The sequence below is a fragment of the Streptomyces sp. NPDC046862 genome (assembly GCF_040704615.1).
Taxonomy (GTDB): Bacteria; Actinomycetota; Actinomycetes; order Streptomycetales; family Streptomycetaceae; genus Streptomyces.
The window spans coordinates 1-50,533 of record NZ_JBEYXP010000075.1 but is presented as its reverse complement, the minus strand read 5'-3'; the positions used below and the strand labels follow the sequence as shown (position 1 = coordinate 50,533).

The window sequence follows — 50,533 nt, the reverse complement described above, 5'->3', positions numbered from 1 at the left end:
GTCCCCGCGCCCCGGGGCGCGGGCGCGCGCCGCCCCCCTACGCCCCCCACCCCCCCTTTGCCCCGGGGGGGCGCCGGGCGGAGCAAGAACTGCCCCGCCGGGCGCACGGTCCGGGAGGCGTCCCCCTAGTCGCGTACGGGTACGCGCTCTGCCTCCCGCGGGGTGGACTTGGTGACCACGACCGACCGCTTGGGGCGGCGGGTGCTGCTCAGCCCGGTGAGCGTGATCACCAGCCCGGCGACGGCGATTCCCGTGACCACGATCAGACCGGGCCGGTAGCTGTCGAGGACGGCCTGCGGCGAGGAGCCCTCGGGGGCGTTCGCGGTCACCACCGCGGTGACGACGGCCAGGAAGATCGCGCCTCCCACCTGCACCGAGGTGTTGAGCAGCCCCGAGACCATGCCCTGCTCGTGGTCGTCCACGCCGTTCGTGGCCTGGATGTTGAGCGAGGGGAAGACCAGGGCGCAGGCCGCGCCGATCAGCAGCATGCTCGGCAGGATCACCACCGCGTACACCGGGTCGAGGTCGACGCGCAGGAACAGCGCGTACCCGGCGACCATCAGCGCGAAGCCCACCGCGATCAGCCGCTGGGTGCCGTAACGGTCGACGATGGAGCCCACCTTCGTCGAGGACAGCGCCACCAGCGCGCCCGCGGGCAGGAACGCCAGCGCCGTGTGCAGCGCCGACCAGCCGAGCAGTGACTGCATGTACAGCGTGACCAGGAACTGGAAGCCGACGTAACTGCCGAAGAAGGCCATCGCGCCGAGCTGGGCCCGGATCTGGTGGCCGGAGCGCAGCACCCCGAGCCGGATCAGCGGGCCCGCCGAACGCCGCTCGACGAACACGAAGACCGTGAGCAGCACGGCGGCGGCGAGGAAGGACAGCAGGGTGCGGGCCGAGGCCCAGCCGGTCTCCGGTGCCTGGACGACGGTGAAGACGAGCAGGAGCATCGACGCCGTGCCCAGGACGGCCCCCGGGATGTCGTAGCCGTTGTGGTCCTTCTCGCGTTCGCTGCGCGGCAGCAGCTTCAGGCCCGCGATCAGGGCGACGATCGCGATCGGCGCGGGCAGCAGCATGGTCAGGCGCCAACTGGCCTCCGTGAGCAGGCCGGAGAGGACCAGGCCCATGGAGAAGCCGGTGGCGGCGCAGGTGGTGTAGATCGACAGGGCGCGGTTGCGCAGCGGGCCCTCGGGGAACGTCGTGGTGATGATCGACAGGCCCGCGGGCGCCGTGAACGCGGCGCTCAGGCCCTTGATGAAGCGGCTGGCGATGAGCAGCGGACCCGAGTCGACGAGCCCGCCGTGCAGGGACGCGAGCGCGAAGATGCCCAGGGCGACCAGGAAGACCTGGCGGCGGCCCAGCAGGTCGGCGGTGCGTCCGCCGAGGAGGAGCAGTCCGCCGTAGCCCAGGATGTAGCCGCTGACGACCCACTGGAGGGTCGAGGTGGTCAGGTCGAGTTCGGAGCCGATGGACGGCAGGGCGACGCCGACCATCGACACGTCCAGCGCGTCCAGGAACATCGCGGCGCAGAGCACCAGCAGGGTCCCCCACAGCCGGGGAGTCCAACGAACCGCCGGGGACGGGGCCGTGGAGGTGTTGAGCGGAGAGGTCATGACGGAGACCGTACATGCGTATGCATGAAATGCAAATGCATTTAATTCACGTGCAATGAATCCCGGGCTTTGCTACGGTGCGGCCATGGCGGCGGCGAAGAAGTCCGAGCAGGTGCTCGTGGACCGTTGGCGCGACCTCCTCGCGGTGCACGCGCGCACCCTGTGCGAGCTCGACCGGGCGCTGCACCGGCACGGCCTCGGGGCGAGCGACTTCGAGGTGCTGGACCTCCTGGCCTCCGCCACCTCCGGGGGCGACGGCGCCTCCTTCCGCGTCCAGGGGATAGCCGAACGCGTCCACCTCAGCCAGAGCGCCCTGTCGCGGCTCGTCGCCCGCCTGGAGAGGGACGGCCTCGTCACGCGCGGAATGTGCGCGGAGGACCGGCGGGGCGTACGGGTCTGCCTCACGGACAAGGGGCGCGAACTGCACGGGCGCGTCCTGCCCGTTCAGCGCGAGGTGCTCGCGCGGATGCTCGCAGGGGGCGGGGCGGGCTGAGGGTACGGTGCGTGTGGAGGGCCCGGTGCTTTGGGGAGGGTGACAGCGGCCCCTATCTCCACGTCACGGCGGAGTTCTCCCGCCACAGCGCCGCCACCGACTCGTCGCCCGTGACGCCGGGCAGCGGCAGCCTGTTCCACAGCGAGAGGTAGAGCCGCGCGGCCGGACCGGTCACCTCGCAGTCCGCCTCCGCCGTTTCGCCCCGCTCGCTCAGCGGTGGCCCGGACGACAGTCGTACGGTCCACACGGTGCCCGTGTCCGACGCCCGCACCCTCAGCACCCGCGGCCGGTCCGTGCGCACCCGGCTCTTCTCCCGTGCGTGGAAGGCGAGCAGCAACTCGTCGATGCCGTCGACCGCGAACTCCGGGGCGATTGCGAAGTCCGGGGCGTTCGCGCCGACCGCCTCGGCCGTCCCGTCGCGCGCCGACTCCGCGTCCAGCCGGTGCACCGTCGTCTCGTGTGCCTGCCGCCGCGCCCAGAAGGCCAGTGGCGAGGGCGCGGGCAGGAAGCTCCAGCACGCCACGTCAGGGGGCGCCGTGGTGAGGGTGTCGACGAGCCACCCGTGGCCCTCCCGGAACCAGGCCAGGAGTTCGGCGCCGTCCAGGTCCGGCTCGCCCCCGTCCGGGTGGTACGACGTGTGGCCCTCGGCGATGAACGCCCCCGCCCACCGGTGCACCATCCCCGTGTGCCGCAACAGGTCCCGCACCCGCCAGCCAGGGCACGTCGGTACCCGCGCCCCGGTCCCCGCGCTCTCGGCGGCCGTGACCAGCAGCCGGCCCTCCCTGTCCAGGGCCTCGATGTGCTCGGCGATGTCCATGAGGTGAGTGTGCAGGATGGAGTGCGGTCGAAGCAGTACCGGGCGTCGACCGCGGCCCGCGCATCTCACGTCAGGCGCACCTCACATCCGGCGCCCGAACAGGCCCCCTATGACGGCGGCCACCCCCGCCAGGACCGCCACGCTGGTGAGGGCGGCCGACAGGGAGAACCAGTCCGCCATGAACCCGATCGCGGGTGGTCCGAGGAGCATGCCGCCATAGCCGAGGGTGGAGGCGGTCGCCACGCCGCTGGGGCCGGCCAGCGTCCCGGCGCGTTCGACGGCGACCGGGAAGATGTTGGCGAGCCCGAGTCCCGTGACGGCGAAGCCGACCAGCGCCGCCCACAGGGAGGGCGCGAGCGATCCGAGCAGCATGCCGGCCATGGCGGTCGTACCGCCGACCACGACGGTACGTGTCCGGCCCAGGCGTTCGAGCAGCGTCGTCCCGGTCAGCCGCCCGATCGTCATGGCGAGCGCGAAGCACGAGTACCCGACCGCGGCCATGCCCGGCGAGGCGTTCAGCTCCTGCTTCAGGTGCAGCGCACCCCAATCGGCCAGAGCTCCCTCGCCGTACGCCGTACAGAGCGCGATCAGACCGAAGACCACCACGAGGCCGCGGGTCCGGGGGTCCGCCCGCCGCGAAGAGCGTTCCTCGGGCCGTGCCCGGTCAACCGGCTCCGGAGGCGCGTGCCGTAGCAGGGTGCGTCCCGCGACGGCGGTCACCAGCAGGCCGATCACGGCGAGACCGAACAGATGCCGGGTGGGGGAGAGGGACCCCGCGACCAGCCCGCCGAGCCCCGCCCCCACCATGCCGCCGAGACTGAACGCGGCGTGGAAAGTGGGCATGACGGGCCGCCGCAGCGCGGCCACCAGGTCGACGGCGGCGCTGTTGAAGGCGACGTTGATCCCGCCGTACGCGCTGCCGAAGACCAGCAGGACGGCGCCGAGTGCCAGTGCCGAGTGGGTGAGCGGTGGCAGGGTGATGCTGAGCGAGAGCAGGACGCCGCAGATCACGGTCATGCGATGGCTGCCGAAGCGGCGGCAGAGCCGTCCGGTGAGCATCATGGTGACGACCGCGCCGGCGGAGACGCCGAGGAGGGCGAGACCGAGGGCGCTGGCCGACGCGCCCGTCTGCTGCTTGATGGCGGGGATGCGCACGACCCAGCCCGCGAAGACGAAACCGTCGAGGGCGAAGAAGGCGGTGAGGGCACCACGAAGCCGCGTCAGGTCGTTGCCCGGCGCGGCGTCGCGAGTGCGGGCTTTGTTTATTAACGGCACAAAATCAGGCTAGGCGCGGGCCAATGCCCGGGGCAAGGGAGCGTCGGCGTCAGGCAGCTCTCTTCGGGGTGGCCGTTCTGTGGACTCACCGTTCTCAGCGGTCACCCGTTCCCCGGGGTCAGTGCCAGCCGAAGCGGCGGTCCACCACCGCCGCGAACTCCTCGAGTGTCAGTGCCGAGTCGCCGTTCTGGTCGGCGGCGTCGAACAGCGCGGAAGAGGCATCGACGTCCTCCACGCCCCAGTACGGCAGGTCTCCCGATGCGGCCAGGGACGGGCCCTTCGTCCGCAGGGCGATGATCACTTCGTCGCGGGTCAGGATCCCGTTCCTGTCGAGGTCGAGTGCGTCGAACAGCTTTCGGGCCTTGTCACTCATCACGTCGTCCCCGTCCTGTCGGCGGGTGGGCAGCCCCTCCCACTCACGGGCGAAACGCCTCGCGTCCCGCCCGGGTTCCCCGTACCTTCCAGTCTCCTCCGGTGCCTTCCGCGCGGCCCGTTCGGCATGCCGTGATCGCCGTACGGGCGTGCGGTCGACGACCCCGTCGGGTTCGGGTTACTCGGTGGCGGCGGACGCCGTGCGGGTCGGCTTGCCCAGCACCCAGAAGAGCACGCCGAGGAGCATGAACCCGGCGAGCGGGACGGCCTCCGTCAGCAGGTACTTCCAGCGCTCGTCGTGACCCCAGCCGTCCGGCGCGTAGTCGGAGCCGAACCAGTGGTCGCCGAGTCCGGGTGCGACGAGCTGCACGCTGGCGAACAGGACGAGCACGGTGAGCACCACACTGATGGTGCGAGGGAAGGGCGCCTTGTAGGGGCGGGGGACGTCCGGGGCCTTGCGGCGCAGTACCGCGAGAGCCGGGAAGATGCCCAGGTAGCTGACGAGAGTCGTGGAGACGGCGAGCCCGAGGACGGCGCCGAAGAGCTTGGCGGCACTGCCGTTGGTGAGCTGGTGGGCCAGGACCAGGACGACGGTGGAGACCAGCCCGCTGAGGATGTTGACCCGGACCGGGGTGCCGAACCGGCTGGAGATGACACCGAGGAAACGCGGCGCGGCGCCGTCGTAGCCGGAGACGGCGAGCGCGCGGTCGGAGCCCATGACCCAGGTGACGCCGGAGGACAGCACCGTGAGGATGAACAGGATCGCGGCGAAATCCCCGAGCAGGCTGCCGGCGCCGCTGAGGGTGGCGGTGCCGTCGCCGGCCACGTGGCCGCCGTACACGGTGAAGACCTGCCGGATCGCGTCGATGAACCCGCCGAGGCCCGTGACGGCCTTGACCGGCAGGACGACCAGGATGCCGAGGATCGGCAGCGCGTACAGCACGACGGAGAGGCCGGCACTGCGGAAGACGGCGAAGGGCACGTCCTTCTGCGCGTCCGTCATCTCGTCGCCGGCGGTGTTGGGCAGCTCGAAACCGACGTAGTTGAACATCAGGACGGGCACCAGGCCGACGAATCCCGCGTACGTCGGGGAGAAGTCGCCGAGCCCGAATCCGTGCAGGCCGTGCTGGACGCCGTACACCACGACCGTGACGGTGAACAGGCCGAGGAGGAGGAACCGGCTCCAGGCGCCGACGGTGGGAATCCACTTGCCGACGTCGAAGGAGAGGATCGCGGCGAGCACGCCCACCCAGACGAAGGCGAGGGTGAAGGCGTAGAAGGCCGGGGTGCTCAGGTCCTTCCCGTCGTTGAAGAAGGTGGTGTAGGCCGCGGCGGCGGAAACGGAGAGCGTGCCGCCGAGCCACACCGGATTGGTGATCCAGTACAGGAAGTTGTTGACGGCGCCGGCCAGCCGCCCGAAGGCCCGGCTGGTCCAGATGTAGGGGCCGCCCTCGTCGGGGAACGCGGCCCCGAGTTCGGCGATCAGCAGCGCGGAGGGCACGAAGAACACGGCGGCCAGCACGATGAGCCAGGTGAAGGCCTCGGCACCGGACGAGGCCACGGTGCCGATGGTGTCCACCCCGACGATGGTGCACAGGAGGAAGAAGAGGATGTCGAAACGGCCGAAGTGCTTGCGCAGCTTCTGCCGCTCCACCAGTGCTGCTGCCGGCATGTCGGCCGGCTCGGAGGTTATCTGGCCAGCGGCCACCGGGAGCTCCCTGCGTGCGCGTGGTAGGGGTGAGATCCGGCCAATGATCTGCCGCCGCCGTGAACCTCCACAAGCACTCATGTACAAGTTTTGACCATCACTTCTCCATATGGATGCCACATGGATGCCGCGGAAACCGCGCCGAAACGCGGGCGCGACAGCGGCGCCCGTGGCCGAAAAGAACGGGACGGAGCGGCGCGCTCCGGAGTCCGCGGGCCCCGGCACACGCCGAGTCGTGCCCACGGTTCGTCATGGCGGGTACGGGCGCCGTTCACATCCGTCGCTCACACTCGCCGCTCATGAGAAGAATCGCCCTGTCCGCGGTGGCCCTCGCCGCGCTCACGCTCCCCGTGGCGGCGCCCGCGAACGCCCTGCCCGGGAGGCACGGCCACTACGCCACCAAGACCCCCTACGAGCCGCTGCAGGACGCCCGTACGTACCAGCGTCCCCCGCGCGGCTTCGTCCCGGTCTTCACCGAGACGGTCTCCCGGCACGGCACCCGCGCGTCGAGCGACAGCGACGACGGCGACCTGATCCTCGCCCTGTGGGACAAGGCCGCCTCCGACGGCCGACTGACCCCGCTCGGCAAGGACTTCGGGCCGGACGTGCGCTCGCTGGAGGCCGCGATGGCCAAGGTCGGCTACGGGCAGCTGACCGCGAGGGGCAAGCAGGACATGCGGAACATGGCCGCCCGGCTGGAGCGGCGGCTGCCGGAGCTGTTCCGGCGGATCGCGCGGAACGGCGAGAAGATCGATGTCGTCAGCTCCGGCAAGGACCGGGCGGTGGACAGCGGCACCATCTTCGCCACCGCCCTCGGCGACGACGACCCGGCCGTCAGGCCCTTCATCGGCACGGCCAGGACCGACCCCGACCTGCTGTACTTCCACAAGTCGGCCGGTGGCGCCGCCTACCGTGACTACATCGCCCACGACCAGCGGCTCGCCACCACACTGGCCGCGATCAACGACCAGCCGGCCACCCACCGGGCCGCCCGCCGGATCCTGCTGCGGCTGTTCACGCCGGACTTCGTCGCCGCGCTCGACACAGCCGACCAGGTCGCGGCCGCCGAGGCCGTCTACAACCTGTACGCGGCGGCCCCGGCGCTCTCCGAGGAGGGCACCTGGCACATGGACCGCTACATCGCGCCGCGCGACGCGAAGTGGTTCTCGTACCTGAGTGACGCCGAGGACTTCTACGAGAAGGGCCCGGGTTTCCAGGACAGCGACATCACCTACGCCATGGCCCGGGTGCTGCTGGACGACTTCTTCGCCAAGCTCGAGGCCGCCCGGTCCGGCACCGGCGACCTCGGCGCCGAACTGCGCTTCACCCACGCCGAGGAGATCATCCCGCTCGCCGTGCTGCTCGGTCTGCCCGGCAGCACGCAGCCGGTCACCGAGGCGCGGCCGTACACGTACGCCGACAACGCGTGGCGGGGAGCGTCGGTGGCGCCGATGGCCGCGAACATCCAGTGGGACCTGTTCCGCAAGGGCGACCGCTACCTGGTGCGGATGCTCTACAACGAGAAGGAGACCGCCTTCCGCGCCGGCTGCCGTCCGGTGACGAAGGGCAGCTCCTTCTACGACGTGGACGAGCTGGAGCGCTGCTACGGGCGGACGGTCACGACGACACCCTGAGCCGACCTGCCGGCCGGCGTGGCGCTCAGCTCCGGGCCGCGTTCTTCTCCATGGCCTCGAGGTAGTTGAAGATGAAGTGGTCCCTGATGCCGTCGCTTCCCGGGGCGAGGGGATCGGCCGTCATCCCCTTGGCCCGGTCGGTCAGCCCGCCCAGCAGGGGCATGGAGTCGCGCAGCTTGCCGGTGGAGTCGATGTACCGCAGCAGTTGGGTGTGGGTGTAGGCGGGCTCGGGCGGCATGTGCGGCACGATGTCGTTGTTGTTCACGAAGCGGTGGGTGCGCTTGACGAACGCCTTGTCGCAGGCGGCGGCCAGCTCCCGGTCGCACGCGCGCGGCTGACCGAAGGTGATGATGCCGTCGGCCAGCAGGTTCGGCTCCTCGAAGTGCAGCCACGCGCCGGCCAGCATCGCGAGGGCACCTCCGAGGCTGTGCCCGGTGATCCAGACCGTCTGGCCGTTCGTCCGAGACGCCTCCAGCGCCTTCTTGACCTGCGGGTAGACGGAGTTCAGGGCCTCTCCGAAGCCGTAGTGGACGAACCCCTTCCGCCCCGGGCCGGGCCACGGGGGCGTGGTGATGTCCGAGAGCCAGTCCTTGATGTTCGTCGGCTCGGTCCCCCGGAACGCGAGGACGATCATGTGGTCGCTCGACATCGTGTACGCCTGCGTGTCCTGGAGCGGGAAGGGCGGCGTGAACGTGGTGTGGTGGTGCTGGACCCGGTCGAAGCCCCAGCTCCTGGCCTGGGCCTCGATGGTGGCCTCGTCCTTGTAGGCGAGCTCGGAAGCCCGGCACATCCAGTAGGCGTGCCGCGGGTCGTAGGTCTTCGTCCGGTGATCGATTGCGGGGACGGACATCGCGCTCTCCCGGTGTGGGCGGTTCAGGGACAGGGCCGCGCAACGGGGCCTTGATCGTCATAGCCGCGAACCGCCCGCATGAGGTGTGATCGGCGCAGAGATCACCCGGGCGCTCCGGCGGACGGGTGACCGTCAGGCGCGGTCCTCCGCCCCGGCCGCGGAGCGGTAGCCGGCGGTGGCGATGCCGACGAAGGAGCGGACGAGCGGGTCGGTGTCGGCGCTGTTCCAGGCGACCACGAGGCGACTGGGCGCCATGTCGGCCAGGGGGACGCGGACGACCCCCTCGGGCAGGGAGTCGGCCAGGGGCGCCAGACCGATCGTGCCGTTCCACAGAACGGCCTGCAGGCACTCGTGAACGGTGCGCACCACGGGGCCCTCCCGCAGGTCACCGCCGGGCGGGACCGGGTTCCAGTAGGCACGCCAGACCGGGTCGGCCCCGTCGGGCAGCCGGAACCAGCGGCGAGCGGCGAGATCGCGCAGGCGCACGGTGTCCCGGCCGGCGAGCGGGTCGTCGGTGCGCAGGACCACGCCGACCGGGTCGGATCGCAGCACGCGGCTGCTGATCCCGGTGTCGTCGAACGGGGCCCGGGTGAGCGCGACATCGACGAGTCCGGCCCGCAGTCCGGTGGTCGGGTCGGTCAGGTCGGCTTCGCGGACGTGGACATGGACGTTCGGGTGGCGCTCGCGGAACGCGGCGACGAGCGGGGTGCCGGCCTGTTCGGCGAGGGTGCCGAGGGTGAGCGTCGCGGTGCCGGCTGTGGCGGCGACCCTGACGCGGGCCTGTTCGGCCTGCCGCAGCAGCGCACGGGCCTCGTCGTAGAGCGCGCTTCCGGCGGCGGTGAGCGTGACCCCTGCCGAGGAACGGTGCAGCAGGACGGCACCGACATCGGTCTCCAGCCGCTTGATGGCCCGGCTCAGGGGGGGCTGGGTCATGTGCAGCCGTACGGCGGCGCGGCCGAAGTGCCGTTCCTCGGCGACGGCCACGAAGTAGCGCAACGAGCGGAGGTCCATCGACCAGCAACGATACCCGCGCGGTATCGACTCCGCCGAAAGGGTGTTGGACGCCCCGGGTGCCCCCGCACTGGACTGGAGCGGACCTGACCGTCCGCCCCCGAAACCAGTCCAAGGAGCCGCTGACATGACCGACGTCACGATGCCCGAGCCCGTCGTCCGGATCACGGACGTGCGGGAGCTCGCCGCCGACCTGGTGGTCATCCCGAACCGAGGCGTGCAACTGGTGCCCAACATCGGCATCATCGGCGGCACGCACTCCGTACTCGTCGTCGAGACCGGCTTGGGCTCGCGCAACGCCGAGACGGTGCTCGCGTTCGCGTCCGAGTACGCCAAGGGCCGCAAGCTCTACCTGACCACGACACACTTCCACCCCGAACACGCCTTCGGCGCGCAGGCCTTCACGGGCGAGGCGACGTACCTCGTGAACGGCGCCCAGGCCCAGGATCTCGCCGTGAAGGGCCCTGGCTGTCTCCGGATGTTCCGCGGCCTGGGCGAAACGGTCGCCCGCCAGTTGGAGGGGGTCGAACTGGTCGCCCCCGACCTGGTCTACGACCACGCCCACGACCTCGACCTGGGCGGCCGTGTGGTCCGACTGCGCGCCACAGGACGGGCGCACAGCAAGGGCGACCAGGTGGTCACCGTCCCCGATGCCGGGGTGATGTTCACCGGGGACCTGGTCGAGTCCGGGCAGTTCGCGATCTTCCCGTGGTTCCCGCCGCACGACACCGACGTGTCCGGCATCCGCTGGATCGAGGTGATGAAGCGTCTGGCGGCACGGAACCCCCGGGTCGTCGTCCCCGGCCATGGCGATGTCGGCGGCGCGCGGCTGCTGGCCGACGTCCGCGACTACCTGGAGCTGCTGCGCGACGAGACATGGCGGCGCCGGGACTCGGCCACGAGCGAGGAGACGATCGTCGAGGAGTTGAGGGCCCTCATGATCGCGCGCCATCCGGAATGGGCCGGTCAGGAGTGGATCGACCGCGGTGTCGGCTGCCTGTGTGCCGAACACGGCGCATGACAGGACGTCAGTCACCGTCCGTGCCGGGCGGAACGGGCCGCTGAGCGTGCTACTGGCTTTGTGCGATGTTCTTGACGAACACGATCCCGTCGTGGCCGGCCACGTGGGCCGGGTCCAGCGGGGAGTAGCCGAACCAGGGGGACACGCGAGGGGCGGGCCGCGAGTCGCCGAGGGCGGTGGCCAACCGGGGGGCGTCGACGACGTAGCGGTCCTCCGGGAGCGCGTACAGGAGCCCTTCGACGGTGTCCGGCGGCGGGGTGTCCACTCCCTGGTGGCGGATCGTGCCGAGGGCCGTGGCCAGGAAGGCGTACCGGTCGCCCAGATGGGCGCTCACCAGCGCGCCGGCGCTCCACCACTCCAGCGGCAGGCCGCCCATCCGCATCGTGCTCTTGTGCCGTTGGAGATGGCCGTTGTGGGCGTGGACGAGCGCCGGGCCGCCTTCGGCGACGGCGAGCAGGTTGTCGGCCATCATCCGGTCCCGCTCGCCCACCAGCCGCGTCATGCGGATCGGTGAGGTCTCGGCCATCCAGAAGTGGTAGCGCAGCAGGCCGGTGGCGGTGCGCCCGTACAGGCGTGCCCGGTCCCAACCGTCCCGCGAGGCCCCCGTGATCAGGTCCGGCGTCCGCGCGTCGAGCAGCGCCACCAGATCGTCGGCCAACAGCCTCAGCTCCCTGGCCTCGGCCGACTGCCCCACGGACCGGGACGGGTCCATCATCGCGGCGGGGTCGGTCCACCGGTCGTCGGCGCCGAGCAGACGGTCGAGCGTTTCCATGGTGCAGGGGAGGAGTCCGGCGTCCACCCGGGCCGTGAGGTAGTCATGCAGGGCGGTGAGGGCGTGCCGGGGGCCGGCGGCGCCGGTGATCTCCAGCGGGCCGTCGAAACCGGCGAAGCGGAGCTGCTCGGACGCCGGCCGGCTGTCGTTGTGGGCGCGCATCCAGCGCACGAGCTCGCGATTGGCCGGTGACGCGCCCCATCCGTGGCTGAATCCCCGCTCCATGACCTCGTCGAGGGTGCCCGTGCCCAAGGTGACGTGATCGTCCACGAGCAGGCCCATCAGGCAGTCGCTCTCGATCGCGATCGTCCGGTAGCCCTCCTGCTCGACGAGCTGCCGGAAGAGCTCGTTGCGCAGGTCCAGCAGCGTGTCCTCGCCGTGGGTGGGCTCGCCCAGGGCGAGCAGCCTCGGCGGGCCCGGGAACAGCCTCATGACGGCGGCGGCCTCGACGGCGTGGGCGGCGTCCTTGATGTCAGTAGCCATGCCTTGAACGGTATCGCTGAACTCCCGGTTGAAAGTTTCCCGCGATATCGTCAGGATCATGGGACGGAACCCTCAAAGCGGTGGTCGGCTCAGACCGGTTGACCTGGCGCGCGCTCACGGTCTGTCGACGCAGGCGATCAGGAACTACGAGGAGGCCGGAATCCTCCCGGCCGCCGGGCGCACCCTCCACGGCTACCGCACCTATACCGCGCTGCACGCCGGGGCGCTGCGCGCGTTTCTCGCCCTGGTGCCGGGCCACGGCCACCAGACGGCGACATCGATCATGCGGGCGGTGAACGAAACTTCGGCCGATGAGGCGTTCCGCCTGATCGACGAGAGCCACGCCCAGCTCCTCGACGACCGCCAAACCCTTCGGGCGGTGGAGAGCGCCCTGCGCGACCTGGAGCCCACGACGGCTTCCGAGCCGGGCGCGGGGCCCGGACGGACCGGGGTGTCCGGGCCTGCCGCGGTGTCCCGGCCCGGCGTCACCTTCATCGGGCCGCTGGCACGCAGGCTCGGAATCCGGCCCGCGACGCTGCGCAAGTGGGAGCGCGCCGGGCTGGTGCGCCCGCGCCGCGACCCGCTGACCGGGTACCGCGTCTACGACGAGACCGACGTACGGGACGTCCTGCTGGCCCACCAGCTCAGGCGGGGCGGCTATCTGCTGGAGCAGATCGCCCCGCTCATCGCCCAGGTGCGGACGGCCGGCGGGCTGGAGCCACTGGAGGCCGCGCTGCGCGACTGGCACGGCCGGCTGTCCACCCGCGGGCGGGCGATGCTGACCGGGGCCGCCGAACTGGATGCGTACCTCCGCGAGCGCGGATGAGGCGGATGGGACAGCACTCGCCGGCCGAGGAGCCGACCCGGGGTGGATGGGGCGGGAGACGCAGACCGAGAGCTGACCGGCCACGGCAGCGACCGGGCACAGCACGGCACAGAGCGCGAACGCGACCGGGCACAGCAGGCAGCGACCGCGAGGCGTCGGCGGGGTGCGCCCCGGCGGAGTTAACGGTCCGGCACCGAGCACGTGGAGCAGGCCGAATGCCGAGCGGCTTGTTGACGGCATGACCTGGGCGCGACTTGTAGGGTGGCTCCCATGCCGGATCTTCCGCACCGAGCCGAGCCGTTCACCTCTCGGACGGAGCCCGCGGTGCTCGAGGACCTCCGCGCGAGGCTGCGCGCGACGCGCTGGCCGGACGCGCCCGAGGAGGCCGGATGGTCGCTCGGGACCGACGTCGACTACCTGCGCGAGCTGGTCGCCTACTGGGCGGACGGGTTCGACTGGCCGGCGCGCGAGGCGGAGCTCGCCCGGCTGCCCCGCTACCGCGTCCGGCTCGGCGGCCCGGGGATCCACTTCGTGCACGCCCGGGCCGTGGCGCCGACCGGACCCGTCCTGCCGCTGGTCCTCAGCCACGGCTGGCCGGACTCCTTCTGGCGGTACACGAAGGTCGTCCCGCTCCTCACCGACCCCGGCGCGCACGGCGCCGACCCCGCCGACGCGTTCGACGTGGTCGTACCCGACATGCCGGGCTACGGCTACTCCGACCGGCCCACGGGCCCGCCTCTCGACTCCGTCGCCGTCGCCGGGCTGTGGGCCGAGCTCATGGGCGTCCTCGGATACCCGCGGTTCGGCGCGGCGGGCGGGGACATGGGCAGCCATGTGAGCCGCTACCTCGCCCTCGACCACCCCGACCGGGTCGTGGCCGTGCACCGCACGGACGCGGGCCTGCCCGTCTTCACCGATGACCCGGCGGACCTCACACCCGAGGAGCGCGACTGGATCGAGGGAGCGGCGGCCTGGGGCGCGGCGGAGGGCGCCTACGGGGCCATGCACCGCACGAAGCCCCAGACCGCCGCCGTCGGGCTCACCGACTCGCCGGCCGGGCTCGCCGCGTGGATCGTCGAGAAGCTCCGGTCGTGGAGCGACTGCGACGGCGACATCGAGCGGAGCTTCACCAAGGACGAGATCCTCACGAACGTCACGCTCTACTGGCTCACGGGGACGATCGGTTCGTCGATGCGCATGTACCGCGCGAACGCCGCGATCCCGCCCGCGCGGCTCACCCGCCGCGTGGAGGTGCCGTCCGGGTTCTCGCTCTTCCGCGGCGACGTCGTCCGCCCGCCGCGGGCCTGGCTGGAGCGCACGGCGAACGTCGTGCGCGTGACCGAACCCCCGCGCGGCGGGCACTTCGCTCCGTTCGAGGAACCCGAGCTCTACGCGGAGGAACTGCGCGCGTTCTTCCGCCCCTACCGGGCGGCGGCGACGGGCTGAGGACGGTGCGTTCACCGTCGGCGCCGCGAGGCGGGCGGCGCCGGTGCCGGTGCGGTGGCGTCAGGTGCTCGATGGCGCCGGAATTCCGGGAAGAGCACGAGCAGGGCGAGCGCGACCGCGACGGTCAGGAGGCCGCCACCGGTGACCGCCCACGTGGCGCCGAAAGCGGCGCCCGCCGTGCCGTGCGCGAGGTCGCCCAGCCGCGGTCCTCCCGCGGCCACCACGGTGTCGATCCCCTGCAGACGGCCCCGCATCCCGTCCGGCACCGCTGGCTGCAGGACCGTTCGGCGGAAGACACCCAGAGCGAGGAGCGCCCCGCCCGCGAGGAGCAGCCATCCCACCGCCGGGATCAGTGAGCGGGCGAGCCCGAACCCCGCGACGGCCAGACCCCACAGGCCCACCGACACCGCGACCGCGACGCCATGGCGGCCGACACGTGTGAAGCTCCCGGAGAACAGCGCCCCCAGCACGCCACCGGCGGAGAGGGCGGCGTAGAGCACTCCGATGTCCGACGCGTGGAAAGTCTCTCCCGCCAGTTGCGGGAAGAGTGCCGTCGGCAGCCCCAGGAAAAGGGCGGCGAAGTCGCAGACGTAGACCAGCAGCAGTACCTGATGCCGCGTCACGAGACGTACACCGTCGGCGGTCTGCCGGATGCCCGCGCGCCGTCCGCTCCCACCGCTGCCGGCCGGGGGGAGGGGCGGCAGCCGCCACACGGCCCACGCGGTCGCGCAGACGGCGGCGGCATCGGCCAGATACAGGGTCTGGCTGCCCACGACCGGGAACAGGAAGCCGGCCAGCAGCGGCCCGGCGATCCCGGCGGACAGGACGACCATCGACTGCAGCGCGTTGGCGGCGGGCAGCAGTTCAGGTGCGACAAGGCGAGGAACCACGGCCCTGCCCACCGCCGTGTTGGCGCCGAACAAGGCTTGCTGCACGCCGACCAGCAGGAGCAGCACGCCGACCGACCGCAGCTGCGCCCATGCCTGTGCCCACAGCAACAGCGACGTCAGTCCGATGCCCACCGTGGTCGCCAGCAGTACGCGCCGCCGGTCCCGAACGTCGGCGAGCGTGCCTCCCCACAGGGCCCCGGCCGCCATCGGGGCGAAGCCCACCAGTCCGGCCAGCCCGACGTAGGCCGAGGAACCGGTGAAGCCGTAGATCTGCAGCGGCACCGCGACCGCCGTCAACTGGGCTCCCAGGGAGGTCACGATGCCGGCCGTCCACAGCCGCCGGAAGTCACCCCCGCGCAGCGGCCGTACGTCGACCAGCACCCTCGTTCGTCGCAGCACCCGCGCCCCTCCGCCTGCCCGCAGCCCTCATTCGTGAACCGATGCTGCGGGCTTCCCTTGGGGCAAGGTCAACGAGAGGCTCACCGGCTCCGCGGGCGGAGACGAAGAGTGAGGATCTGGAAGGGGCGCAACCTCAAGTGAACCGCTCCTTCGACGAGCTGATGGCTCGTCGGGTCGTCGAGGGGGCGCTCCAGGAGGTCGGTGGCCGTGACGGAGGTGAGGGGGAACCCGGTGCCGAGGGCGGCGCGGGTGCGGACGCCGTGTGCTTCGTAGAGGCGGACGACGACGTCGCCCGACCGGTCGTCGGCGAGCTTCACGGCCTCGACGACCACCCCCTCGTGGTCGACCGAGACCAGGGGAGCGACGGGCGTACCGCCGGGCACCACCCGCTCCGGCAGGTTCAGGTGGTAGCCCTCGCGGACGGCGTCGGCGACGTCCGCGCCCACGACCAGGGCGTAGCGGAGACGGTGGGTGCCCTGGTCGGCGTCCGGGTCGGGGAAACGGGAGGCACGCAGCAGGGAGAGGCGGACCGTGGTGGTGGTGCCCCCGTCGGGACGGACGTCGCGGGTGACGTCGTGGCCGTACGTCGAGTCGTTGACCAGCGCGACGCCCCAGTCGCGCTCGCCGACGTGCAGGAAGCGGTGGGCGCAGATCTCGAATCTGGCCGCGTCCCAGCTGGTGTTGGTGTGGGTGGGCCGTTCGACGTGCCCGAAGGGGATCTCGGCCGAGGAGTGGGCGGCGCGCACGTCCAGCGGGAAGGCGGCCTTGAGCAGTTTCTCCGTCTCGTGCCAGTCGACGACGGTGTCGATCAGGAGCCGCCGGGAGCCCGCGGCGAGGCTCAGGGTCTGCTCGATGCGTGAAGCACCGAACGCGCGGACCACGTGGATCCCGTCGTCCAGTGCCGTGACCGACTGCGCGTCGGTGAGGTCGCGGACGCGGTTGCGGTAGAAGACGTCGATGTCCCACGCGTCCCACTGGTTGGGGAAGTCCTGGTGCAGCTGGAGCAGGTTCGCGGCGGAGCCCGGCGGCAGCGCCTCGCGGTCGGCGGTCACGTCGTAGGCGGAGGCCACCAGACCACGGCCGTCGACGGTCACCCGGAGCAGGCCGTTGTCCAGGACGAAGCCGTCGCCGTCCCGGACGGGCGGTACGGGCGGGTCGGCCCCCTCGGCGCGCAGCGCGGCGCCCAGCGCCGGGACGCCACCGCGTGCGTGCGGGGCGGCGTTGAAGACGACCGAGCCTCCGGCGGAGCCTGCGGGCCCGGCAGAGCCGACGGGCCCCGCGAGAGCCCGCTGCGCGTCCCCGACGATCCCTTCGAGCTCGCGGGCGACGACGGCGTAGGTCTCCTCCGCCTCGCGGTGCACCCAGGCGATCGAGGTGCCCGGCAGGATGTCGTGGAACTGGTGCAGCAGCACCGTCTTCCACAGCCGGTCCAGGGCCTCGTACGGATACGGGTGCCCGTGGCGCACGGCGGCGGTGGCCGCCCACAACTCGGCCTCCCGCAGCAGGTGTTCACTGCGCCGGTTGCCCTGCTTGGTGGCGAGCTGGCTGGTCAGGGTGCCGCGGTGGAACTCCAGGTACAGCTCGCCCGACCACACCGGGGCGCCGCCGTTCGCCTCGTACTCGGCGTGTGCCCGGGCGAAGAAGGTGGCGGGTCCCTCCATCGTGACCCGGGCCGAGCCCTCCAGGTCGGCCAGCCGGGCGGCGCGGGCCAGCATCTCGCGGGTGGGACCGCCGCCGCCGTCGCCGTAACCGAAGGGGATGAGGGAGTGGTTGGCGGCCGCCTTGTCCTGGAAGTTGCGCACGCTGTGGGCGATGTCGGCGCCGGAGAGGTCGCCGTTGTAGCTGTCGACGGGCGGGAAGTGGCTGAAGATCCGGGTGCCGTCGAGGCCCTCCCACCAGAAGGTGTGGTGCGGGAACTTGTTGGTGGTGTTCCAGGAGATCTTCTGGGTGAGGAACCAGCGCACTCCGGCCAGCTTCATCAGCTGGGGCAGGGCAGCGTTGTAGCCGAAGGTGTCCGGGAGCCACATCTCCTCGGTCTCGACGCCGAACTCCTCCAGGTAGAACCGTTTGCCGTGGACGAACTGGCGGACCAGCGACTCGCCGCCGGTGAGGTTCGTGTCGGGCTCCACCCACAGACTGCCCGTGGGCAGGAACTGGCCGGTCTCCGCCTTCTCCTGGGTGCGGGCGTACACCTCGGGCCGGTGCTCCTTGAGCCAGGCGAGCTGCTGGGCCTGGGACATCACGAAGCGGAACTCCGGGTGGTCGTCCATCAGTTGGGTGACGTTGGAGACGGTCCGGGTGACCTTGCGCACGGTTTCGCGCAGCGGCCACAGCCAGGCCGTGTCGATGTGCGCGTGCCCGACCGCGGAGATCCTGTGCGCGCTCGCGGTCGCGGGTGCCGCGAGGGCGGGGGCCAGTGCCGCGCGTGCCGCTGCCGCACTGGAGCCGACGTCCTGCAGGTCCACCGCGTCCAGGGCGCGTTCGACCGCCCGCAGGATCTGCCAGCGGCGCGGGGAGTCCAGCGGCAGCTCGTGCATCAGCTCTCCGAGGACGTCGAGGTCCTGGACGAGTTCGTGGACGGTGCGGTCGAAGACCGCGAGGTCCAACCGCCGCAGCCGGTACAGGGGTTCGCCCGGGTCGGCCGACGGATCGTCCAGCCAGGGAGCCCGCCCGCCGACCGCCGTGGGACCGAAGGTCAGCCGGCCGGGAGCGGTGTGCATGACCACCGGGTTCGCGGCGGCTTCGATGTATCGGACGAACTCCCCGCCACCGTCCGCCGATTCGGTGACCGGCAGCCAGATGTTGCGCGGGTTGAGCGCCTTCACCGGGGTGCCGTCGGCCCGGTGGACCAGACCCTCGGCGGAGAAGCCGGCGGAGTGGGTCGAGAAACCGAGGTCGAGCACGGCCTCGACGGGCAACCCCGCCCATGCGTGCGGGATCGTGCCGCTGACCCGGAACCAGCTCGTCGACCAGGCGGGCCCCCACCGGTCGCCGACGCGTGCCGGACGGTAGGGAGCGGTCAGCCCCTCCCGAACCGGTACGGGCTCGCCGGGGACGTTCCAGATCTCGACCCGCAGGGGGACCGACCGGGCGTGGACGGCCGGTCGTATGCGTTCGTTCAGCACCCTGGCGAGCCGCTGCTCGGTCACATCACGGTCGTTGTGCATGAGTGTCTTCTCCAGGGAGGCCCGGGACGGGTGGGGGACCGGAGGCTGGGGGCGATCAGCCCTTGAGGGCTCCGCCGAGAGCGAAGCCGCCGCCCAGCTTGCGGGCCAGCAGCAGGTACAGCATCACGACGGGGAGGGAGTAGAGGAGCGAGAACGCGGACAACTGCCCGTACTGCGTCTGGTCGTGGGCGCTGAGGAACGTGAACACGCTGACGGACGCGGGGAGTTTCTCCGGGGACAGCAGGAGGATGAACGGGACGAAGAAGTTCCCCCACATGCCGATGAAGGTGAAGATGGTGACCACGGTGACGCCGGGCCGCATCAGCGGCAGGATGACCCGCCACAGCACGTGCGCGGTGTTCGCGCCGTCGATCCGGGCGGCCTCCTCCAGCACCATCGGTACGCCGTCCATGAAGTTCTTCATCAGCCAGATCCCGAAGGGCAGCGCCGAGGCCGCCAGGAACAGCGTGGTGCCGGGCACCGAGTCGATGAGGTTCACCTGCACGAACATGCTGTAGACGGGGATCATCACGGCGGTGATGGGCAGACCGGTGGAGAACAGGATCGTGTAGAGGAACGGCCGGCGCAGGCGGGAGCGGTAGCGGGACAGCGGATACGCGGCCAGGAAGGACGCCGTCACCGTCACCAGGGTCGCGAAGCCGCACAGCAGCAAGCTGTTGAGCAGCGGCCGGTAGGTGGTGTCGGCGTTGAGGATCGCGTCGAAGTTGCCGAGGGTGAGCGACGACGGCCAGCTCAGCCGGAAGCTGTTGGTGTCGCCGACCGAGGCGATCAGCATCCACAGCAGCGGCAGGACGTACGTCACCGACACGGTCAGCAGGACGGCGTTGACCGCGATACGGCCGGCGAGGGAGCGGCGCCGGTGCGAGGCCCGAGGTGCCGTGGACGTCGCCGGCCGGTCGGACGCGGCACGCGACGGTGCGAGAACGGCCATCAGTCGTCCTCCAGTTTGAGCAGCCGGATGTACACGACGGAGAACAGGGCGCCGACCACCAGCAGCACCAGGGCGATGGCGGTGCCGTAGCCGATGAGACTGTTCTGGAACGCCTGTTGGTACATGAAGATGGGCAGGGTCTCGCTCTTGTTGCCGGGACCGCCCCGGGTCATGGTGTAGATCAGGCCGAAGACCGAGAGCGTCTGCAGCGTGATCAGCATCAGGTTGGTCGTGATCGACCCCCTGATGACGGGGAGGACGACCCGCCACAGCCGCTGCCAGGGGCCCGCGCCGTCCATCTCGGCCGCCTCCACGAGTTCCTGCGGCACGTCGTTGAGGGCGGCGGTGAAGACCATCATCGAAAAGGCGGTGCCGCGCCAGACGTTGGCCAGGCACACCGCCAGGATCGGCATCGTGTAGAGCCAGTTCTGCTGCGGCAGGTGCAGGGCGTCGAGAATCGAGTTGAGCGAGCCCTGGTTGTAGAAGAACGCGTACATCAGATAGCCGGCGACCACCTCGGGCAGCACCCACGCCGCGATGACTACACCGTTGGTGAGCGCCCGCACCGGCTTCTCGGCCTTTTCCATCAGGACGGCCAGCGCGAGTCCCAGGGTGTTCTGGCCGATGACGGCGGAGCCCACCACGAACGCCAGGGTCAGCCAGACCGCGTTGAGGAAGTCGTGGTCCTTCAGTGCCCGGGTGAAGTTGTCCAGGCCCACCAGGTGTGTGCCGGTCGCGCCGGTGAGCTGCATGTCGGTGAACGCGTAGTACACGCAGTACGCGATGGGCCCCGCCAGGAAGACGGCCAGCAGCACCACGGCCGGGAGCATCGGCAGGCCCCGCAGCAGGGAGCGTACGGAGGCGGGCGGTGCCCCGCGGGGCCGGTGGTGGTCACCGGCCTTGCGGGGCACCGACGTCAGTGCGGTCACGAGGTGCCCTTGACGGTCTTGTCGTCGCCGACGGCGGCCTTGACATCGCTGTCGAAGGTGGCGGCGGCCTTGGCGACCGATGCCTGGCCGGTGGTCACCGACTCCATGGCCTTCTGGATCGCGGTCGAGACCTGGTTGTAGGCGGGCAGGCCCGGCCGGAAGTGCGTGTAGCGCACCAGGTCCGTGAAGAACTTGTTGGTCGGCACGGAGTTGACGTACGCCGGATCACTGGCGGAGTCCGTGCGGACGGCGATGCTGGCGTTGGTGGCGTTCCACTTCGCGTGGTTGGCCTTCGTCTCGATGGTGGTGAGGAACTTCCACGCCAGGTCAGGGTTCTTGCCCTTGGCCGGGAGCGACCAGGCCCAGCCACCGGACATGCTGATCTTGCCGGGGGCCTGGCCGTTCTGGGTGGGCATCGCGGCGGTGCCGATCACGGTCTTCCAGTCGCTCCACGGCTTGGGGCTGGTGGAGCCCCAGTTGTTGGGCATCCAGGATCCGTCGATGTCGATGGCGAGCTTGCCCTCGGGGATCAGTTCGGTGCCCACGGTGGTACCGAAGTTGGCGCCGAGCGCCTGGTCCACCGGCGGGCCGAGCTTCTCGCTGTAGACGGTGTGCACGAACGCCAGCGAGTCCTTGAAGGCCTTGCTGCCGACGACCCACTTCTTCTGACTCACGTCGTACAGGGACTTGTCGCCCGCCGGGGTGCCGTACAGCAGCATCTCGAAGCCCTGCATGGAGGACGCCTCGCCGCCGGCCGTTCCGGTGTAGAGGTTCATGGGGACGACACCGGGCACCTTCGCCTTCAGCTTCCTGGCCGCGCTCAGGACGTCGTCCCAGGTCTTCGGCTGCCAGGGCACGGCTATGCCGGCCTTCTCGAAGAGCTGCTTGTTGTACCAGATCCCGCGGGTGTCGGTGCCGTCCGGGACACCGTACGTCTTGCCGTCCGAGGCGCCGCGTGCCGCGACCTTGGAGGCGGGGACGAACTTCGACCAGTCGCTCCACTTGGCGAGGTAGGAGTCGATGGGCTTGAGGTAGCCGCTCGCGATGTCGGAGTTGATCAGCGCGGTGTCCTCGTAGACGAGGTCCGGGGCGGTCGCGGGGGACCGCATCATGAGCTGGACCTTGGTGTAGTAGTCGTTCTCGGAGGCGGTGACCGGGACGAGGGTCACCTTGGTGCCCGGGTTGGCCTTGGTGAACTGCTTCACCACCGAGGCGAGCCGGTTGGCCTGGAGCTTGTTCTGGCTGTCCAGGTTCTGCCAGTAGACGACCTTGATCGACTTGGCGGAGCTCCCTGACGAGCCGGAACCCCCGCAGCCGGAGGCGGCCAGGGCGGTGACGGTGGTGAGTGCTGCGGCAGCGATGAGTCTCGAACGCACGGTGGTTCCTCCGGAACGCGAAACCTGAGGAGAGGAGAGGAGAAGAGAGGGGAAAAGCCGCGACTGGGATGCCGGCTGCGGGCAGTACGAGCGAGGCGCTCCATGCGGCGCCACCCCGCGCGACCTGGCCTGGTGCGCCCGGCTTGATGGGCGCCAGCTAAATCCAATTGATGGATGAAGTCAACGCTTCCGACGTGTAAACTTTGGTCACGTATCGCCGTTCGGGCATGCGCGGCAAGGGTCGCTCTGCGATCCGTAGGTGCGCTCCGGCCGCGTCGGTGCCGATCAGACGAGGGCAGCGAAAAGGCAGGAGCGGTAGGTGACCGACAGGTGACGATGCTCGGTGGCACGAACCTGCCCCGGGTCGGCGGGTACAACCAGGCCGTCGTACTGGACGCCATCCGGACCCGGGGGCCCGTGAGCCGGGTCGAACTGGCCGCGCTCACCGGCCTGACCAACCAGACCGTCTCGAACGTCGTCCGCAAACTGCTCGACGCCGGCCTTGTCACGGAGACCGGCCAGGCGCCCTCCAGCGGCGGCAAGCGCCGCACCCTGCTGGCGCCACGACCGGACGGGGCCTACGCCCTCGGTGTCCATCTCGACCCCGACGCGGCCGTCATCGTCCTGGTCAACCTGGCCGGCGAGGCGATCACCAGCCGCCGGCTGAGACTCACCGGGCCCAGTGACCCCGCCGACGTCGTGGACCGGGTGGCGCGCGCGGCCCTGCGGCTCGTCGGCCGGTCCGCCGTGGACCCCGACCGGCTGCTCGGCCTGGGTATCGCCGCTCCCGGACCGATAGACGGTTCCTCGGGCGAGGTGGTCTCCCCGCCGAACCTCCCCGGCTGGGACCGCGTCCCCCTGCTGAAGATGTTCGCCGAGGCCACCGGCATGCCCGTCGCCCTGGACAACGACGCCACCGCCGCCGCCATCGGCGAACGCTGGATCGGCGGCGAGGCCAGGGCGGGCAGCTTCCTGTTCATCTACCTGGGCACCGGCATCGGCGCCGGCATCATCCTCAACAACACCGTCCTGCACGGCGATTCGGGCAACGCCGGGGAGTTCGGGCACCTCGCCGTCGAACCGGGCGACCGGGTCTGCCATTGCGGCGGCACGGGCTGTCTCGGTCCCTACTGCAGCCCGGCCGCGATCATCGACGATCTCCTGCGCCGCCATGGACGGGCCGCCGCCGACCGCATCGGCCTGGTGGCCGACGCCGCCTCCCTGCACAACGACTGGAAGCTGCTCCGCCGGGCCGCCCGTACCGGCGACGAGCAGGCCCGAGACGTCGTCCGCAGCGCCGCCCGCCGCATCGGTCAGGCCGCCCGGGGCGCCGTCAGTCTGCTCGACGTCGGCCGTGTCGTCCTCGGCGGAGAGGGGCTGCGCGGCATCGAGCCCATCGTGCGCGAGGAGGTCGACGCGGCTGTCAACAGCACGTCCGTCGCCCGTGCCATCCGGCCCATCGCCATCGAGCAGAGCGTCATCGGCGACACCGTCGGAGCGGTCGGCGCCGCGTCACTCGTGCTCCACGGCAACTACACGCCCGGCTGGCGCATGCTCACCGAGGCCTCCGGCTGACCCTGGACGGAAAGGACAGCCGGAGGGGACGGTGGCCCGGTAGACGGTGTCTCAGTCGCCGATCCGGTCGAGCTGCCGCAGTTTGTTGGTCGCGTCCAGCGCGGCGACCTTGTAGGACTCCGCGAGCGTCGGGTAGTTGAACACCGCGTCGACCAGATAGTCGACCGTGCCGCCGCAGCCCATCACCGACTGCCCGATGTGGATGAGCTCGGTGGCTCCGGAGCCGAAGCAGTGCACCCCGAGCAGGGTGCGGTCCTCGGGCGAGACCAGCAGTTTGAGCATGCCGTGGGAGTCGCCGATGATCTGCCCCCGGGCGAGTTCGCGGTAGCGGGCGATGCCGACCTCGAACGGCACGCTGTCCTCGGTGAGTTGGTCCTCCGTACGGCCGATGAAGCTGATCTCGGGGATGGTGTAGATGCCGATCGGCTGGAGGTGGTGCATCCGGCCCACCGGCTCACCGCACGCGTGGTACGCCGCCGCGCGTCCCTGCTCCATCGAGGTCGCGGCGAGCGCCGGGAAGCCGATGACGTCGCCGACCGCGTAGATGTGCGGGACCTCGGTGCGGTAGTGCTCGTCGACGGTGATCCGGCCGCGCCGGTCGGCGGACAGCCCGGCCTTGTCCAGGTCGAGCTCATCGGTCAGACCCTGCCGGCCCGCGGAGTACATGACGGTGTCCGCGGGGATCTTCTTCCCGCTCTCCAGAACGGTGAGCGTGCCCCTGGAGTGGCGTTCGACCGCGGCGACCGTCTCCCCGAAGCGGAACGCGACGGCCAGGTCCCGCAGGTGGTACTTCAGCGACTCGATCACCTCGACGTCGCACATGTCGAGCATCCCCGCCCGCTTCTCCACCACCGTGACCTTGCTGCCGAGGGCGGCGAACATGGAGGCGTACTCCATGCCGATCACACCGGCCCCGACGATCACCATGGAACGGGGCACCCCCTCCAGTGTGAGGACGTTGTCCGAATCCATGATCGTCCGCCCGTCGAACTCGACGCTGTCGGGCCGGGCGGGGCGGGTACCGGTCGCGATGACGATGTGTTCAGCGGTCAACAGCCGCTCGTTGCCGGACACTTCGCGCAGCGCGACGGTGTGGTCGTCGACGAAGCGGGCGGTGCCGGAGAACAGGGAGACGTGGTTGCGGGAGAGCTGGCTGCGGATGATGTCGACCTCGCGGCTGACCACGTGCTGGGTGCGCGTGGTCAGGTCGGCGACGGTGATGTCCTCCTTCAGGCGGTAGCTCTGGCCGTACAGGTCGCGCTGGGTGAGGCCGGTGAGATACAGCACCGCTTCACGCAGGGTCTTGGACGGGATGGTCCCGGTGTGGAGGGAGACGCCACCGACCATGTCGGGGCGATCGACGACGGCGACCCGGCGGCCCAGCTTGGCCGCAGCGATGGCGGCCTTCTGGCCGCCCGGACCGGATCCTATGACAAGCATGTCGAAGTCGGGCACCCTCGGAAGTCTGACAGCCCGGGGTGCCCTGCCGATAGGGCGAACAGGTAACCAACGTGCCCCAGTCGCCCGAAGCCCTCGCGGGGTCGTCCGGTCGTGCGGCGGACGACAGGCCCTACGACACGGCGTCGACCAACTCGGCGAGTGCCCCGGCCAGACGGTCGAGGCCGGGACCCGCGGCACCGCCCGGCTCGGTCATGTAGACGTCACGGCGGATCTCGACCATCAGAGCGGTGACGTCCGCTCGCGTGCCGTGGAACCTGAGCGGGACATAGGCGCCCGAGAACGGGCTGTTGACGCCCGTGCCGCCGAAGCCGGCGAACGCCTCCTCGGCGGCGGCCAGCAGCTCGGGCGGCGTGTGGAAGGGATCGGTGCCCAGACAGACGGGTGGGCGGGGACCGTCGCCGTGCAGTTCGTACGGCAGCCGGGCCGTGGGATAGGAGTGGACGTCGAGGACGACGGCCCGCCCGGCCACGGCGAGACGGTCGGCCACGGCCGCGGTCATGGCCTGTGCGTACGGATGGAAGTAGCGCTCGACCAGGGGGCCGGGCTCGAAGTCCGCGGGCCGCAGCGGCGCGCCGTGTGTGGTGCGGGTGTAGACCGCGCCCATGCCGACGGCGCGCATCTCCTCCCGCTCGTCCGGGAACCGCTCGGGATCGATCACCAGCCGGGAGAGCCGGTTGACGAACCGCCACGGCGGGAGAGCGCTGCCCTCCGCCGCGCAGCGGGCCAGGTGCTCGGTGTGCGCGTCCGTGATGTGGTCCAGCTCCCGGTCGAGTTCGCGCTCGTCGAGCACGATGCCGCGTCGAACCGAGGCCGGTATCTCCCGCGCGGAGTGCGGGACATGCAGGATCACGGGGGAGTCCCGGGCGCCGGGGAGCAGGGCGAAGGACTCGGCGGCGACGGACCGCGCGGCAACGAACTCTGAGGCACGGGGCATGTACGGCTCCTTCGGGTGTGTCTCACACCATGCAACAGGGTCGGGCGAAGTCGAGGGTTGTGCCCGGTGACCCTCGCGCGTATAAATAAGCAACTTTCTTTCTTACAGCCCTGGTGGAGCACCGCCGCGAAGCGAGGTCGATGTGACCGACCGATATCCCGCAGGCCCCCAGCGTCTGCTGCGCTCGCTCAACGGGCGCGCGGTGCTGGAGGCGATCGACCAGGCCGGCCCGATCACGACCACCGACCTCGCCGGACGGATCCCGCTGTCCCGGCCGACGGTGGCCGCCGCGGTCGGGCTGCTGCTGGAGCGCGGGGTGATCACCGAGGTGGGACCGGTGACCGGGCGCAAGGGACCAGCCCCGGCGCAGTACGGGGTGAACGCCGACTGCGCCTTCGCCATCGGGGTGGATGTGGGACACCGGCAGGTCCGGGCCGCCGTCGCGGACGTGACCGGGCAGGTGCGGGCCACAGCGCACGCGTGGGACGACGGCCGGGGCCGTGCCGGGCGTGACGCGCTGGTCGAGCAGATCCTGGCGTTGTGCGAGGACCTGGCCGGGCGGGTCGGGGTGCCGCTCCGTGAGATCACCCAGGTCGTCATGGGCGTGCCCGCGGTGGTCGGCACGGACGGGCGCCGGCTCTCGTACGCCGCCGGACTGCCCGAGGCCGGGCGGGGACTCGGCGAGGCACTCGGCCGGGCGATCCCGGACCGGGTGCCGCTGGTCCTGGAGAACGACGTGAACCTCGCGGCGCTCGCCGAACGCACCCACGGCTGCGGTACCGAGGTCGACGACTTCGTCCTGCTCAGCCTGGGAGTCGGCCTCGGTCTCGGCCTCGTCATCGACGGCCGGGTACGGCGCGGCGCGACCGGCGTGGCGGGAGAGGCCGGCTACCTCCCCAGCGACCGTGGGACAGCCCCGGTGGGGAAGCGCCGCGAACTGGTCCAGGACCATATCGGCGCGCGTCACATCAGCGCCCGGGCACGGGACCTGGGACTTCCCGGCGACGGCAGCCCCCTTGCCGTCTTCGACCTGGCGCGCGACGGACACCCGTCCGCGCTGGAGATCGTCGAGGACACCGCCCGCAGCATCGCCTACGTGATCGCCTGCGTGGTACCCCTGATCGACCCGGCGCTCATCGTGCTGGGCGGCGCCATCGGAGCCAACGGCGACCTGCTGCTCGAACCGGTCGCCCGGCACATGGCCGACTTCGGCGACTTCCGGCCCACGGTCGTCGCCTCCGGCCTCGGCCAGGACGCGGTACTGACCGGCGCCACCGCGATGTCGGCGGACCTCGCCCGCGAATCGGTCTTCTCCGCGGCCACCACGTCCACCACCCCCGCGGAGCCGCCGCTGCCCTGAGCCCCGTAACACCACGGCGACGCCGTCTTGCCGGACAGCGCCGCCGCTTCAGGACTCCGGGCGTTGCCGCGCCCGGGTCCGGTCGACCGACCCGTCACCCAGGGAATGCCATCTCCAGGAAGAGGACGATCAGTGTTCAAACCTATCACCGGGGCAGCGGCGGCCACGGCCGCCGGCGTGCTGCTGCTGGCCGGCTGTACGTCCAGCGGCCCCGCCGAGTCCCAGCCCACGTCCGCGATCTCCGCGGGCGCCTCACACACGCCCACCACCGTCACCGTCTGGACCTTCAACCACCTCCCCAACGAGGTCGCCGCCTTCAAGGCGACGCTGAAGCGGCTGCACACCAAGTACCCCTGGCTCATCGTGAAGTTCGTGCCCAACAAGGACGACGCCGCCTACGCCAAGGCCGTCGCCGCCGGTGATCCGCCGGACGTCTTCATCGGATCGGCGCCCGACAACGTGGCCAAGTTCTGCTACAACGGCACGGTCACCGACCTGGGGCCGTATCTGTCCTCGGCCGGAGTCGACACCGCGAAGACCTTCCCGCCCGCGACCCTCGTCTACACCCGCTACCAGGGCAAGCAGTGCGCGCTGCCGCTGCTGACCGATGCCTTCGCGCTCTACTACAACAAGAAGATGTTCAAGGCGGCAGGCATCACCAAGCCGCCCCGGACCCTCGCCGAGCTGACGGCGGACGCGAAGAAGCTCACCAAGAAGAACGCGGACGGCTCGATCAAGACGTTCGGCTTCGTGCCCCGCTCCGACTTCAACGCCAACCGGTACATCTTCACCGGCGTGCAGAGCGGCACCGACTTCTACGGCAAGGACGGCAAGACCACCTTCGCCTCCGACCCCAAGTGGCAGCAGCTGCTGAAGTGGGACCGCGACCTCATCGACTACTACGGCGCGTCCAACGTGCAGAAGTTCGTCGGCCGCTACCAGCCGCACGCCGACGACGCGAGCAACCCGCTGCTGACCGGCGCCGCGGCCATGGAGATCGACGGCGAGTGGCACGTCGGTGAGATCGCCTCGGGGAAGAAGGACTTCGACTACGGAGTCGTCCCGATGCCGGTGCTGGACGCGAAGGGGACCGGCTACGGCGCCGGCAACACCCTCGGCACCGTCGCCTACCTCTCCGCCGGCTCGAAGCACAAGCAGGAGGCGTTCTTCGCGCTCCAGCAGCTCACCACCGACACCACGTTCCTGAACCAGCTGGCCGACACCGTCTACAACATCCCCAGCACCTTCGCCGCGCTGAAGGCCTGGGACAAGCGGGACGACCCGCACTGGAAGCCGTTCGTCGACCTGTTCCAGAACCCGGGCTCCTACTACAAGACCCTCACCCCGGCGGGCGTCGAGGACATGGACACCTGGCGCGCGTTCCTGCTGACGTACGAGCAGGGGAAGGTGAAGGACGCCGCCGGCGGACTGTCCGGCGTCGGAAAGAAGATCGACGACCTCAACGCCGAGAGCGGGCAGTAGGTATGGCGACCGCTCTCGCGCCCGTCGAGAACACAACGGGCGGGGCGCCGACGCGCCCCGCCCGGGGTCGCGGGTCCAAGCCGGGCAGTGCCCGCTGGTGGGTCGTCCTGGCCTTCGTCTCGCCATTCGTCGTCGGGTTCTCCGTCTTCGTGCTGTACCCGGTGGCGTCCACGCTCTACTACTCGCTCACCGACTTCCAGGCCGGCTCCTACCGCCCCGTCCACTTCGTCGGCCTGCGCAACTACCGCCTGCTGTTCACCCAGTCGGACAACTTCTGGGTGTCGGTGCGCAACACGCTGTGGATGGTCGCGGTCATGGTGCCGCTGCGCACCGCCTGGGCGATGCTGACCGCCTGGGTCATCATCCGCGTCAAGCGCGGCAGGACCCTGTACCGCACGCTGTTCTTCCTGCCGTCCATGGTGCCGGTGGTGGCCGCGGCCCTGTCCTTCATCGTGCTGCTCAACCCCGTGGGGCCCTTCAACCGGATCCTGGACCTCGTCGGCATCAGCGGCCCGGGCTGGTTCTCCGACCCCGCCTGGTCAAAACCGAGCCTGGTGCTGATGGCACTGTGGGCCAGCGGCAACGTGATGGTCATCTTCTCCGCCGCCATGCTCGACGTACCGCGTGACTTGTACGAGGCGGCCGAGCTGGACGGCGCCGGCGCGTTGCGGAAGTTCCGCAGCGTCACGCTCCCCGCCATCTCACCGGTCGTCTTCTTCGCCGTGCTCACCGGGATGATCTATACGTTCCAGTACTTCACCGAGGCGTTCGTGGCGTCGAGCTCGTCGAACATGACGTCGTCCAGCACCGAACTGCTCGGCTACCCGGCCGACTCGCTGCTGTTCTACTCGACCGAGCTCTACCAGCAGGGCTTCTCGTACTTCAAGACCGGTTACGCCTCGGCCATGGCCTGGCTGCTGTTCCTGGTCATCTTCGCGGCGACCGTGGTGTTCATCCGCGCCTCCCGCCGCTTCGTCCACCACGCGGGAGGCAGCCGATGACCACCCTCGACGTGCGCCTGCCCCGACGCCGGGTGCGAAGAGGCCGGCGGGTGCTGCACCTGCTGGCCGAGCACGCCCCGGCCGTCGCGGTCGCGCTCTGCTTCCTGCTGCCGCTGACGATCGGCGTCCTCACCGCGTTCATGACCCAGCACCAGGCCGGCACCGGTGCGCTGTGGCCCTCACCATGGGAGTTCGGCAACTTCCGCAAGATCTTCTCGGCCATGCCGTTCGGCCGCGACCTCGTCAACACGATGCTGTACGCCGGACTGTCCACGATCGGCACGGTGATCTCCTCGGTGCCGGTGGCCTACGCGCTGGCCCGGATGCGCTGGAAGGGCCGCGAGGCGTTCTTCCTGGTCGTCCTCGCGGCGATGATGATCCCCGCGCAGGTCACCAGCCTGCCGCTGTACGTCCTCTACTCGCACATCGGCTGGGTGGGCACCCTCAAACCGCTCATCGCGCCGGGCTTCTTCGGCGACGCGTTCAGCATCTTCCTGCTCCGCCAGTTCTTCCTCACCATCCCCGACGAGCTCACCGAGGCGGCCCGGCTCGACGGCGCGGGGGAGCTGCGCATCCTGTGGCAGGTGCTGATCCCGATGACCCGGCCGGCGATCGCGGCCGTGGGGCTCTTCTCGTTCCTGTACGCGTGGAACGACTTCTACAACCCGCTGCTCTACACCGGCAACAGCCAGGGCGGCCAGACCCTCGCGGTCGCCCTCACCGAACTCGCCAAGAACGGGCACCAGAACGCCTACGAGCTGCAGATGGCGGCCTCGCTGATGTTCCTGCTGCCCATCCTGGTGCTGTTCTTCCTGGCCCAGAAGGTCTTCGTCGAGGGCATCACCCTGACCGGCATCAAGGGGTGACCGCCGATGGCTGACCTCGTGGTGGGCGTCGACGGCGGGAACTCCAAGACCGACCTGGTGCTCGCGGACACCGACGGACGACTGCTGGCCTGGGTGCGCGGCGACGGCACCCGCCCGCACCGCGAGGGCATGACGGCCACGACCGAGCACCTCGCGCACCTGGGCCGGCGGGCCCGGGCGATGGCCGGGCTGCCGGCCGACGCCCGGGTCGCCGTCGGCGCGTTCTTCCTCGCCAACGTGGACCGCAGAGCCGAGGAACGGCAGGCGGCACAGCTGCTGTCCCGGCTGGGCGTGGCCGAACGGACCGTGGTACGCAACGACACGCTCGCCGTCCTCCGGGCGGGCGCCCCGGAGGGCTGGGGAGTGGCGGTGGTCTCGGGCGCCGGCATCAACGCGGCCGGGGTGCACCCGCGCGGCCGGTCGGCCCGCTTCCTCTCACTCGGTGACATCACCGGGGACTGGGGCGGCGGGCTGGCCGTGGCACGGGCCGGGCTGGGCGCCGCGGTCCGCGCCGGCGACGGCCGCGGCCCGGCCACCACGCTGCGGCGGGCCCTGCCGGGCCACTTCTCCCTGCGCAGCGTGGAGGCCGTGGCGCTCGCCGTCAGTGAGGGCGAGATCCCCGTGGTGGCCCTGCACGGCCTCGCGCCCCTGGTCTTCGCGGCGGCCGCCGACGGGGACGAGGTGGCTCGGGGGATCGTGCTGCGCCTCGGCGACGAGATCGTCGCCATGGTGACCGCGCTGCTGCGCCGGCTGCGGCTGCTGCGCACGCCGACGCCCGTGGTGCTCGGCGGGGGCACCCTGCAGAACGGCCATCTGCTGCTGCCGGAACACATCCGCACCCGGCTCGCCACCGAGACGCCACAGGCCAGACCCCGCGTCCTCGACGTACCGCCGGTGGCGGGCGCGGCGGCCGAGGCGCTCTTGACGGCGGGAGTCCGGGCGACCGCGCGTAGTCGCCTGCGTGAGGCGCTTTCCGGCACAGGGCCGGGGCCTGTGACGGCGGAGCGCAGGTCGTGATCTCGCGGTCAGGGTTCCGGGATCGGGCCCCCGGACCCGGACCCCGCGTCCTCGACGTACCGCCGGTGGCGGGCGCGGCGGCCGAGGCGCTCTTGACGGCGGGAGTCCGGGCGACCGCGCGTAGTCGCCTGCGTGAGGCGCTTTCCGGCACAGGGCCGGGGCCTGTGACGGCGGGGCGCAGGTCGTGATCTCGCGGTCCGGCCCCCGGGACCGGGAGGACGCCTGACCGGTGGCTAATGCTCCAGACGCACCGGCATCAGCAGCGAGAACGTGTCCTCGTCGTCGGGGCGGCGGATCGCGACGGGTGCGGTGGGGGCGCCGAACTCCAGGACCAGTTGGTCCCGCGCTCCGGCCGCGAGGGCGTGCAGCAGGAAGTCGCGGTTCACGGCGACCTGGCTCTGGTCGTCGTCACCGTCCTCACAGATGGTCACCGTGCCGTCGTCCGCCATCTTGAGCACGCTGAGGTCGCTGGACGCGCCGTCCTGTCCACGTGGCTCACTCGCGCGGACGGGACCGGTCTGAAGCGCCTGCCGGAAGGCCGGCACGTTGACTACGGCGCGGCGCCCGGCCGGCAGGCGGACGAGGCGGCGGTAGTCGGGGAAGTCGTGGTCGAGGCACTGCCCGGCCACCTGCCGGTCCCCGGACTCCAGCGTCACGCGGTCGCCGTCCACGGCGAGGTCGACGGGTTCCTCGCCGCTCAGCAGGGCCCGCATCGCGTCGGCGAGCGGCGCCGGCACGATGACCTGCGCACGGGCCCCGCCCTGCCCGGCGGCACCGGCTCGTGCGACGGCCATCCGATACCGGTCGGTGGCCACGAGGCGGAGCACCTCGCCGTCGAGGTCGAACAGCACTCCGCCGAGCATCGGCAGCTCCGGGTCGGTGCCGGCGGCGAAGCGGACCGCGTCCAGAGCGGCGGCCAGTTCGGGCGCCGGCACGGTCAGCCGGACGGCGGCGGTACGGAGCGACGTCATGGAGTTCTCCTTGCGATCGAGTAGCGGTCGAAGCGTGGAGAACTCGCTGCGGGCGTCGGCCAGTCCCAGTTCGAGGCGACGCAGGTGGGCCTGAAGCAGCTTCCGCACGAGGTCGGTGTCCGCGCCTGCCCAGCCGGCCAGCACCAGCCGGATGTCCGCCAGCGGCATCGCGACCCGGCGCAGCCGGGCCAGCAACCGGGCCTCCTCCAACTGCTCGGGCTCGTACCAGCGGTAGCCGCTCACCGGATCCACCCAGGCGGGGACCAGCACACCGGCCCGGTCGTAGAACCGCAGGGCGCTGACGCTCAGTCCGCTGTCCCGCGCCAACTCACCAATGCTCTGCATCTCGCTCTCCACACCCGGAACTCTGGGCCCTTGACCAGGTCGAGGGTCAACTCGTGGATCCGAAGACGAAGGAGACCAGGCGCCGGAGCTCAGGCTTCGGGAGCCGCGTGGACGCGTACCCCCTCCACGAAGGTCTCCAGGACCCGGGTGGCCGCGATCTCCTCGGGCGGGCCCGCGAAGGGGTCCCGGTCCAGGACGACCAGGTCGGCCGCCCTGCCGACGGTGATGCTGCCGGTGATGTCGTCGAGATGGTTCACATAGGCGCTGCCCGCCGTGTACGCGGCGATGGCGGCGCCCAGGTCGAGGCGCTGTCCGGGCAGGAACTCGGGAGTGCCCTCGGGTGCGTCGGGGGACACGCGGTTGACGGCGACATGGATGGCCTGGAGCGGGTCGGGACTGCTGACCGGCCAGTCGCTCCCCGCGGCGAGAGTCGCCCCGGCGCGCAGCAGGTCCCCGAACGGGTACTGCCGGGCACCGCGTTCGGGACCCAGGAACGGCAGGGTCAGCTCGTCCATCTGCGGCTCGTGGGCGGCCCACAGCATCTGCAGGTTGGCGGTGGCGCCCAGCGTCCGGAACCGCGGTATGTCGGTGGGGTGGACGACCTGCAGATGTGCCAGGTGGTGCCGTGTGTCGCGGTGCCCGCCCGCGGCACGGGCGGCCTCCACGGCGTCCAGTGCCTCGCGTACCGCGCGGTCGCCGAGGGCGTGGAAGTGGACCTGGAAGCCGAGGACGTCGAGTTCGGTGACGTACTTCTTCAGGTCACCGGGGTCGACGAAGCTGATGCCGCTGGTGTCGGACGCACAGCCGCAGCCGGTGAGATACGGGTCGAGCATCGCGGCCGTGTGGTTCTCGGCGATGCCGTCCTGCATGATCTTCACCGTGCCGGCGCGGAACCGGCCCCTGCTCAACTCCTCGCGCCGTGCCACGAGTTCGGGGATCTGCTCGGCGCCCCGTTCGCGGTCCCACCACAGGGCGGCGGCGACGCGGGCGGTCAGGAGCCCCTGGTCCAGGGCCGCCTGGTAGGTGGGTGCCGGATCGGCCATGTTGGCGTACGCGCCGACGATGGCGTCCTGCCAGGCGGTGACACCGTGGGAGTGGAGGACCGCCTGGGCTCGCAGCAGGCCGGCCAGTTGTTCCGCGGGCGTGGGGTCGGGGACCAGTCGGCCCACCAGGTGGACCGCGCCCTCCTGCAGCATGCCGGTCGGGTTGCCGTCCGCGTCGCGCTCGATCCGGCCGTCCACGGGATCCGGGGTGCGGGCGTCGATGCCCGCCCGCTGAAGTGCCCGGGTGTTGACCCAGGCGCCGTGGTGGTCCCGATTGGGCAGGAAGACGGGCCGGTCGGGGACGATCGCGTCGAGGGCCGCGGCGGTGGGGGCGCCGCCGGGGAAGGCCTCCAGGGACCAGCCGCCGCCGGTGATCCATTCGGCGTCAGGGTTCTCGTCGGCGTACGCCGCGATCCGCCGCAGGTACTCGGCGGGGTCGACGGTGTCGGCCAGGTGGCACAGTCCGAGTTCCAGGCCCGCGCCCTGCGGGTGCACGTGGGCGTCCTGGAAGCCGGGCAGCAGCAGCTTCCCGGCGAGGTCGACGACCTCCGTGCGCGGGCCGATCAGCGCGTGCACCTCGTCGTGGCCGACGGCCGTGATCTGCCCGCCGTGCACGGCCACGGCGGTGGCGCGGCTGCGGGCGGCATCGACGGTGTGGACGTGCCCGCCGGTGAGGACGAGATCGGCGGGGCCCGTGACCTGGGACTGCGACATGCGGGTGAACTCCATGGAGGGAGGGGGTGGGGGCGAGGATCAGGCGGCGGTGCGGTCCATCGGGAGGGTCAGGGACTCCGCGTCGGTGCCGTGGCCCGTCGTGAAGTACGGCGAGCGCCGGACGTACTTGGCGACGGCGGCCATGCCCAGGCCGACGAGCACGATCGCGGCGGGCAGCGAGAACATGAACCAGCCGTTGGCGGGGCTCAGCTCGAAGTGATCGCTCATGGTCAGGTACGAGTAGCCGAGGTAGCCGCCGAGGCCCAACAGGATCAGTCCGGACACGGCGGGCACGCCGACGGCGAGCAGCGCCTCGCGCGCTCCTTCGCGAAGCGCGGAGCGGAAGCGCACGGCGCAGGCGAGCGCGGTGAGGCCGTAGTAGAAGGCGACAATCAGGCCGATGGCGTTGACGGCGGCCAGCAGCATGTCGCTCAGCTTGGGAATCGCGACGGCGAGAAGGGCGATCACGCCGGCGATGGACATCACGACGACCGTGCCGGCGGCGGGACTGCCGTACCGGGGGTGAACCCGGGTCCACAGCGGTCCCATGGTGCGGTCGCGGCCCATGGCGAGCAGTCCGCGCGCCGTGGGGATCAGGGTGGCCTGCACGGAGGCGACCGCGGAGAACATCAGCGCGACCAGGGGCAGGGTGGCCCACGGCTCGGCGGCCAGCTTCTCCCCGAGGTAGGGGAGGGCCTGGGGGCCGTTCTTGACGAGTTCGGTCAGGCTCATCTCCCGCTGGAAGGCGACCGAGGCGAAGAGGAACAGGCCGAGCATGGCGAACAGGGCGATCAGGCCTCCCCGGGCCGCGTCGCTCGGGCTCTTCGTCTCCTCGTTGACGGTGAAGGCCGCATCCCAGCCCCAGAAGAAGAAGACCGCGAGAACCATGCCCTGGGCGAAGGTGGTGCCGCTGGAGATCTCGAAGGGGTTGAACCAGGAGAGGGAGAAGGCGTGGTCGCCCGTGATCAGGGCCCAGCCGCAGAAGCCCAGGAGCACCGTGTACTCGAAGATCAGCAGGGCGAACTGGAATCTGGTCGCGGCGCGTATCCCGGTGACGGCCAGGGCGGTGAGCGCGACAAGGATCACCAGCCCGACTCCCGTGGTGATACCGGTGGACGTCGGATCGAGGGCGATGCCGGCGAGGCTGTGCAGGCCGGCCTTGTTGGCGAAGATCAGGACGACCGAGCCCATGATCGCGCTGGTGTAGGCACAGAAGATGATCGAGCCGACCAGGGTGACCCAGCCGGTCAGGAAGCCGGGCCAGGGGCCGATCGACTTGCCGACCCAGACGTACCCGTTGCCCATGTTGGGCTCGGAGCGGTTGAGGCGGGCGTAGGCGGTGGCGATGCCGAGTACCGGCAGGAACGCCAGGAGCAGGAGCGCCGGGGCATGAAGGCCCACTATGGTCGCGATCGTGCCCATGCCGATGGCGATGCTGGTGGTGGCGGCGGTGCTCGAGGCGGCGATGGCGACGCCGTCGACGACACCGAGGGAACGGCGCAGTCCGGTGCCCGGTCCGCCGGACAGGGCGGGCTCGGGCGCGACGGGCGGTGTGGACTGGGGAGACAGGGACGACATGGAGGGCTCCTCGCGGGGAGAGGTCGAGGGTAGAGCCGCGCGGGACTGTGATGGAACACCTGGCGTTCCCGTTGCGTCAATGCTGTTGACATAAGGCGGTCGGGCCTCTTCACTGCCGGTACGCGGTACGGAAACGAACACGGCCGCGGAACGAGAGGAACCCCCGGTATGCCCAACCGTGTTCCGCGGGAGCGACAACGCCGCCGTCCCACCCGCTCGGGGGTCCTGCTGTCGGAGGACCTCATCGTGGACACCGCCCTGCGTCTGATCGGCGAGCACGGCCCGGAGGCGCTCAGCGTGCGACGGCTCGGCACCGCCCTCGGCTGCGACCCCAGTGCCCTCTACCGCTACTTCGACGGCACCGACGACCTGGTGCTCGCCATCGCGGACCGCATCATCGGCGACGCCATGGTCGGGTTCGTCCCCGGGGACGACTGGGTGGCCGCACTGCGCGAGATGGCTCTGAGGGTGCGCGCCGGATACCTCGCCCATCCCCGCGCGGCGGCCTTCGCCTCGTACCGGGTGACCCGGCGCGAGAACGAGATCCGTGCCGTGGAGACCGGGATCGCTCTGCTGCTGTCGGCGGGCTTCGAACCGGCCGTCGCGACGCGTCTGTATCTTGCGTTCATCGACACCGTGCTGGGCCACGCCGCCATGGACGCCGCGTTCCAGGCGCTCCCACGGCAGCGGCGCGAGGCCGACCACCGGGCGTGGAACGACGTCTACCAGGGGCTGGACCCCGCCTCGTTTCCGGCGCTGACCACCGTGCGCCAGGTCTTGCACACCATGGGGGACAGCTCCTTCGAGGACGCGGTCGACCTCATGCTGGAGGCACTGGCGGCCCGTGCGCCGGGGTCAGCGCGCCGGTAGCCATGCGCCGAGGGCGTCGATGAGGCGGTCGAGCGCGGGCTCCTCGGCGGAGCGGTCCGTGATCACCGTTCGGCCGTCGAAGCGCAGCGTGTACTGGAACATGTCGGCCGCTCCCATGTTCTTGGTGAACTCGGGGACGTCCGCCAGCGCCGGATCTCCGAGCAGCGTGCGCAGCTTCCTGAACTGGGCGGCGGTTGCACGGCGTTCCCGCGGCTCGCCCTTGTCGGTGACACGGACGGTGCCGTCGCCTCGCAGGACCACCTGCCGGCTGACCCCGGCGAAGCCACCGGTGACGGTCATGGTCACCAGCTTCCGGTCCGGGCCGGTGACCGGCCCGGGCGAGGGCTTGGCGGACGCAGGAACGGACGCGGACGCGGGAACCGACGCGGAGGAGGAGGCGGTCGCCGACGAGACCGCCGTACCCGTCGGCTCAGCGCCGCCGTCGTCTCCGAAGGTGCAGCCGGTCGAGGTCAGCACCCCGGCCACGCACACCGCCGCCCACGCGGCCGTTCCCCTGGTGAGCGCCATGTCCCCCACTCTCCCCGTGTGCCGATCGCTGAGTGAGCGTCATATCAGGGTGCCATGCTGAGAGTTGTGCCGCAGGTGTCGTAGTGGTTCGCGTCCTTCCAGGAGGTCCCATGTCAGAGCCGTCCGTCCTCGCCGCGCTGGTGTCCGCGTTGCGTGGCGGGTCCATAGAGGTCGTCGACCTGACGTCGCCGTTGTCCTCGTCCACACCGGTGATCCAGCTGCCGCCCCAGTTCGGCCAGACGGCGGTGTTCGAACTGGAGGAGATCAGCCGTTACGACGACCGGGGGCCGGCCTGGTACTGGAACAACTTCCGCAGCGGCGAGCACACCGGCACCCACTTCGACGCCCCGAACCACTGGGTGACCGGGAAGGATCTTGCCGACGTGGCGTCCGTGCCCGCGCGCCGGCTGATCGCACCGGCCGCCGTTCTGGACTTCACGGCCGAGGCGGAGCAGGACCCGGACTTCCTCGTGGAGGTGGAGCACGTGAAGGCCTGGGAGGCCGAGAACGGGCCCTTGCCCGGCGGCGGCTGGCTGCTGCTGCGCACCGGATGGGACGCCCGCTCGCACTCCCAGGAGGAGTTCCTGAACGCGGACGAGGACGGCCCGCACACCCCTGGCCTGTCGCCGGAGTGCGCCCGCTGGGTGGCTCAGGAGTCGCCGGTGATCGGCCTTGGAGTGGAGACAGTGGGTACCGACGCCGGACGTGGGCACGCGTTCGACCCGGTCTTTCCCTGCCACTCCTATCTCATGGGCAGTGACAAGTACGGCCTGACCCAGCTGCGCAACCTGGCCGCGCTGCCCGCGACCGGCGCCGTCGTCATGGCGGGACCGCTGCCCATCGTCGGCGGCTCCGGGTCTCCCGCGCGGGTGGTCGCGCTGGTGGAGCGCTCGTGAAGGTGGCCGAGGCCGTCGGCCGGGCGCTGTCCGCGGCCGGGGTCGGTCACGTCTTCGGAGTCGTCGGATCGGGCAACTTCCACCTCACCAACGCCATGATCGCTGCCGGGTCGCGCTTCGTCGCCGCGCGCCACGAGGGCGGAGCGGCGACGATGGCGGACGCGTACGCGCGCATGAGCGGCACCGTGGCCGCCGTGAGCGTTCACCAGGGGCCCGGTCTGACGAACGCCATGACGGGCATCGCCGAGGCGGCCAAGAGCCGAACTCCGCTGCTGGTGACGGCCGCAGAGGTGACCGAACCGAGGTCCAACTTCCACGTCGACCAGGCGGCGCTGGCGCACGCCGTGGGCGCGGTCCCGATGCGGATCACGTCGGCCGAGGAGGCGGTCGGGCAGGCCCTCGCCGCGGTGCGGCGGGCGCTGCACGAACGACGCACCGTGCTGCTCAACCTCCCCCTGGACGTGCAGGTCCTGGACGTGCCCGACGGTGTCCTGGCGCAGGTCGCGCCGCCGCCGGAACGGGTGGCGGTCGAGCCGGCGCCGAAGGACGTGGAGGCGTTGGCCCAGGTGCTGGAGCGGGCGCGGCGGCCGGTCTTCGTGGCCGGGCGGGGCGCCCGCTCGCCCGGCGCCCGTGACGCCCTGGAGGCCCTCGCCGAGCGCAGCGGCGCGCTGCTCGCCACCTCCGCCGTGGCGCGCGGCCTGTTCCACGGCAACCCGTGGTCGCTCGACGTGTCCGGGGGTTTCGCGTCACCACTGGCGGCCGAACTCATCACGGCCGCGGACACGATCGTGGGCTGGGGCTGCGCGCTGAACATGTGGACCATGAGGCACGGCCGCCTGATCGGTGCCGACACGACCGTGGCGCAGGTCGACGACGACGCGTCGGCGCTCGGGGCGCACCGGGAGGTGCACGTCGGGGTCACCGGCGACGTCGAACTCACGGCGCGGCGCGTACTGGAGACGTACGGCGGGGGCACGGAACGGCATGGCTGCCGGACGCCCGGCACCGCCGCGGCCATCGCCGCGCGCGTGCGGTGGCGGGACGTGCCGTACGAGGACACCAGCACGCGTGAGCGGATCGACCCGCGCACACTGAGCATTGCGCTCGACGACGTCCTCCCCGCGCAGCGGGTGATCGGGGTGGACTCCGGCAACTTCATGGGCTACCCGAGCATGTACCTGTCGGTGCCGGACGAGAACGGCCTGTGCTTCACCCAGGCGTTCCAGTCCATCGGCCTCGGGCTGGCGACCGCGATCGGTGCGGCACTGGCGCGGCCGGACCGGCTCGCGGTGGCCGCGCTCGGGGACGGCGGCGCGCTGATGGGCGCCGCGGAACTCGACACGGTCCGCAGACTCGGGCTGCCGATGATGGTCGTCGTGTACAACGACGACGCCTACGGGGCCGAGGTGCACCACTTCGGGCGGGGTGGACATCCGCTCGACACGGTCGAGTTCCCGGCGACCGACGTCGCCGCCGTGGCACGGGGGTACGGCTTCGAGGCGGTGACCGTGCGCACACGGACGGACCTGAAGGCCGTCGAGGACTGGCTCGCCGGTCCGCGGTCCGCGCCCCTGCTCATCGACGCCAAGGTGGTCGCAGACCGCGGGTCCTGGTGGCTGGAGGACGCGTTCCGCGGCCATTGACGGCATGCGTAACAAATAATCGACGCCCGTTCGTCTATTGACACATGACGACCGGCGGTCCGAATCTGGTCTCGTGTCACTCGATCAGAGGAGATCGGCATGAGCGAGACCTTCGTCCTGGTGACCGGCGCCTGGCACGGTGGCTGGGCCTGGCGCCCGGTCGCGAACGAGTTGAGAGCGGCCGGGCACCAGGTGCACACCCCCACGCTGGCCGGGCTGGGGCCTGACGACGACCCGCGCGGCGTGACGCTCACCGACTGCGTGAACAGCCTCGTGGAGTACGTCGAACGGGCGGGCCTGGACGACGTCACCCTGGTCGGCCACAGCTGGGGCGGCTACGTCCTGACCGGTGCCGCGCCGAAGCTGGCTTCCCGGACACGGCGTCTGGTCTTCTGGAGCGCGTTCGTGCCACAGGACGGCGAGTCACTGATCGATGCCTGCCCGCCGCACTACGGCGAGATGTTCCACGCACTGGCGGCCGCCTCCGGCAATGACACGGTCTCGTTGCCCCTGGAGGTCTGGCAGCAGGCGTTCATGCAGGACGCCGGTGAGGAGGCCCAGCGCATGGTGCACTCCCTGCTCGTCCCGCAGCCGCTCGGCACCTTCACGGAGAAGCCGGACACGACGGCGTTCACCGCGCTCGACATCCCCACGGCCTACGTTCTGTCCACCGACGACCTGTCCCTTCCCGGTGAGTGGGCGTGGGCCGGCCGTTTCCCCCAGCGACTCAAGAACCCGCTGGTCATAGAGACTCCGGGCAGTCACGAGGGCTGCTTCACCCGCCCCGCCGAACTGGCCGAGGCGTTCGTCCGGGCCTGCGCGGCGTAGCCCGGGGCACCGGGCCCAGGAGTTCGGCCCCCGGGCCCGGCACCGAACTCGGGGGCCTATGGCAGTCCCCAGGGCTCGCCCGGCTCGCTCACCTCCACCGGGGCGATGACGAGGTCGGGGCGCCGGCCCGCGTACAGGAGCACCTCGTGGCCCTTGGGCAGGTCGATCGCGAGGGTGCCCTCGTCCGTCGGGCGGACGCGGGCCGGGGTGCCGTCGTCGAGGACCGCGGTCACGGGGCCGCCGGTCAGCCCGTGCCGGAGTTCGAGCGGCTCGCCCGCCAGGCTCCGTACGCGGATGAACCGGGTGACCCCGCCGGTGCGGGACGCGCTGACGAGGAAGGCGCCCTGGGTGCGGAAGTCGTGCAGGGTGACGTCGGCCCACGAGTCCGGCACGGCCGGGAAGACCCGTACGACACCGCCCCAGCTCTGGCAGAGCATGTCGTGCAGGGACTGCGACGCCGACAACGGCGTCTCGATGACGGGACCGGCCTCGGTGTAGTGGGTGTTGGCCCGGCACGGGTAGCGCGTCGTCGGGTCGAAGAACTTCTTCAGGTACGACAGCGCGGTGTCGCCGCGTCCCATCATCGCGTAGAGCGAGGCGGCTCCCGTGTAGCTGTACCCGCGGTGGGCTCCCGTCAGCGCGTGCCAGTGGACGACCGACTTCTCGATCAGCTCGCGCTGCTCCGGCTGGTCCCAGTTGACCAGGTACAGCGGATAGACCATCAGCAGGTGGGAGTAGTGGCGGTGTGACTGGGCGTACGGGGTGTCCGCCCCGATCATGAAGCCGTTGTCGTCCACCGGGTACGGCGTGAGCTTGGCCGACACCTCCCGCCAGCGCGACTTCAGCGGATCGTCGATCCCCAGGCGCTCGGACGCCTCCAGCAGAGCGGCGCAGCCCCAACGGATCAGCGACAGGTCGTAGTTGGTGTCCTTCGGGGGGACCACCGGATACTCCGGGGACAGCGTCGACGGCAGGTGCAGTCTGCCGTCGTCCCCCGGCTGGAGGAAGTGCAGGTAGTAGTTGATCGCGCGGCGCAGCAGCGGGTACACCGTGTCGCGCAGCAGCGACTCGTCCATGGTGTGGCGGTAGCTCAGCCACGCGTTGTGCAGGGCCCACGTCAGATCGCCGCACTCGCCGCCGCTGCCCGGGACGGGGGCGCCGCGGTTCATGAACATGTCCGAACTGCGGCCGACTCCGGCGCTGTCCGAGCGATAGGCGGCGGGCACGTTCGCGGTCAGCTGTTCCTGGCTCTGCCGGAGGGTGCTGGCGAGCGCGTCGAGTTCCAGGTGGTTGGAGCCGTGGATCAGCCAGTACTCCAGCTGCACGTTGAGGTTCCACCACACGGCGGGCCAGGGGGTGGGCTCCAGCCACGGCCCCGAGGTGGCCATCACCGGGCCGCCCTCGCGGCTGGCCGACGCGACCTTGTAGAGCTGGATCCAGTGGAAGCTCTGCAGCCGCTCGTCGGGCACCGAGACGAAGCTCTTGCGGTAGAAGGCGTGCCACCAGCGGGTGTGGCGGTCACGGAGCGTCCGGTACGGGGCGGCGCGCTGGATCTTCTTCAGCGAGGTCTCGCCGGCCCGTGTGTCGGAGGGATGGCTGTGGGCGACGGCGAGCAGGAGGTCGTCGCCCGAGCGGCGGTGGGCCGTCGCTGTCTGGCCGCCGCCGGTGAGCGGCTGCAGGACCTGTTCGATGCCGCCGGTGGTGCGCGTCGTCCAGGGCGGGTTGGGGACGTACCCGTTCGGTGGCGCCTCGCTGATCTTCCGGGGGCTGATCGCCTCCTCGGGGTGGAACGTCCAGCGGACCTCCTCGTCGCCGTCGGCCGTGGCGCGTGCGGCGAGGATCCCGTCGTGGATGAACGCGGAGAACGACAGGGAGCCCTTGTCCGTGGTGACCGTGCCGGTGAGCTCGGCGTCCCACAGGCTCAAGCGCCAGTCGACCCCGGTGACGGTGCCGACCGGATCGAGGGTCAGATGCCCCACGGGCAGCCGGCAGGTGCCCCAGCCGCTGCCGAACTGGGGGCGGTGGTCCTGGACTTCACCGTGCTGGACGGTGAAGCGGATGCCGCTGGTGTCCGGGTCCTGGTACACCATGCTGCCCAGCCGTCCGTCCCCCAGGAACGGCGCTTCGTGCCACAGCTTGGGCAGCTTGCGCCAGACCAGGTCCTGACGGCGCAGGAAGCCGGACCATGCGCCGCTGGAGTCCATACGGTTGCGGAGCTTCCAGGGGGCGCGGCCGGCCCCGGCCGCGAGGCCTTCGCCTTCTCGTTCAGCCGCGCCTGCGGGAGCGGCTTCGGCCGCCGTGGGCAGCGCGGCGAGCGCCGCGCCGCCGACCACGGAGCCGAGCACGGCTCTTCTCGAGCTGTTTGCAGAGGTCATGTGCGGGGTGCCTCCAGGGTGTGACGGTTCGTCGAGGTCCTCGATGCGTTTCCGCACCGCTCACCGCGTCCAGTACGTGAGGTTGCGGAAGCGGGCCTCGGCGCGGCCGCTGCCGTGGTGGTAGACGCCGTTCTTGAAGTGACGTGTGGCCGGCCCGCGGTCCTCGGTGGTCAGCACCAGCTCGTCGTCGAAGTAGACCTTGACGCTGCCGCTGGAGGCGTTGTGTTCGAGCTTGACGTTGAACCACGTGTTGTAGGCGTTCGTCTTCAGGACGGTGCTGTCGTACGCACGCACCGTGCCGCCGCTCGCGCTGTAGGCGTTGAGCATGAAGTCCGTGGCGGGGGTGCCCTCGGGGTGGATCACGCGGAGGATCTGCACGAAGGTCGCGCCGTTCGTACCGGACGGGAGATACACGTCGGCGTCCCACATGTGCTGCCCGGACGTGTACTCCTGCTTCCAGCGCATCTCGGTGCGCGGGTCGGTGGAACTGCCCTGCGACATGGGCTCGTCGGTGTCGTACACCCACATGCGGTGGACGCCGCCGCTGTTGGTGTAGCGGTCGCTCAGGTCGAGGTTCCACGGCTTCTGCATGCTGTAGGTGAAGCTGGTCTTCTGCCAGCCGTCCGTGGGTGAGGCGGGTGCCGCGGGCGCGGCCGAGGACGTGGCCGGGGTCATCGCCCAGACCGCGCCTCCGGCGAGTAAGCCGCCGGCTGCGAGAACGGTACGTCTCGACGGCTGTGGACGTGAAGCGTTCATGTCAATCACTCCTGATGGACGTCACGCTGGTGTGGGGTCGAGCGGGCGGAACACAGGAACGATTCATCGGATCTATCGTCTGGCGCAGCGTAGAACTGGCCGTCAAAGCGCGTCAATGCATGAGACGAGCCGGAGATAGGTCCGATGTGCGTGTCTCGACCTGGATCAGGAGGGAGGCAAGCCAATGGGACGCCGGTAGCCGCCCGGCGTCCTCCCGATCGCGTGGGCCTTGTGTGCCCCGCGCCGGTGTCGTCGGGGCATCGCGGTGGCGATGTGGCCGAGGCCACGTCGCCAGCGAGGCGCGGATCACGTGTCGTGACACGCGCGGCGGGCTACCGTTCTGTGCGGTTCCTCGTTCCCCGGCAGTATCTCGGACGGCCCGGCAGTGCTCGCAGACCTCTCCCCCCTCATCGCGGCGACGACCCAGTGGCTGACGTGCGCCTACCCCTCGGGAGGCGGCGCACTGGCCGCCGCCCTGTGCGAGGTACAGGCACGGCAGGCCGTGACGGTCGCGGCGTGGCTGCGCTATCCGACGCAGATGGATGCCGCGCTGGTGGGGATGGCGGGCCCCGGCGGCTCCGCCCGGCTGGACTGGATCACGGGCGCGGACAGTGCAGGGCGAGGGGACGATGACCCGGACGACCACGCCTGGCGCACCTGGGTGGACGAGGTCGTGGCGAGCTGGGCGGCCTGTCTGCTCACCGATCCGGAACTGGCCGGCCTGGCGGTGGCCGCCGTCGCCGGGGGCGGTCACACGGCCGGTGCGCCGGTCGAGTTCCGGCGGCTGGTCGCGCCGGACGACCGCGACCGGCGGGCGGCGGCGCTGCTGCGCCACCCCGACCTCCTCGCGCCCGTGGCCGAACTCCACCACTCCCAGCTCCTCGACCGCCTGAAGCCGGGAGAGGCGCTCATCGCCTGAGCGGGCCCGGGGCGGGTTCGCCTCGCCCGCGCCGCCGCCCCTACCCACTCCCGTCCCCTTGGGCTGCGCCCCCAGACCCCGAACCGGCCTGAACTTCCCCGCCCTCGAACGCCGGACGGGCGAACGCCGGACGGGCGCGCCGAGGGCGAAACTCTGAACGCAGGCGGTGATGCGAACGCCGGACGGGACTGAATGTGCCTGTCGGGGCGCCCCGGGGCAGACGTCCGCAGACGCCCGCGCCCCGGAACCGTACCTGTCAGCTCTTGCCGCGCCCCGTCATCGCGTCGCGCAGGCGGTCGACCATCCCGACACCCGGCGCCAGCAGCTTGTTCGCCGGAGGCTTGTCCGGAGCGGACGGGTGCGGTCGGGTCGGTGCCGTCTTCTTCGCCTGGCGGACCTTGTCACCCAGGGTGTCGAGCGCGTCCGCGGGGCACGCCGCGCGCAGCCTGGGGAAGAGGTTCTCCTCCTCGTCGGCCAGGTGCGACCGGATCTCGATCATCAGCATGCCGATGAGCCGGTCGAACTCGGGGTCGTCGGCGTCGCAGCCCTCCAGGTCCTTCATGATCTGCTCGGCCTTGGAGTGGTCGTCGAGCTCCTTGTCGGCCAGGGCGTCACCGTTCGCCAGGTGTTCCCGCACCGCCGGGTAGAGGTAGGCCTCCTCGGCGACCGAGTGCCGGACCAACTCGATCGTGGCCTGGTCGGCGAGTACCTTGCGGTTCTTGTCACCGGGCGGCAGCGCCTCGATCCGGCCGAAGAACTCCTCGATCTCACGGTGATCGGTCACCAACTCGTCGATGACGTTTCCTCCGTGTCCCATGGGTTCACCTCCAGGCAGGGCGCGGCGACTCCGGGACGGAACCGCCACGAGCCCCGAGTGCCCCGGCGCCGTACGGGTTAACGCGGGCTGTGACACCGTGCGGCTCGCCGCCCGGCAGAAGATCCACCCGATGTCCACCACCCGCACCACCCGACTCGGCGGAGGCCCACCTCGATGACCGTCCACGAACCGACCACGCGCCCTTCGGTGATCGTCGTGCTCACCGACCAGCAGCGCTGGGACACCACGGGAGTGCACGGCAATCCGGCCGACGTGACACCGGAGTTCGACCGGATCGCCCGGGAGGGCACCCACGTGGAGCAGGCGATCACCCCCAACCCCGTGTGTGCTCCGGCCCGTTCGTCGCTGCAGACGGGCCGCTTCCCCACGGCGACGGGCGTGTTCCGCAACGGTCTCGCCCTGCCCTCGGACATCCCGACCCTGGCGGGGGAGTTCGCGCGGGCGGGGTACGTGACGGGCTGCATCGGCAAGTGGCACCTGGCGGGCGCGGACCAGCCGGACGGCCCCGTCCCGCCCGAGCGGCGCGGCGGCTACCGGGAATGGCTGGCCTCGGACCGGCTGGAGTTCACCTCGGACGCCTACCGCACGGTGCTGTACGACGGCGCCGGGCAACCGGTGCGGCTGCCCGGCTACCGATCCGACGCCCTGGTCGATGCCGCGATCCGCTTCGTGGCCGACCACCACGACCGCCCGTTCCTGCTCTTCCTGTCCCTTCTGGAGCCCCACCACCAGAACGCCACGGACGACCACCCGGCGCCCGACGGCTACCGCGAGCGCTACCAGGGCACGTGGCTGCCCCCGGACCTGGCCGCGCTCAGCCCCACCGCGCCCCGCGGAGGCGCCCACCGTCATATCGGCGGCTATCTCGGCCAGATCAAGCGGGTCGACGAGGGCGTGGGACGACTGCGCGACGTACTGCGCGGCCTCGCCATCGCGGACACCACCGTCCTGGCCTGGACCGCCGACCACGGCTCGCACTTCCGCACCCGCAACAGCGAGTACAAGCGCTCCGCCCACGAAGCGTCCGTTCGCGTGCCGCTGGCTCTGACCGGCCCGGGGTTCACGGGCGGCGGCCGCATCCGCCACCCCGTGAGCACCGTCGACCTGATGCCGACCCTCCTTCAGGCCGCCGGCATCCCGGTGCCGGACGGGGTGCAGGGCCGCTCCTTCCTGCCGCTGACCGGGGGCGGGACCGACCCCGGCCGCCCTGCCGAGGTGTACGTCCAGATCAGCGAGGACCACGTCGGGCGGGCGGTGCGTACGGACCGCTGGAAGTACGCGGTCGCCGCACCGGACGCCGACGCCTGGCACCGGCCCGCAGCGACCCGCTACGTGGAGACCGAGCTGTACGACCTGCACGCCGACCCTTACGAGCTGGACAACCTCGCAGGCCTGAGCTCCCACCGCGCCGTCGCGGACCACCTCCGGGACGCCCTGCGGGCATGGCTCGCGCGCACGGGCGAGCCCGACGCGACCGTGGAGCCGGCACCGCCGCGCACCACCGCCCAGCGGAGCCCGGATCCCCGGGTCTCCGCATGGGACGGGGCGCGCTTCGGGCACCAGCCGCCCAAGTCGTAGTCACTCGGCGGCGCGGCTGTCGCCCTCTGTTCCCGCGTTCTGTTCCCGCGCCCTATTCCTGGGCGCCGCTCTGTCGCCGGACGAGGTAGACGACGGCACCGGCCACGACGATCACGCCCGCGCCGATGCCGGTCCAGGCGCCGGCCGACAGGCCGCTGTCGTCGTCCTCGGTCGCCTGGGCGGCGGGGGAGGCGGAGGGCTCGGTCTTCCCGGCGCTCGGAGTCGGGGAGGCGGACGGGCTCTCGGACGCGCTCGGAGACGGGCTGACCGGCTCGGCGCCGGGCGCGGCTGCCTTGAGCTTCAACACGGGGGCGGGGTTGCCGTGGCCGTGGCTGTGGCCGTCGCCGCCGGACTCGTCCAGTTCGATCCAGCGGTCGACCTTGCCGTCGCCGTAGGTCTGCAGCGTCTTGAACACCAGCTCCTTCGCATCGGGCAACTGCCGTACGACGACAGAGACTTCGACGTCTTCCCCGACCTTCAGGGCCGCGCCCTTGACCGTGAAGCCGTCCTTGGTCGCAGTGAGCTTCCAGCCCTTGGGGCCCTCGCCGTAGGTCACGTCGGCGGGCGCGATGCCCTTCGGCAGGATGACGCGCAGCTCGGAGATCCCGGCCGTGCCCGACTCCGACTCGGCGCTGATGGCGAGCTCGGCGTTCTGGGCGAGGGCCTGGGCGTCGTCGGACTCGACCTCCACATGGGCGGCGGCCGGACCGGCGGTGAACAGGACGGCGGTGGCGGCGACGGCGGCCGCGAGGGTCATACGGCGGATACCCGCGAAGGGCGTACGGCGGATGCCGCCATGCGGGCGAGGGGTGCGGGACATGGGTGTCTCCAGGCATGGGGAAAGCACGGGCGGCGCGGCAGCCGCTCCGGCAGGGTCAGTGGACGAGAGCGAGCCCCGCCCGGGGAGGCCCCCTCCGCGCCACCACGTACGCGAGCACCGCACCCACGGGCGCTGCCCGCTCCCACCATGCCCGGACGGGCCCCGGCAGCCCGGCTTCCGGGGCGGCCGGGCAACCGGTCAACAGCGCCCGGACCGTGGCGATCCGTGCCCGGACCGCGTCGACGGTCTCCACCAGACCACGGGCCAGGAACCAGCAGGCCACGTCGGCGCGGTGCAGCAGGACGGCGACGAGCAGCGCCGCCGCGGCGTGGACGGCCGTCATCGCGAGCGAGTCGGGCGGGCTCATGCCGTGCCGTGGATGCCCGGACACGCCCATGGCCGCCGCGTGGTGCGGGGCCCCGGTCAACGTCAGCCACTCATGCAGCCCCACCTGCGCGGCACCGCATGCCGCCACCACCGTGGCCAGGGAGCGCGGGTGCCGGGTGCCGGCGAGTCCCACGCCGAAGAGCACCACGGCCGCCGCGGCACCCGGCCGTAACGGAGCCGGCCCGTCGGCGACCAGATGGTGGGCGCTCATCCCCAGCACCGTCCCGACGACCGCGAACACCGCGGCCCGCAGGACGGGCAGGGGCGCACGGTGCGTCGGCGTACGGAGGAGCATGGTCATGACGCGCCCATCATCGGACATCCCCCGGCCGGACCGGGGCGAGATCCCTTAAGAGCGGGCTCGTCCGGAATTCAGCGGGCGTGGCCTCACCACGGGCGCGAGTCCACGAACTTGTTGCCGCCGCCGCTCTTGACGGGGGCCTGCCCGCAGCCGCCGAGGTTGGCGCTGCGCGTGGCGTCGTGACCCCACAGCAGGACCTTGATCGTGATCGGGTCGGTGCGGCCCTGCTTGCCGGAGCCGAACTTCTTCCCGTAGTACGAGGTGCGACCGACCTGGTTGTCCTTGAAGACGTTCCCCTTGCCGCACGCCTCGGTGCCGTACCGCCAGTCGCTGAACACCGCGTAGGTACCGGCTCGCCAGAACTTGTTGCCGCTCGCGGTGTTGTTGTCGCTGCCGTTCCTGGTCCGGATCGGGTCGCCCGAGACGTAGCCGAAGCGGTTGCCGGAGATGGTGGTGGACTTGGCGGAGGTGCCGAGGTAGACGCCGTGCATGTTGCCGGGCAGGGGGTCGTTCTCGATGGAGTAGAACCGGTTGCCGGTGACCTTCACCCGGGAGGCGTTGACGATGTGGACGCCCGCGAAGCCCCTCCCGCTGCCGCTGTGCTTGGTACCGAGCTTCTGGAAGCGGTTGCCCGTGATGGTGACACCGGTGACCCGGTCATTCGCCGTGCCGCGGACGTAGATGCCGTTCGCGTAGCGCTGGATCTCCAGACCTCGGACGGTCGTGTCGCTGTTCCGGGCGGTCAGGGTCATGAAGTAGCCGGCCGCGGCGGCACGGGAGCCGTCGAACACGACCTTCCCGGTCCCGGGTGCCGGGGCGATCGTGACGCTGCCTCCGGCCGGGGCGTAGGTCCAGTCGATCTGCTTCCCGGGGCGGTACGTGCCGCCCGGCACGAGGATCCTCGCGTGCCGCACGCCTCTGTCGCGGAGGATCCGCTGCGCCTCGTCGAAGGACGCCACCGCGTCGCCTGCCGTGAGCCCGCTGTGCGCGCGGTCGGTCTGCGCCGAAGTGGGTTTCACGTAGATCGTGAGTTCCCCGGTCGTGGTGGTGGCACCGGCCGCGGGCGCAGACAGCGCGCCCCCTCCGGTCACCAGTGCGAGCGTGATCGCCGTGACGGCTGACTTCCGCATGGTCGGACTCCTCGTCTCGTCCCCGCTGTGTGTGAGCGGCTTACGGGCCCACATCCTGGGAACCGGGGCGGCCGTCCTCAACGGCGACGGCCTGTCCCGGACAGGCGTCCCGTGTCCGGCAAGGCCACAGCGCTGTCCGGGAGCGAACCCGGACAGCGCTGGGACTGGTTCAGGCAGCCGCCTGGAACCGGCGCAGGCGTAGGGAGTTGCCGACGACGAAGACGGAGGAGAAGGCCATGGCGGCTCCGGCGATCATGGGGTTGAGGAGTCCGGTGGCGGCGAG

General features: G+C 71.2%; 42 protein-coding genes. 17 read left to right on the top strand and 25 right to left on the bottom strand.

Annotated elements, in window-relative coordinates:
- Positions 1-125: 125 nt before the first annotated feature.
- Positions 126-1,613 carry an MFS transporter gene (locus AB0959_RS47995; RefSeq protein ID WP_366833272.1) on the bottom strand — a complete coding sequence of 496 codons (1,488 nt, stop codon included), beginning with the start codon at positions 1,611-1,613 and terminating at the stop codon, positions 126-128.
- An 85-nt stretch (positions 1,614-1,698) separates the two neighbouring features.
- Between AB0959_RS47995 and AB0959_RS47990 the strand changes: the two genes are divergently transcribed.
- Positions 1,699-2,106, top strand: a complete 408-nt coding sequence (locus tag AB0959_RS47990) for a MarR family transcriptional regulator (protein WP_366833271.1) — start codon at positions 1,699-1,701, stop codon at positions 2,104-2,106.
- A 52-nt stretch (positions 2,107-2,158) separates the two neighbouring features.
- On the opposite strand, the gene AB0959_RS47985 is transcribed toward AB0959_RS47990, so the two are convergent.
- From AB0959_RS47985 to AB0959_RS47970, 4 genes are all read right to left on the bottom strand, one after another.
- Positions 2,159-2,923, bottom strand: a complete 765-nt coding sequence (locus AB0959_RS47985; RefSeq protein WP_366833270.1) for a maleylpyruvate isomerase family mycothiol-dependent enzyme — start codon at positions 2,921-2,923, stop codon at positions 2,159-2,161.
- An 81-nt stretch (positions 2,924-3,004) separates the two neighbouring features.
- Entirely contained in the window at positions 3,005-4,198 is a 1,194-nt protein-coding gene (locus AB0959_RS47980) for an MFS transporter (RefSeq protein ID WP_366833269.1), read from the bottom strand.
- A 118-nt stretch (positions 4,199-4,316) separates the two neighbouring features.
- The gene (locus AB0959_RS47975) at positions 4,317-4,571 is read right to left on the bottom strand and encodes an EF-hand domain-containing protein (protein WP_366833268.1); all 255 of its coding nucleotides are present in this window, start codon (positions 4,569-4,571) and stop codon (positions 4,317-4,319) included.
- 177 nt (positions 4,572-4,748) lie between these two features.
- Positions 4,749-6,242 (bottom strand): APC family permease, encoded by a 1,494-nt coding sequence (locus AB0959_RS47970; RefSeq protein WP_366833267.1) that lies wholly within the window; start codon positions 6,240-6,242, stop codon positions 4,749-4,751.
- Between the two features lie 335 nt (positions 6,243-6,577).
- Here AB0959_RS47970 and AB0959_RS47965 point away from each other — a divergent pair, with 335 nt between their 5' ends.
- Positions 6,578-7,912, top strand: a complete 1,335-nt coding sequence (locus AB0959_RS47965) for a histidine-type phosphatase (protein ID WP_366833266.1) — start codon at positions 6,578-6,580, stop codon at positions 7,910-7,912.
- A gap of 25 nt (positions 7,913-7,937) precedes the next feature.
- Here AB0959_RS47965 and AB0959_RS47960 read toward each other — a convergent pair whose 3' ends face one another.
- Positions 7,938-8,762 carry a lipase family protein gene (locus AB0959_RS47960; RefSeq protein WP_366833265.1) on the bottom strand — a complete coding sequence of 275 codons (825 nt, stop codon included), beginning with the start codon at positions 8,760-8,762 and terminating at the stop codon, positions 7,938-7,940.
- A 132-nt stretch (positions 8,763-8,894) separates the two neighbouring features.
- Complete coding sequence (locus AB0959_RS47955; RefSeq protein ID WP_366833264.1) at positions 8,895-9,773, bottom strand: LysR substrate-binding domain-containing protein; 879 nt, start codon at positions 9,771-9,773, stop codon at positions 8,895-8,897.
- A gap of 127 nt (positions 9,774-9,900) precedes the next feature.
- Between AB0959_RS47955 and AB0959_RS47950 the strand changes: the two genes are divergently transcribed.
- Positions 9,901-10,794 (top strand): MBL fold metallo-hydrolase, encoded by an 894-nt coding sequence (locus AB0959_RS47950; RefSeq protein WP_366833263.1) that lies wholly within the window; start codon positions 9,901-9,903, stop codon positions 10,792-10,794.
- A gap of 49 nt (positions 10,795-10,843) precedes the next feature.
- Here AB0959_RS47950 and AB0959_RS47945 read toward each other — a convergent pair whose 3' ends face one another.
- The gene (locus AB0959_RS47945) at positions 10,844-12,049 is read right to left on the bottom strand and encodes an erythromycin esterase family protein (protein ID WP_366833262.1); all 1,206 of its coding nucleotides are present in this window, start codon (positions 12,047-12,049) and stop codon (positions 10,844-10,846) included.
- Positions 12,050-12,107: 58 nt separating this feature from the next.
- Between AB0959_RS47945 and AB0959_RS47940 the strand changes: the two genes are divergently transcribed.
- Positions 12,108-12,875, top strand: coding sequence for a TioE family transcriptional regulator (locus tag AB0959_RS47940; RefSeq protein ID WP_366833261.1), 768 nt, complete (start codon positions 12,108-12,110; stop codon positions 12,873-12,875).
- Positions 12,876-13,145: 270 nt separating this feature from the next.
- Positions 13,146-14,321: an epoxide hydrolase family protein gene (locus AB0959_RS47935; RefSeq protein WP_366833260.1), complete on the top strand. Its 1,176-nt coding sequence runs from the start codon at positions 13,146-13,148 to the stop codon at positions 14,319-14,321.
- Positions 14,322-14,332: 11 nt separating this feature from the next.
- Here the strand turns inward: AB0959_RS47935 and AB0959_RS47930 are convergent, their stop codons facing one another.
- The 5 genes from AB0959_RS47930 to AB0959_RS47910 form a co-directional block, all read right to left on the bottom strand.
- Entirely contained in the window at positions 14,333-15,610 is a 1,278-nt protein-coding gene (locus AB0959_RS47930) for an MFS transporter (protein WP_366833259.1), read from the bottom strand.
- An 80-nt stretch (positions 15,611-15,690) separates the two neighbouring features.
- On the bottom strand, positions 15,691-18,777 hold the full coding sequence (locus AB0959_RS47925; protein WP_366833258.1) for a glycoside hydrolase family 38 C-terminal domain-containing protein: 3,087 nt from the start codon (positions 18,775-18,777) through the stop codon (positions 15,691-15,693).
- Between the two features lie 55 nt (positions 18,778-18,832).
- Positions 18,833-19,729, bottom strand: a complete 897-nt coding sequence (locus AB0959_RS47920; protein ID WP_366833257.1) for a carbohydrate ABC transporter permease — start codon at positions 19,727-19,729, stop codon at positions 18,833-18,835.
- Positions 19,729-20,559, bottom strand: a complete 831-nt coding sequence (locus AB0959_RS47915) for a sugar ABC transporter permease (protein WP_366833274.1) — start codon at positions 20,557-20,559, stop codon at positions 19,729-19,731. Before AB0959_RS47915 ends, AB0959_RS47920 begins: the two co-directional genes overlap by 1 nt.
- 95 nt (positions 20,560-20,654) lie before the next feature.
- Positions 20,655-22,034, bottom strand: a complete 1,380-nt coding sequence (locus AB0959_RS47910) for an extracellular solute-binding protein (RefSeq protein ID WP_366833256.1) — start codon at positions 22,032-22,034, stop codon at positions 20,655-20,657.
- Positions 22,035-22,370: 336 nt separating this feature from the next.
- Between AB0959_RS47910 and AB0959_RS47905 the strand changes: the two genes are divergently transcribed.
- Complete coding sequence (locus tag AB0959_RS47905) at positions 22,371-23,609, top strand: ROK family transcriptional regulator (RefSeq protein WP_366833273.1); 1,239 nt, start codon at positions 22,371-22,373, stop codon at positions 23,607-23,609.
- A 51-nt stretch (positions 23,610-23,660) separates the two neighbouring features.
- On the opposite strand, the gene sthA is transcribed toward AB0959_RS47905, so the two are convergent.
- Positions 23,661-25,064 (bottom strand): Si-specific NAD(P)(+) transhydrogenase, encoded by a 1,404-nt coding sequence (sthA, locus tag AB0959_RS47900; protein ID WP_366833255.1) that lies wholly within the window; start codon positions 25,062-25,064, stop codon positions 23,661-23,663.
- Positions 25,065-25,179: 115 nt separating this feature from the next.
- Positions 25,180-26,004 (bottom strand): N-formylglutamate amidohydrolase, encoded by an 825-nt coding sequence (locus AB0959_RS47895; protein WP_366833254.1) that lies wholly within the window; start codon positions 26,002-26,004, stop codon positions 25,180-25,182.
- 142 nt (positions 26,005-26,146) lie between these two features.
- On the opposite strand from AB0959_RS47895, the gene AB0959_RS47890 reads away from it, so the two are divergent.
- From AB0959_RS47890 to AB0959_RS47870, 5 genes are all read left to right on the top strand, one after another.
- The gene (locus AB0959_RS47890; protein WP_366833253.1) at positions 26,147-27,364 is read left to right on the top strand and encodes an ROK family transcriptional regulator; all 1,218 of its coding nucleotides are present in this window, start codon (positions 26,147-26,149) and stop codon (positions 27,362-27,364) included.
- 132 nt (positions 27,365-27,496) lie between these two features.
- A complete protein-coding gene (locus tag AB0959_RS47885) occupies positions 27,497-28,846 on the top strand; it encodes an extracellular solute-binding protein (RefSeq protein WP_366833252.1) in 1,350 nt (449 codons plus the stop codon).
- A 2-nt stretch (positions 28,847-28,848) separates the two neighbouring features.
- On the top strand, positions 28,849-29,847 hold the full coding sequence (locus AB0959_RS47880) for a sugar ABC transporter permease (protein ID WP_366833251.1): 999 nt from the start codon (positions 28,849-28,851) through the stop codon (positions 29,845-29,847).
- Positions 29,844-30,713, top strand: a complete 870-nt coding sequence (locus AB0959_RS47875) for a carbohydrate ABC transporter permease (RefSeq protein ID WP_366833250.1) — start codon at positions 29,844-29,846, stop codon at positions 30,711-30,713. Before AB0959_RS47880 ends, AB0959_RS47875 begins: the two co-directional genes overlap by 4 nt.
- A 6-nt stretch (positions 30,714-30,719) precedes the next feature.
- Complete coding sequence (locus AB0959_RS47870; RefSeq protein WP_366833249.1) at positions 30,720-31,730, top strand: BadF/BadG/BcrA/BcrD ATPase family protein; 1,011 nt, start codon at positions 30,720-30,722, stop codon at positions 31,728-31,730.
- 233 nt (positions 31,731-31,963) lie between these two features.
- Here the strand turns inward: AB0959_RS47870 and AB0959_RS47865 are convergent, their stop codons facing one another.
- From AB0959_RS47865 to AB0959_RS47855, 3 genes are all read right to left on the bottom strand, one after another.
- The gene (locus tag AB0959_RS47865) at positions 31,964-33,046 is read right to left on the bottom strand and encodes a MerR family transcriptional regulator (RefSeq protein ID WP_366833248.1); all 1,083 of its coding nucleotides are present in this window, start codon (positions 33,044-33,046) and stop codon (positions 31,964-31,966) included.
- 89 nt (positions 33,047-33,135) lie between these two features.
- Entirely contained in the window at positions 33,136-34,803 is a 1,668-nt protein-coding gene (locus AB0959_RS47860) for an amidohydrolase (protein ID WP_366833247.1), read from the bottom strand.
- Positions 34,804-34,842: 39 nt separating this feature from the next.
- Positions 34,843-36,381, bottom strand: coding sequence for an APC family permease (locus AB0959_RS47855; protein ID WP_366833246.1), 1,539 nt, complete (start codon positions 36,379-36,381; stop codon positions 34,843-34,845).
- A 168-nt stretch (positions 36,382-36,549) separates the two neighbouring features.
- On the opposite strand from AB0959_RS47855, the gene AB0959_RS47850 reads away from it, so the two are divergent.
- Positions 36,550-37,251 (top strand): TetR/AcrR family transcriptional regulator, encoded by a 702-nt coding sequence (locus AB0959_RS47850; RefSeq protein ID WP_366833245.1) that lies wholly within the window; start codon positions 36,550-36,552, stop codon positions 37,249-37,251.
- On the opposite strand, the gene AB0959_RS47845 is transcribed toward AB0959_RS47850, so the two are convergent.
- A complete protein-coding gene (locus tag AB0959_RS47845) occupies positions 37,237-37,779 on the bottom strand; it encodes a hypothetical protein (RefSeq protein ID WP_366833244.1) in 543 nt (180 codons plus the stop codon). The genes AB0959_RS47850 and AB0959_RS47845 overlap by 15 nt on opposite strands.
- A gap of 110 nt (positions 37,780-37,889) precedes the next feature.
- Between AB0959_RS47845 and AB0959_RS47840 the strand changes: the two genes are divergently transcribed.
- From AB0959_RS47840 to AB0959_RS47830, 3 genes are all read left to right on the top strand, one after another.
- Positions 37,890-38,675: a cyclase family protein gene (locus AB0959_RS47840; RefSeq protein WP_366833242.1), complete on the top strand. Its 786-nt coding sequence runs from the start codon at positions 37,890-37,892 to the stop codon at positions 38,673-38,675.
- Positions 38,672-40,318 carry a thiamine pyrophosphate-binding protein gene (locus tag AB0959_RS47835; RefSeq protein WP_366833241.1) on the top strand — a complete coding sequence of 549 codons (1,647 nt, stop codon included), beginning with the start codon at positions 38,672-38,674 and terminating at the stop codon, positions 40,316-40,318. The genes AB0959_RS47840 and AB0959_RS47835 overlap by 4 nt, the downstream gene beginning before the upstream one ends.
- Positions 40,319-40,417: 99 nt before the next feature.
- Positions 40,418-41,146 (top strand): alpha/beta fold hydrolase, encoded by a 729-nt coding sequence (locus tag AB0959_RS47830; protein WP_366833240.1) that lies wholly within the window; start codon positions 40,418-40,420, stop codon positions 41,144-41,146.
- Between the two features lie 56 nt (positions 41,147-41,202).
- Here the strand turns inward: AB0959_RS47830 and AB0959_RS47825 are convergent, their stop codons facing one another.
- A complete protein-coding gene (locus AB0959_RS47825) occupies positions 41,203-43,521 on the bottom strand; it encodes a Tat pathway signal sequence domain protein (RefSeq protein WP_366833239.1) in 2,319 nt (772 codons plus the stop codon).
- A 60-nt stretch (positions 43,522-43,581) separates the two neighbouring features.
- Complete coding sequence (locus AB0959_RS47820) at positions 43,582-44,277, bottom strand: cinnamyl alcohol dehydrogenase (protein WP_366833238.1); 696 nt, start codon at positions 44,275-44,277, stop codon at positions 43,582-43,584.
- Between the two features lie 385 nt (positions 44,278-44,662).
- Here AB0959_RS47820 and AB0959_RS47815 point away from each other — a divergent pair, with 385 nt between their 5' ends.
- Positions 44,663-45,196: a hypothetical protein gene (locus AB0959_RS47815; RefSeq protein WP_366833237.1), complete on the top strand. Its 534-nt coding sequence runs from the start codon at positions 44,663-44,665 to the stop codon at positions 45,194-45,196.
- Between the two features lie 256 nt (positions 45,197-45,452).
- Here the strand turns inward: AB0959_RS47815 and AB0959_RS47810 are convergent, their stop codons facing one another.
- Positions 45,453-46,013 carry a hemerythrin domain-containing protein gene (locus AB0959_RS47810; RefSeq protein ID WP_366833236.1) on the bottom strand — a complete coding sequence of 187 codons (561 nt, stop codon included), beginning with the start codon at positions 46,011-46,013 and terminating at the stop codon, positions 45,453-45,455.
- Positions 46,014-46,187: 174 nt separating this feature from the next.
- Here AB0959_RS47810 and AB0959_RS47805 point away from each other — a divergent pair, with 174 nt between their 5' ends.
- Positions 46,188-47,612, top strand: a complete 1,425-nt coding sequence (locus tag AB0959_RS47805; RefSeq protein WP_366833235.1) for a sulfatase-like hydrolase/transferase — start codon at positions 46,188-46,190, stop codon at positions 47,610-47,612.
- Positions 47,613-47,664: 52 nt separating this feature from the next.
- Here the strand turns inward: AB0959_RS47805 and AB0959_RS47800 are convergent, their stop codons facing one another.
- The 3 genes from AB0959_RS47800 to AB0959_RS47790 form a co-directional block, all read right to left on the bottom strand.
- Positions 47,665-48,432 (bottom strand): DUF1775 domain-containing protein, encoded by a 768-nt coding sequence (locus AB0959_RS47800; protein WP_366833234.1) that lies wholly within the window; start codon positions 48,430-48,432, stop codon positions 47,665-47,667.
- 55 nt (positions 48,433-48,487) lie between these two features.
- A complete protein-coding gene (locus AB0959_RS47795) occupies positions 48,488-49,120 on the bottom strand; it encodes a hypothetical protein (RefSeq protein ID WP_366833233.1) in 633 nt (210 codons plus the stop codon).
- Positions 49,121-49,206: 86 nt separating this feature from the next.
- Complete coding sequence (locus AB0959_RS47790; protein WP_366833232.1) at positions 49,207-50,250, bottom strand: right-handed parallel beta-helix repeat-containing protein; 1,044 nt, start codon at positions 50,248-50,250, stop codon at positions 49,207-49,209.
- Between the last annotated feature and the right edge of the window lie 283 nt (positions 50,251-50,533).

Excerpts from the sequence above, each read along its gene's own strand:
- AB0959_RS47995 (WP_366833272.1), bottom strand. The coding sequence starts at position 1,613 with ATGACCTCTCCGCTCAACACCTCCACGGCCCCGTCCCCGGCGGTTCGT.
- AB0959_RS47990 (WP_366833271.1), top strand. The coding sequence starts at position 1,699 with ATGGCGGCGGCGAAGAAGTCCGAGCAGGTGCTCGTGGACCGTTGGCGC.
- AB0959_RS47985 (WP_366833270.1), bottom strand. The coding sequence starts at position 2,923 with ATGGACATCGCCGAGCACATCGAGGCCCTGGACAGGGAGGGCCGGCTG.
- AB0959_RS47975 (WP_366833268.1), bottom strand. The coding sequence starts at position 4,571 with ATGAGTGACAAGGCCCGAAAGCTGTTCGACGCACTCGACCTCGACAGG.
- AB0959_RS47970 (WP_366833267.1), bottom strand. The coding sequence starts at position 6,242 with ATGCCGGCAGCAGCACTGGTGGAGCGGCAGAAGCTGCGCAAGCACTTC.
- AB0959_RS47965 (WP_366833266.1), top strand. The coding sequence starts at position 6,578 with ATGAGAAGAATCGCCCTGTCCGCGGTGGCCCTCGCCGCGCTCACGCTC.
- AB0959_RS47960 (WP_366833265.1), bottom strand. The coding sequence starts at position 8,762 with ATGTCCGTCCCCGCAATCGATCACCGGACGAAGACCTACGACCCGCGG.
- AB0959_RS47955 (WP_366833264.1), bottom strand. The coding sequence starts at position 9,773 with ATGGACCTCCGCTCGTTGCGCTACTTCGTGGCCGTCGCCGAGGAACGG.
- AB0959_RS47950 (WP_366833263.1), top strand. The coding sequence starts at position 9,901 with ATGACCGACGTCACGATGCCCGAGCCCGTCGTCCGGATCACGGACGTG.
- AB0959_RS47945 (WP_366833262.1), bottom strand. The coding sequence starts at position 12,049 with ATGGCTACTGACATCAAGGACGCCGCCCACGCCGTCGAGGCCGCCGCC.
- AB0959_RS47940 (WP_366833261.1), top strand. The coding sequence starts at position 12,108 with ATGGGACGGAACCCTCAAAGCGGTGGTCGGCTCAGACCGGTTGACCTG.
- AB0959_RS47935 (WP_366833260.1), top strand. The coding sequence starts at position 13,146 with ATGCCGGATCTTCCGCACCGAGCCGAGCCGTTCACCTCTCGGACGGAG.
- AB0959_RS47925 (WP_366833258.1), bottom strand. The coding sequence starts at position 18,777 with ATGCACAACGACCGTGATGTGACCGAGCAGCGGCTCGCCAGGGTGCTG.
- AB0959_RS47920 (WP_366833257.1), bottom strand. The coding sequence starts at position 19,729 with ATGGCCGTTCTCGCACCGTCGCGTGCCGCGTCCGACCGGCCGGCGACG.
- AB0959_RS47915 (WP_366833274.1), bottom strand. The coding sequence starts at position 20,559 with ATGCTCCCGGCCGTGGTGCTGCTGGCCGTCTTCCTGGCGGGGCCCATC.
- AB0959_RS47905 (WP_366833273.1), top strand. The coding sequence starts at position 22,371 with ATGCTCGGTGGCACGAACCTGCCCCGGGTCGGCGGGTACAACCAGGCC.
- AB0959_RS47895 (WP_366833254.1), bottom strand. The coding sequence starts at position 26,004 with ATGCCCCGTGCCTCAGAGTTCGTTGCCGCGCGGTCCGTCGCCGCCGAG.
- AB0959_RS47880 (WP_366833251.1), top strand. The coding sequence starts at position 28,849 with ATGGCGACCGCTCTCGCGCCCGTCGAGAACACAACGGGCGGGGCGCCG.
- AB0959_RS47875 (WP_366833250.1), top strand. The coding sequence starts at position 29,844 with ATGACCACCCTCGACGTGCGCCTGCCCCGACGCCGGGTGCGAAGAGGC.
- AB0959_RS47870 (WP_366833249.1), top strand. The coding sequence starts at position 30,720 with ATGGCTGACCTCGTGGTGGGCGTCGACGGCGGGAACTCCAAGACCGAC.
- AB0959_RS47865 (WP_366833248.1), bottom strand. The coding sequence starts at position 33,046 with ATGCAGAGCATTGGTGAGTTGGCGCGGGACAGCGGACTGAGCGTCAGC.
- AB0959_RS47860 (WP_366833247.1), bottom strand. The coding sequence starts at position 34,803 with ATGTCGCAGTCCCAGGTCACGGGCCCCGCCGATCTCGTCCTCACCGGC.
- AB0959_RS47855 (WP_366833246.1), bottom strand. The coding sequence starts at position 36,381 with ATGTCGTCCCTGTCTCCCCAGTCCACACCGCCCGTCGCGCCCGAGCCC.
- AB0959_RS47850 (WP_366833245.1), top strand. The coding sequence starts at position 36,550 with ATGCCCAACCGTGTTCCGCGGGAGCGACAACGCCGCCGTCCCACCCGC.
- AB0959_RS47845 (WP_366833244.1), bottom strand. The coding sequence starts at position 37,779 with ATGGCGCTCACCAGGGGAACGGCCGCGTGGGCGGCGGTGTGCGTGGCC.
- AB0959_RS47840 (WP_366833242.1), top strand. The coding sequence starts at position 37,890 with ATGTCAGAGCCGTCCGTCCTCGCCGCGCTGGTGTCCGCGTTGCGTGGC.
- AB0959_RS47830 (WP_366833240.1), top strand. The coding sequence starts at position 40,418 with ATGAGCGAGACCTTCGTCCTGGTGACCGGCGCCTGGCACGGTGGCTGG.
- AB0959_RS47825 (WP_366833239.1), bottom strand. The coding sequence starts at position 43,521 with ATGACCTCTGCAAACAGCTCGAGAAGAGCCGTGCTCGGCTCCGTGGTC.
- AB0959_RS47820 (WP_366833238.1), bottom strand. The coding sequence starts at position 44,277 with ATGAACGCTTCACGTCCACAGCCGTCGAGACGTACCGTTCTCGCAGCC.
- AB0959_RS47810 (WP_366833236.1), bottom strand. The coding sequence starts at position 46,013 with ATGGGACACGGAGGAAACGTCATCGACGAGTTGGTGACCGATCACCGT.
- AB0959_RS47805 (WP_366833235.1), top strand. The coding sequence starts at position 46,188 with ATGACCGTCCACGAACCGACCACGCGCCCTTCGGTGATCGTCGTGCTC.
- AB0959_RS47800 (WP_366833234.1), bottom strand. The coding sequence starts at position 48,432 with ATGTCCCGCACCCCTCGCCCGCATGGCGGCATCCGCCGTACGCCCTTC.
- AB0959_RS47795 (WP_366833233.1), bottom strand. The coding sequence starts at position 49,120 with ATGACCATGCTCCTCCGTACGCCGACGCACCGTGCGCCCCTGCCCGTC.
- AB0959_RS47790 (WP_366833232.1), bottom strand. The coding sequence starts at position 50,250 with ATGCGGAAGTCAGCCGTCACGGCGATCACGCTCGCACTGGTGACCGGA.